A 57,671-nucleotide genomic window follows, 5' to 3' on the forward strand; every position below is an offset into this window, starting at 1 on the left:
CATTGGTTCCAAATGTACTATCTAATGTTCCATCGGTATTAAAACGCGCTAGTAGTATTTCCTTATCCTGAGTGGTTGTTGAATTTATGATATAGGTGGTGTTCCCTACCAATAAGATTTTGCCATCCGGCTGTATAAACATTTTTCGGAAATTAGTTTTATAGGCGGTTACAGATGAAAAAGCGGCAGAAACATCCAAATTTCCCGTAAAATTAGTATTGCCGAAAGAGTAGTCTAAATTTCCATACTTATCTGTTTTATAGATGCGGTAGTAGTACAATGACGCGCCACTGTTATAGGTATTATCCATAGCCATTAAATAAACATTATCCTGTGTATCCAGCTGATAATCTACACCAGCATTGCTGCCACTATCTGAACCCTGAGAAGCATAAAAATTAAAATTGTTATCTTGAGAGCCCTGAGAAGAGTACTTGGCGATAAATGCCTTTGAGCCCTGTCTATGGCTGACACCTGAATTATTATTAATTTTATATAAGCCACCTCCCACAAAGTAACTTCCATCAGACGCTTTAAGAATTTTTGCTGCACCTGTACCCATATGAACTCCTGTACTACCTGTTATTGCAGGAATATAGACTGGTGAAATCGAAAATCCTGAAGTACCCGTTTCATTTTTTAAAACCACTACACCACGGCCTCCCATATAATAACCATCACTTGCCAGAATAAAAAAAGAATTAGTGCTATTGCTGTTAGAAAGGTGAATACGCGGGTTCTCTATACAAGGAGAGCATCCTGAATTATTAAAGTCAACACTATTATTCGTTGATGTACCAAAAGCAGTATCTACAGTGCCGTCTGAATTTAATCTTTTTACTCTGGTAGTATATAAGCTGTTGGCTTCCTGCGTTAATAACTTTCCATTAGAGTAGAGATATATACTGTTATAGGGGTTAGGATTTGAAAAAACACCCATGGTGCCAAAAGTAGGATCTAACGTACCGGTATTCATTAGTTTTTTTATTTGGTTATTAACCATCAAAAAAACTTTGCCATCAGTTGTAACCTGGATATTCGGGGCTCCACTTGGTGCATCATAACGGACTCCGTTATTGCCAAAGTTTAGATCTACCTGCCCATTTTGTCCGTAGAATGAGCCCGCAGAAAAAAATGCTAGAAATAGTAAATGTCTCATGACTATTATAAATTTAGTTTTCGGGTTATTAGTTGGGCGCAAAAATATGAATTTTTTTGAGTAAAATACTGACATTAAAGCAAGTATTTTCAAAAAAGCCAAAAACAATATTAAAGTTACTTTTTGAAGTGAAGTATACTTTTAATCCACATTGGCAAAAGCACAAATAAGATGTCAAACATTGTGAAATCAATACATAAAAAAACCTCAAATTACTTTGAGGTTTTTTTATATAAAATAATGACTTAATTATTTTGCTGGTTTTTTAGGACTCATCATCATAATCATTCTTTTTCCTTCAAGCTTAGGAAGCTGGTCTACTTTACCCACGTGCTCTAGTTCCTGAGCAAGTTTTAAAAGCAAAATTTCTCCCTGGTCCTTAAAGATAATCGAACGTCCTTTAAAAAATACGTAGGTTTTTAATTTAGAACCTTCTTCAAGGAATTTTTCAGCATGCTTCTTTTTGAATTCGTAATCGTGATCATCAGTCTGAGGTCCGAAACGGATCTCTTTTACCACCACTTTTACCTGCTTGGCTTTAAGTTCCTTCTGTTTTTTCTTTTGCTCGTATAAGAATTTCTTGTATTCCAATACTCTTGCAATAAATGGTTCTGCTTTGTCAGAAATTACTACTAAATCCAATTCCTGTTCCGCCGCAATTTGTCTTGCTTTGTCAATTGGGTAAATTCCTGGCTCTACGTTATCGCCCACTAAACGAAGCTCTCTCACACGAATTTTATCGTTGATCAAGTGAGCGTCCTCTTGTACCGGACGTCTCTGTGGGCCCCTGTTGTTAAATCTTTGTGCTATTGTATTATAATTTTATTGGTTAATTACTTAATTTAATTGATTTAAATATTTAAAATTGAAAGATTCCAATTAATTATTTGAATCCTTCAATCTTTTAATTTAAAATTTATATGGCTGCTTCTTTTTTGAAGTAAGCAACGAAATCCTCCATCTTCATCACTCCAAGATCTCCTTCTCCACGTCTTCTTACAGAAATCGTGCCTTCTTTCTCTTCGTTTTCTCCTACGACAAGCATGAAAGGAATTTTATTCAATTCTGCATCACGGATCTTTTTACCAGTCTTCTCGTTTCTGTCATCAATCTGACCGCTAATATCGTGATTTTCCAAAAATTGTGAAACTTTTTTTGAATAATCTACATATTTTTCACTGATTGGTAGAATAATAAACTGATCCGGGCTTAGCCATAATGGGAAATCACCTGCAGTGTTTTCCAGTAAAATAGCGATGAAACGCTCCATAGAACCGAATGGTGCTCTGTGGATCATTACCGGTCTGTGCTTCTCATTATCATTTCCGATATAGTGAAGATCAAATCTTTCCGGAAGGTTATAGTCTACCTGGATAGTTCCAAGCTGCCATTTTCTTCCTAAAGCATCTTTCACCATGAAGTCAAGCTTAGGACCGTAGAATGCTGCTTCTCCGTATTCTACAACTGTTTTTAAACCTTTCTTTTGAGCTGCATTGATGATTGCGCTTTCTGCTTTCTCCCAGTTTTCATCAGAACCGATATATTTTTGTTTGTTTTCAGGATCTCTTAATGAAACCTGAGTAACAAAATCTTCAAAACCTAAAGATTTGAACACATAAAGCGTTAAATCAATTACTTTTTCAAACTCTTCAGAAAGCTGATCCGGAGTACAGAAAAGGTGAGCATCATCCTGAGTAAATCCACGAACTCTCGTTAAGCCGTGAAGTTCTCCACTTTGCTCATATCTGTATACTGTACCGAATTCTGCATATCTTTTTGGTAAATCTCTGTAGCTCCATTGTGAAGTCTTGTAGATTTCACAGTGGTGAGGACAGTTCATTGGCTTCAGCAAAAATTCTTCTCCTTCGTTCGGAGTTTTAATCGGCTGGAAGCTGTCTTCCCCATACTTATCCCAGTGTCCTGAAGTTACATACAATTCTTTGGCCCCGATATGTGGAGACATTACGAATTCATAACCTCCTTTTTTCTGAGCATCAGAAAGGAAATTCTCCAGTTTTCTTCTTAAAGCAGTTCCTTTTGGCAACCAAAGTGGTAAACCGGCACCTACTTTTTCAGAGAACGCAAAAATTCCAAGTTCTTTACCTAATTTCCTGTGGTCTCTTCTTTTAGCTTCTTCCAATCTTTCAAGATATTCTGTAAGATCTTTCTGTTTAGGGAAAGAAATACCATATACTCTTGTTAATTGTGGGTTCTTTTCATTACCTCTCCAGTAAGCTCCTGCTGCATTTAATATTTTAACCGCTTTTACGATTCCTGTATTCGGGATGTGACCACCACGACATAAATCTGTGAAGTTATCGTGCGTTACAAAAGTGATTTCTCCATCATTAAGATTAGAAATCAATTCAACTTTGTAAGGGTTATCTGCATACGTCTTCAAAGCTTCGTCTTTAGAAACCGGATATAAAGAGAAGGTAGAACCTTTCTTCGCATTTTCTAAGATTTTTTTCTCAATCTTTTCAAAATCTTTTTCAGATAAGCTTTCATCCCCGAAATCTACATCATAGTAGAATCCACTTTCGATAGCAGGACCGATGGTCAACTTAGCATCAGGATAAAACTCAAGGATTGCCTGCGCCAGAAGGTGGGCAGAAGAGTGCCAGAAAGCCTTCTTTCCAAGATCATCATTCCAGGTCAAAAGCTGTACCGTAGAATCCGTGGTTATAGGTGTGGTCGTTTCTACTTGTTTGTCATTAACAATTGCGGAAATGGTGTTTCTAGCCAATCCCTCGCTTATAGATTTTGCCACATCTAGAGGAGTCACTGCTCCTTCGAATTCTTTGACACTATTGTCTGGAAGTGTAATTTTTATCATTGTTTACTAAGAAATTTTAAGATGCAAAAATACGGAATTTTTAGATAAAATACTATATTAGCACATATTTAGAATGAGAATTAATATTAAAAATGCAAAAGATGAAGATGGTTTTAGTCTCACTGAATTCCATATTTCGTTTTTCATAGAAAAACACCTTTAATTTTTTATTCTTAATAATACAGGTATTAAATATCTTATCATTTATGTAACCATTTAAAAATAAACAAATTACATCTAAGTATGAATGCTATTAATTTTGATTTGCACTGCGATTTATTATGCTATTTACTGGAGCCAGGTTCATTAATTGATGACAAGGAACTTGGCTGCTCGCTTCCGTATTTAAAAGAAGGAAATGTAAAGCTCCAGGTGATGGCTATATATTCAGCAACAGGAGAGCATAGTACAGTTTATGGAGCAAAGCAGAGTGAAATTTTTTCAGATTTCCTGCAAAATGAAAGTTTTTTCTTATTTAATGGTAACAATTATAAAAATTCTGAAAACTCGGACAAAGTAGGGATTATTGCTGCCATTGAAAATGCGTCCGGCTTTTGTAGTGAAGACGATACTCTTGATGCTGGTTTTAAAAATCTGGAAGCGATGATTGAAAAAACACAACGGGTTTTTTATCTGGGAATAACCCATCATACTGAAAACCGCTTTGGAGGTGGAAACAATTCTGATGTTGGATTGAAAGATGACGGAAAAGTCCTTCTTGATTATGTATCCGAAAAAAACATTGCTATTGATCTTGCTCATACCAGTGATCAGCTTGCCTACGGAATACTTACTTATATCGATCAGAGAAACTATAAGATTCCTATTCTGGCCAGTCATTCCAACTACAGAAAGGTTCATGACAAAAAAAGAAACCTTCCTGATGAACTGGCAAAAGAGGTAATTAAAAGAAAGGGTTTAATAGGACTTAATTTTATCCGTAACTGTGTTGATGAGAAAAATCCTGAGATTTTATATGAACATATTCAGTATGGTCTTGATTTAGGAGGAGAAGATGCAATTGCTTATGGAGCCGATTTTTTCTTTTGCAAAAACCATCCGGATAAATCGCGTCATCCTTTTTTCTTTGAAGGATATGATGATGCATCTGCTTTTAATGCGATCAATACAGAGATTGAAAAGCGCTTTTCTTCTGAACTGGTTGAAAAAATCAGTCATAAAAATGCACTGAATTTTATAGAAAACCTATACAAATAAAATCATTTTTGTCTGATTAAATCAAAGCATAATTAACAGGTCGCTCCTATGGAGCTTTATTTTGAGAGCACTTCATTTTTTCTATTAACAGTAAATCCCGATGGGATTAAATTCAGCTCCAATAGGAGCTAACGGTTAATAGTACGTAATTTGTTTTAAAATGATAGCTCCAGAGGAGCGACCTGTTAATACATGCTGTAAATATTGCGTTTTACAATTTTAGATGATTTATTCTCTCGCAGATTAAATTAAGCAGATTTTTTATGTTGATCTGCAAAATCAGCTCAATCTGCGAGAAATTATTTTTAAAAGAAATGAATGATTTGTAATGTTTAATTTTACATTAAATAAATGGTGTTAAATCACTTTAAAACAATTTTTTATGTGTTTTTATTTAATGCTTTCTTTTATACTTTACTTTCTGCTTGATAATCTCAATCACATCTACATTCCGGACTTTAGATTTAATCCATCCATGAATATCAATATAGAATAATGAACGTCTGTAATACTCATTATTGGAATATTCTTCCAGCTTTTTATCAAAACTTTCAAATGCTTTTTGTCTCTGATCCGGTACCTGATTATTCAGGTTCTTAAAAAACTGAATGCTTTCAAAATGGAATTCTTCCGGTTTCTTCATTTTCCTGGCAAACTTCAAAGTAGAAGTAATAAATTCATCATAATCTTCATCATTTCCAGACTCATATTTTGCCATCAAGATCAGAATCCGTGTATGGAACAACAGGTCTTCCTGTACATTTCCTTTGGATTCAATGACCCTCATAGAATATTCAATGGATTTTTCAAACATTTTACTGCCGAAGAACATGGCTGCCATTTTAAGGTAGAGAATCATAAAATGGTGCTCATCAATTCTTTCCCGGAGCTTTTCCATTTTTAATTCCACTTCAGGAATAAGCTTGGTTCCTGTGAAGAATTCTCCCTTTACAAAGTGAATATTCATCAATGTATTGTATTGGGTAAGGAAAATAAGGGACTGTAGGTTTTCGTTCTGAACAAAATTCTCCGCATGTACCATTGTATTGAAATTCTCAAAATGTTCCTCCAGAATATCAATATTTCCATATAAAAACAGAATTTTCAGCAGATAAGTATTCCCTTTGATATACCAGACAGGATGGCTGTAAATCATTTCAGGCTTCTTGTGAAAAAGATCTACCCATTGGTAGGCATATTTCAACGTGTATTTATAATCCTGCAAAAGCTGGTTTTTCCATACATGGGCTTTATAATACCATAATTTCTCGGTGAAATTCAGTTTTTCAGGGTTGATGTTTTTAATCTCGGAGTTAAAAACGTCCATGACTTCCTGTCGGTCTGCATCATTTTTTACATAACCATGGGTGAGCATTTCGCTATATAATTTCAGCGAAAGGTTGGATAATTTTGTTGTATAACGGTTTTGTTTACTGATCTCCTGAGACTGCTTGATAAGCTCTTCGGCACGGCCTTCAATACTTCGTGTAATGAATTGTGATTCAATTACTTTTTCAAGGTCTATGATTTCTGAGGCAATACTTTTTTCATCCAGTTCCAAAGCTGTTTGTTTGGTCTTGTCCAGTATTTTTAAAGCCTGCTTGTAAAGTCCTTTCTGATACAGGATATTGGCAAAATCCAACTGTTCACGAAGCTGGATTCTATAGTTCTGATGACTTGGGTTCATACGGAGGCTCACCAGGATCTGTTTGTAAAGATGGGCTTTAAGGTTAGAAAGCTGTTGTTTTGTAGATATTTTTTTCTCAATAATAATACTTTCGTCATATTCTTTCATCTTGTCCATCTCAGAAAATAACAATAGAAATTTGGCATCCACGTTAATTCCGAGCCGGTTTACGTAGAGCTTAAACTGTCTTTTTTCAGAGGTCGTCAATGACTTTACCAGTACAAACAAAAAATCTTTCTGCAATTCTGCCATTGTAAATTTTAAGGAATTAAATTATTGATTAATAAATAAATACATTTGTTTTTCGAGCTGTTGAATATTGTAATTTTCAGGAAAAGTGAAAATAAAAAAATATCGCAAGCTGTAGTTTTGAGCCAAAATTAAGTAAAAAACTTCACTTATGAATTCCGAAAAAATCGAAATATTTGATACGACACTGAGAGATGGGGAACAGGTTCCGGGATGCAAACTGAATACGGAACAAAAACTGGTAATTGCTGAAAGGCTTGATGAATTAGGGATTGATATTATCGAGGCAGGATTCCCAATTTCCAGCCCCGGAGATTTTGAATCGGTTTCAGAAATTTCAAAACTGGTGAAAAATGCTAAGGTATGCGGACTCACAAGAGCGAACAAAAAAGATATTGATGTAGCGGCAGAAGCGCTGAAGTTGGCAAAGAAACCAAGAATCCATACAGGAATCGGAACTTCTGATTCTCATATTAAATACAAATTCAACTCCACAAGAGAAGATATTATTGAAAGAGCAGCTGATGCAGTAAGATATGCGAAAACCTATGTGGAGGACGTTGAATTTTATGCCGAAGATGCCGGAAGAACAGATAATGAGTATCTGGCAAGAGTTTGTGAAGCTGTGATCAAAGCAGGGGCAACGGTTCTGAATATTCCTGATACCACAGGATATTGCTTACCGGAAGAATATGGTCAGAAAATAAAATACCTGAAAGAAAACGTAAAAGGAATTGAAAAAGCAGTGCTTTCATGCCATTGTCATAATGATCTTGGACTGGCGACTGCCAATTCTATTGCCGGAGCGATCAACGGAGCGCGTCAGATTGAATGTACCATCAACGGATTGGGAGAAAGAGCAGGAAATACAGCGTTGGAAGAAGTCGTCATGATTTTAAAACAGCATAAAGATTTGAATCTGCATACTGATGTGAATTCCAGAATGCTGAATGAAATGAGCGCAATGGTATCTGATCTGATGGGAATGTCTGTACAACCAAACAAAGCCATCGTAGGAGCTAATGCCTTTGCTCACAGCTCAGGAATTCATCAGGATGGGGTGATTAAAAACAGGGAAACGTATGAGATCATTGATCCAGCAGAAGTAGGAGTGAATGCGTCTTCCATTATTCTTACAGCAAGAAGTGGACGCTCAGCATTAGCTTACCGTTTCAAGCATATCGGTTATGAAGTGACCAAAAATGAACTTGATTTTCTGTATCAGGAATTTTTGAAAATTGCTGACCTTAAAAAAGAAATAGGAAATGATGATCTGAGCCTGATGATGGATTCTTTCAGTAGAAAAATAGGATAGGTTTGATTAAATCAAGATAAAGTAAACAATGAACAACAGTAAAAAGACACTTTTTGATAAAGTTTGGGACGCTCACGTGGTAGAAACCATTCCTGACGGACCTCAGATCATTTATATAGACAAACATCTTATTCATGAGGTAACCAGCCCTCAGGCTTTTGCGGAACTTGAATCCAGAAACCTGGAAATATTCAGACCGGAACAGATTGTAGCTACTGCGGATCACAACGTACCTACTTTACACCAGGAGCAGCCTATTAAAGATGAACTTTCAAGAAATCAGGTAGAACAGCTTACAGAAAACTGTAAGAAAAACAATATTGAACTTTTTGGGTTAGGACACCCATATCAGGGAATTGTTCATATCATCGCCCCGGAACTGGGGATTACGCAGCCGGGAATGAGTATTGTGTGTGGCGACAGCCATACCTCTACGCACGGAGCATTTGGATCTATTGCTTTTGGGATTGGAACCAGCCAGGTGGCTCAGGTATTTGCCAGCCAGTGTTTATTGCTGAACAAGCCAAAATCAATGAGGATAACCGTTAATGGTACACTTAATGAAAATGTTCAGCCTAAAGATGTAATTCTTTATATCATTTCAAAAATAGGAACAGATGGAGGAACAGGATATTTCTGTGAATATGCAGGGAATGTATTTGAAGAAATGTCCATGGAAGGAAGAATGACAGTCTGCAATATGAGTATTGAAATGGGTGCCAGAGGAGGAATGATTGCTCCTGATGAAACCACTTTTGAATACGTGAAGGGAAGAAAGTTTGCACCTCAAGGAGAAGAGTGGAATGAAAAAGTAGCGTATTGGAAAACGCTGAAGACAGATGAAGGAGCTATTTTTGATGAAGAACTCAGCTTTGATGCTTCGGATATTTACCCAATGATTACGTATGGTACCAATCCGGGAATGGGGATTTCAATCCGCGAAGTGATTCCGGCACCGCAAAATGAATCGGAAGAGAAGGCATTGAAATATATGGGACTGGAAGCCGGACAGGCGGTAAATAGTATTAAGGTTAATTATGTTTTCATAGGAAGCTGTACCAATGCAAGAATAGAAGATTTTCGTTCTGCCGCTCAGTATATCAAAGGAAAAAGTAAATCTGAGGCTGTAAAAGCACTGATTGTTCCCGGATCTCAACAGGTGGTTAAACAGATTTATGAGGAAGGACTGGATAAAATATTCAGTGATGCAGGGTTTCAGATCCGTCAGCCGGGATGTTCGGCATGTCTGGCGATGAATGATGATAAAATTCCGGAAGGAGAATATTGTGTTTCCACTTCCAACAGAAATTTTGAAGGCAGACAGGGACAAGGTTCAAGGACTATTCTTGCCAGCCCGCTTACTGCAGCAAAAGCAGCCATAGAAGGTAAAATTTCAGCTTTTGAAAGTGTAAACTAAAAAGAATTTAACTACAAAGACACAAAAGATGATAACACTTAAGTAAGAAGAAGGTTCCATTTGCTTGTAGAAAAGAACACTTAAGTTTTTTGAAAATCTTCGATTTTCACTCTTATGTGAACTTCAGTTAAGTAAATTGAAAAGTAAAAAAGAAAACTTTTGTGCCTTTTGTGGTTCCAAGTCTAAACAATATAGAATAAATGCAAAAATTAGTTGTTTTAAAATCCCGTGCAGTTCCACTGCCGGCAGAAAATATAGATACAGACCAGATTATTCCGGCAAGATTCCTGAAAAGTATAGACAGAAAAGGGTTCGGAGAAAATCTGTTCAGAGACTGGAGGTTCAATATTCATACAGGAGAACCGAATCCGGATTTTGTTTTAAACAATCCTAAATTCGAAGGTGAAATTTTAGTGGCAGGAAATAACTTCGGTTGTGGAAGCAGCCGCGAACATGCAGCCTGGTCTTTGACCGATTATGGCTTTAAAGTAATTGTTTCCAGTTATTTCGCCGACATCTTTAAAGGAAATGCTCTCAATAACGGACTTCTTCCTGTAAAGGTTTCTGAAGAATTTTTAAAAGAAATATTAGACGGAATCAATGAAAATCCTGATCATGAAATCGCTATTGATGTGGAATTACAGTCGATCAGCTTTAAAGATACCACGGAAACCTTTGAATTAGATTCTTATAAAAAAATATGCCTGCTGAATGGCTATGACGATATTGATTTTTTAATCAGCAGAAAGCAGGCGATCACAGAATTCGAATTAAAAACACAAAAAGCAAATGAGCGACAATTATTTTAAAATCGCGGTTCTTCCCGGAGATGGGATTGGCCCGGAAATTATCAGTGAAAGCATTAAAATATTGGATGCTATCGCTGAAGTGTTTCAATGTAAATTTCATTTTGACTATGGATTAATCGGTGCAGAAGCTATTTTTAAAACAGGAAATCCTTTGCCCGAAGAAACGTTGAAAATATGTAAAGAATCTGATGCCGTGCTTTTCGGGGCAATTGGAGATCCGGTTTTTGATAATAATCCGGAAGCGAAAGTGAGACCGGAACAGGGATTATTGAAACTTCGTAAAGAGTTGGGACTGTTTGCCAATATCCGCCCGTTAAAAACGTATGCATCTCTTATTGATAAAAGTCCTTTGAAAAGAGAAATTATTGAAGGAGCTGATATCCAGATCTTCAGAGAGCTGGTAAGCGGAATCTATTTTGGTGAAAAATTTACAGATCCGGAAGGAGCTTATGCTTATGACATCTGCAAATACAGTCGCGAAGATATTATTCCGATTGCGCATATGGCATTCCAGGAAGCTCACAAAAGGAAGAAAAAACTTACCCTTATTGATAAAGCTAATGTTCTGGATACTTCAAGATTATGGAGAAAGACCTGTCAGGAAATTGCACCTGAATATCCGGATGTACAGCTTGATTATATGTTTGTAGACAATGCAGCCATGCAGCTGATTCTTAATCCTAAGCATTTTGATGTTATTGTAACGGAAAACATGTTTGGAGATATTATTTCGGATGAAGCAAGTGTGATCGGAGGTTCTATCGGCTTGCTGCCATCTGCCTCAGTAGGAGAGAAGAATGCTTTGTTTGAGCCTATTCATGGGTCTTACCCACAAGCAAAAGGAAAAGGAATTGCCAATCCTGTTGCTTCTATTTTAAGTGTGGCTATGATGCTGGATCATCTTAATTTGAAAACGGCAGCAGATAAATTAAGACAATCTGTAGAACATGCTATTGAGAACAAGTATGTCACGATTGATCTTAATACCAAACAATATTACTCAACAAGTGAAGTGGGAAGCTTTATTGCCGACCATATCAGATATTCCGAGAAGTCATATTACAATTTTGAAAATATCAAGATCGGAAAATCAACCATTGTATAGAAACAAAAGTTCAGTTAGATAGTTAGAAAGAAAAGTTCCGCCTCGTATGAGACGGAACTTTTCGTTATAATAGAGCGTTGTCGCCCTTTTATTTTTTTGTGTTATCTGTTTTTCCTGATTTGTTTTTGGAAGACTTCTGCACATCTTCTTTATCAATATCAGGCGGATTGGTCTTTTTTGATGCTGCAGGAATATTCTGGAAATCCTGATTTTGCTTTTGGGTTTCTGCGGTATTGGCAGATTCTTTCTTAGTGGTTTTTCCTTTTCTATCCATGATTTTGATTTTAAAGTGTCAACAATATGGATGATATCATTCAAAGGGTTTGCCAAACAGAAATATTTTATCCCTAAAGTCCCAGAATACCAATTTTTCCGGTTTTATCTTCTATTTCATAATTTAAAGCCTTAGCCAGAACAAAAACATTATTCAGATTTTCCATGAGCTGTTTACGGCCTTCAGTTCTCAACTGATTCTGGTCAATTGATTTTTCTGCCGTTTCCTTTGCTTTAGCAGTAACATTTTTAATGTCTTTTTCCGAGATTCTGTTAATAAAAGAATCATCCAGAGATTGGATTTCAACACTTGGAGTAATTCTGATCTCTGCATCAGGAAGCTCGGTAATAATAAGCTTTTTATTGATGGAATCTACTTCGATCTTCATTTTATTAAGATCATACGAAACCTGTGCATTGGTCTTGGTATAAGTAATAATGCTGTTGCTGGAAATTTCCTTACCAAAAACTTCATAGCCCATTTTGGTTTTCTGCATGCTGGAAGTATTCTGCTCCATAACCACCATCTTATTCATCTTTGAAATCTGATTGGTCAGAATATAATAATCTGACTTTTCAGTTTTATTTCCCAGGTTCAGACATGATTTCAGACCCAAAAACAGCAGCACCATTGCACCGGCACCGGCTACAAAAGATAATATTGTTCTATAATTTCTCAAAATCTATTTAAAAATTTCTTTGATAACAGATGAATCATTCTTTTTAAGAATTTGAACCAAATCCCTTTCAATATATCCTGTAGTAGGCATTTCTATAATTCTACCTACTTCTTTTCCATATCTTTTAAGAATAATGGTAGGAACTTTCTGCAGATTGTAAAGACTTTCGTCTCCGGTAGGAGATTCTTTCTTACGGTTAACAGCAATAATATTCAATTTACTTTCCGGATAACTTACAGCTTCCAATATTTTCATCAGTCTTGGAAAATCTCTGTGGCTGTCTTCACACCAGGTTCCCATGAAAACAATAATATCATAGGTTCCGATTTTCTCTTTTTTTAATTCACTGACTGCTTTTTGATCAAGAACATATTCATCATGTTCTTTCACATACCAATCTGCGTAAGGAGCTTTTAAAAATTGCTCTTTCAACTGGTTTCCCAAAAGCATTTTGCCGTCATTCTGCGTTTCAACTTCACGGTTTACCACAACTTTTTGTGCGGTAAGCTGTTGTGCTGCTAAAAACAAGCTTGAAAAGGCAACAATATTGGTAATAAATTTTTTCATATTTTATTTTTCGATAATTGATTTTAAATCAGCAGGAGAATAGTATTTGTTTTTCAGCACTTTATGATCCGCCTGTCTGTAAACATTGAATTTTTCTCCAGACTTTTCATAAAAAGATTCTACTTCCTTCGCTTTGTAAAATTCAACAGTTTCCTTTGCCTGCTCTTCATTATCACATGCTTTCGACATATTGGAGCGCTGAACTTCGTTGAATAGCTCTACAAATTTGTTGCCAAGTCCGAATTCCAGTACCGCACCACTCAAAACATACTGAAGATCACACAATGCGTCAGCAATTTCTACAATATTATTGTCAGCAATCGCCTGCTTCAGTTCGTTTAATTCTTCCTGTAAAAGTTCTACTCTAAGATTGCATCTTTCCGGAGAAGGAATTTGTGGGGTATCTAAAATAGGGGCTTTGAAAGTAGTATGGAATTCTGCTACTTGGTTCAGACTATCAATTTTATCCATGAATTTTTTTATTTCCCACAAAGATAGAAAAGGATTTGTAAAATGTGAAATGTACAGGAGTAAAATATGAGACCCAAAAGCGCAGGCTGTCTAATGTTTTTATTTTACTCCCGCGAACTAAAGTTAATAGACATTCTAAACCATGATTTTACTGGTGTTCCATTAGTTTTTGCCGGAGTCCACTTTCCTTTTATTTTTTTCAGAGCAAATTTTACATCTTCAAGAAGAATTTTGTTGTTTTCTACTTTCGGTTCAATATCTACATTGGTGATCTCTCCATTTTCATCTATTGCAAAGGATATAAGAAATGTTCCTTTTGGATTGTAAGTTTCCCAATCCAAATAATTACTTAAGCTTTCAAGAACATCTTTTCTAAATGCTTTCATCCCACCAGGCATGGCAGCAGACTGATATGATTTAGCAATATCGTAATCGGGTTTGTAATTTTCAAAAAAATCTTTGGGTTGGAATAGAAAATCGAAATAAGCGGCAACTTTCTGTCCGTTTTGCTCTGCAGGCTGCCAGTTTTTTAAGCTCCCTAAAGATTTGACAGCAAGAGTAAAAGCGCATTTGTTCTTTTCTATAATAAGATCATCGCTCTTTTTCTTTACTAAAGCAGGTTTACCATTCTCATCAATCTTTAGGCTTACAAAATACATCTCATTTTGATCACATGGTTTTGAGCCGCTTTTCAGGAAATAGTCCTGCATATCTGAGAACAATTGGATAGAACCTCCTTGGTATGGAAACTGGCCATCAGGATATTGGGCAAGTGTTTTTTGTGAATATGCTGACTCAAAGAACAGCATGAAAAGAAGTAAAGTAATCTTTTTCATGAATTAACGTGTTTTCCTGGTTATTGCTGATGTTATTAATTTCTTCGCTAAAGTAAGAAAAAAGTCCACAATCTGAAACTTGTGGACTTTTAATAGGATATGGATAGGATTTCAATTACTCATATTTCCAGATTCCGGAGATGGTCAATATCATCAATCCTGGCTGCTTTTCCCCATAGCTGAAAACGCCTATGTATTTTGAATGGCAGGAAGTACAATCGGTACCAAAATATAAAGTAGGTAAATCATTAACTGTTAATTCTCCGAAATGCAACATTCTTTGAGAGGTTCCGTTGGCAATTCTGTGCTTTAACAATTCATCTTTGGATAATATTTTACCTTCATGGTACAGTTGTAGAATAGGAAATCCTGATTCGTAGGGTTTTATTGCAATAGTATTTTTGTTTCCGCAATGACAGCAGGTGAAAGTGGTTATTGCTGAAGGAAGAGCTTCATCGTTGATAAAGGTGTTTTTTTCAACAGAAGCTTTTTCGGTTATGCTTATTTTTTCTGATATTGAATACATCACGGTTGATTTATGGCTGAATAACTGTACCTGCTAAGTTAGGGTATTTTCCGCTGGGGCTTTTCTTAATGGTTACTTTTATATAGCCTTCTTCAGCCAGCTTATTCCATGTTTTCTGATAACCCGTGTTGATGTCGATAGGGATTTTCCACATGGTTTGTTTTCCTTTTCCTGCCTGGCTGAACCAAGGAATGATGTCTGCGGTTTGGGTTTTAAACTGCATAGAACTATTCAAAACATCGATTTCATAGTAAAAATCGTACTTGTCTTCCGGTTGATTTAATGCTCTTTGGGTAAAAGTATAAGTATAACCATTGATAATAGGGCTTGTAAAACTTCCTCCCAATGTAGGAACTCCGGTGCCGGTATAGTTGCCAACCGCTCCGCTGTATCTGTCGAATTTCTGTCCAACCTGTAAAGGAACATCATCAACAATATTGTAACCTCCGTTGGCAGGCGGCCATCCGCCATTTAAATTATTAGCCTTAAAAAGTGATTCCAACTCACTCCATTTTCCCCTTTTGTATAGGTCATAAGCCTGATTTTTTATGGCTTGACTTACCGAATTACCGGGATCATAGGTTACTGCCAGTTCATCTGCATTTTTGTAGAATACAGTGGTCACATCCGGATTGATGTCTATTACTTCATCATCGTCAGAGCTACAGGCAACCGAGAATGAAGTAATGGCTAAAAAAAAGAGGTACTTAAATAAATGTTTCATATAAAAAATTTTAAATTATTTTAAAATTATAGAGGTATTAGAGGAATGTACCTTTTTTGAAACATCAATTTTTTGCAAAGATCTCACATGAAATACTGATATGAATATTACTAATGATTCTCTGGTCCAGAATAGAAATTTTTGAGGCTGGAATTTGTTTAATAATAGACTTTTTTCGTAGCAAATTGCTGAAATAGTAATTTACACCAAAATAAATTCAAAAGAAGCAACGGCATCAGACGTTAAAAAAACGGCTTGAAGCTCCCTTAAATACGATCCGGGTAAACAGCACAATACAATATTGTTGTGTGATAAATTTAAATTAAAAAACTTAAATACTAGTTATTTTATCTAAAATAAATTATTATTTTGAAATTAATTTTATTTATAAACCTATTTATTATAATATTTTGCATTTTAAGAAATAAAAAAGCTGCCCGGATGAGCAGCTTATTGTTTCAGGTTTATTTTTTCTACTTTTTAATGAATTGTTTTGTAAATCCTGCGATCTGGATTACGTAAGTTCCATTGGTTAGTTTATTTACATTTACGGTTCCACTTTCAAGATTTCCTCCACTTACAAGCCTGCCAGACATGTCGTAGATTTTATATTCTTCATTACTTGTATTGGTAAGGATAAGAATGCTTTTTACAGGATTTGGATACAGTTTAATTTCTGTGGATGACGAAGCAGCATCGTCATTTGAGTTTTTTACCGAAATATTGGCATTATTGATATCAAAGAAAATATGATTGCTTCCTTTGACCATTATTCTTCCGGAATTGGTTAAAGTATCAGGAATTATAATACTCTCTGAGCCGTCATTAGGTGTTCCGGTCAAAATTGTTTTCCATGTGCTGCCGTTATCTGTTGACCATAGAATGTCTACATTAGCTGTATTCACACCATTAGCTGTGGTTCCTGCTACATCCCATGTAACCGTTTGTGAATTTCCTTTTATATAAGAAACCGCAGTGTTCTGTGAGGTAATCATAAATGGCCCTGCTGCTGGGTTCACAGTCAGCTTTGTATCATCGGAATTGTTGCCTCCGCCTCCGGCTTTATTATCGCGGACGGTGAGTCTGAAATTTAAGGTTCTCGCTACAGAAGGAAGTGCTTCAACATCTATTTCTGTTCCTGTGGTTTTAAGAGCACCTGCCAATATGGAAGACATTGCCGGAAAATACCTTGTCGGAGAACCTGAAGGCGTCCACGATCTGAATATTGGTCCTGCGTTTTTTGAGTCTTTTGCCGCAGAATTAGCTCCCGTTTCAGAAGATGTTCCTTTATCCATCTGCTCCCAGATATAAGTAAGCGGGTCTCCATCTGCATCAGTTCCAGATCCGGTAAGCATGAATGGAGTACTTTTGGGAATAATATAATCAAGGCCTGCATCTGCGGTAGGAATTGAATTTCCTGTAGGAGATTTTACAGGGCAGGTCTTTATTTTGATCGTACTCGTAATTTGTTCAATACTCAACGCATGGAAAAATGGATCAGAATGTTGTTGAACATCATAGTTGGTAACACCGGCATATCCCATGATAGTAGATCCTGAGCCTGGTTCCACAGGCTTTAATCCGGATTGGGTATCGTATGACCATGTATGATTTCCTCCGAATTGATGTCCCATTTCATGCGCTACAAAATCGATATCAAAGCTGTCTCCCGAAGGGATTCCGTTTGCCGGTGAAGTGTATCCGCTTCCTTTGTAGCTGCTGGGATAGGTAATGCCCTGGTCTTCGTAAGTAGACATATTATTGTCACAAATACATCCAATACATCCTGCGTTACCGCCGCCTCCATCCCTGCCAAAAAGATGACCCACGTCAAAATGATCATTTCCGATGGAAGAGCTTAATGTATTCATCAGCTGCAGATTCCAGTTTCTCATTTGTGAAGATGGAGAATAAGGATCTGTGGCGGCATCAGTATAAATGATAGCATCATTATCAGCGATCAGGACCATTTTCGCCGCAAAATCATTTTCAAAGATAGCATTTACACGGGTCATTGTGTTATTCATGGCTGCTAATGCCTGAGCTTTTGTTCCTCCAAAATAAGAAGCGTATTCTCCGGTACATGAAAGGGCAAGTCTGAAGGTTCTTAATGTAGAATCATCAGCATTTTTATTAGTATTGGTTTTCAGACTTTCCTTTGGAGCTACATCTAAAACTTTACACTCAAATTTATTTAAAATATCTTTTCTGTCAGACTTTTTATAAATGATATAAGTAGAAAGATCTTTAGTGTAGGGTTGTATAAAAACAGTAGATTTGTCACTATAAATTTCCATAGAAGAAAGCCCAAGAGAAGAAATGCTGAAATAGACTTTTGAAGCTTGATCTTCCAAACCTTCACCAATGTAAGACTTGATATCAGGGTATTTTGCAGCAAGTTCGGGTTCAAAATTAGAATTTTCCGTTACTTTAAAGTTTTCCATTTTTCCTGCTGAATTGGGGAAGGAAATAATGACTTCAGATTTTTCGGTTAATTTTTCTGAGGCCTTTGCTAATACATTTTTTAATCCGGTAATATTCAGATGAAAAAGCTGCGGATTTTTGAAAACTGACATATTTTCAAAAATGGGAGAGGATGTTTTAATGGAGCTGGAAGTCCATAAACGATCGGTCTGTGCAAAAGAAATGCCTGACAATGCGAGCATTCCCGTTATCAATAATTGTTTTTTCACTTACATATGTATTTTCAGCAAAAATAGTAAAAAAACTCACTGAAAATGTATTCTTTATCCTTGTTTTTTGTTCCATAAGAAAAGAAGGAAAAGTGATAGAGTATAAAATTTAAAAAAAAGAAAAACCGTTCCATGCAGAACGGTTTTTCACATCGTTTAATTGTAAAGGGATTAGTTTTTAACAAATCTCTTAGAAGATTCTCCAATTTGGATCATATAAGCGCCCTTGATAAGGTTGCTTACGTTCACAGATCCTCTTTGTAGTTTTCCTGAGTCGATTAGTTTTCCACCCATATCGAAGATTTTATAATCTTCAGAAGTAGTATTGGAAATATAAAGTATATCTCTTGCAGGGTTTGGATAAAGCTTCACATCGGTGATCAGATCTTTTGTATTATGAAGATCTCCTTTTCCGGAAGAAACAATATTAAGGGTATAATCTTCCACCTGTCCGTACGTGAAGGCTTCACATGAAGAAGTAGGGATTGAGCTATACTTCATCATTACTCTCATTCTTGTAGATCCAACAGCAGCAGTAGCCGGGATGGTGATAGATCCTGTAACCGGACTTGTTGTAGAGCCTGCTTTTGTCCATGCCAGTTCTCCGCTGTCTGTAAAGTCTCCGTCTCCGTTGTAATCAATATAAACCGCGTAAGCTTCACTGTATTTGGTAGAAGTCCAAACCGGAGTAATGGAAATTGTGTAAGCGCTTCCTCTTGTAACATTCGTAGAAACTGAAGTGAAGTTTTCATATCCTGCGGTTCCTGTAGACGTATTATTAATAGATCCGAAGGTTACATTTCCTATTCTTTCATCTGCTGTATTTGAGGCCGAAGAAGAGCAATACGTAACTGTTCCTCCAGAAAGAGTTGTCACACTCACTGTATTACTTGATACCGAAGCATTTCCAGCTGCATCTTTTGCTTTCACAGAGAAAGAATACGTAGTTGCAGGTGAAAGTCCCGTTACTGTGTATGTAGTAGATGCTGTAGAACCAATTAATGAAGCCCCTTGGTATACATCGTATCCGGTAACGCCAACATTATCTGTAGCTCCGGACCATGAAAGGTTAGTGGTTGTAGCTGTAGTTCCTGAGGCAGCAAGGGTAGGCGCTGTAGGAGCAACGGTGTCAGGAGTTCCTGAACCTGCATTGACAGAGATGTTGGCATTGTTGACATCAAAGAAAATGTGGTTTGATCCTTTTACCATAATTCTTCCCGTTGTTGTCGTAGCATTAGGAATAGTCACCGCCTGTGAACCGTCATTAGGTGTTCCTGCTAATAGAGTTGTCCATGTATTTCCGCTGTCTGTAGACCAAAGGATATCTACATTGGCAGTATTTACATTATTTGCTGTAGTTCCTGCTACATCCCACGTAATGGTTTGAGAACTTCCTCCAGCATAAGTCGTTGCAGAGTTTTGCGAAGTTACCAGGAATGGTCCTGCTGTTGAATTTACTGTGATTACTGCATCGTCAGAATTATTTCCGGAACCTCCGGCTTTGTTGTCGCGAACGGTAAATCTGAAGTTTAATGTTCTGGCTACTAAAGAAAGTGCTTCTACTGTGATTTCAGACCCTGCTGTAGTGGTAGCACCTGCTAAAACAGACGCCATTCTAGGGAAGTATCTTACAGGTGCAGTAGTAGGAGTCCAGGATCTGAAGTTAGGCCCTGAAGTTTTTGTAGCACTTGCTGCAGAACTTGCTCCTGTTTGGGAAGAAGAAGCATTGTCCATTTGCTCCCAGATGTAGGTTAGAGAATCTCCATCAGCATCTGTTCCTGTTCCTGTAAGAACAAATGGAGTTCCTTTTGGAATGGTATAATCTAATCCTGCATTAGCTGTAGGAATTGCATTTCCTGTATTGGTATTAACTGAGCAGGTTTTAGCTTTAATATTATTGGTGATTTGTTGAATACTGATCGCATGGAAGAACGCATCAGAGTGCGGCTGGATATCCTGGCTGGTAATTCCTGCATATCCCATGATGGTTGACCCTGATCCGGGTTCCATATTGGCTCCTGTTCCTTCATTGCTCATAGAGAATGTATGATTTCCACCGAACTGGTGTCCCATTTCGTGAGCCACGTAGTCAATATCGAAATTATCTCCTGAAGGAATGGCATCTGCAGGAGAGGTATATCCGCTTCCTTTTGATCCGTTTGTACAGATACAGCCGATACAACCAGCATTTCCTCCACCTCCTGAAGCTCCGAACAAGTGACCGATGTCATAATTAGCTTCACCGATTACCGAAGTTAATGTACTTTGTAATTGCGAATTCCAGCTGCTCATTCCCGAAGCTGCAGAGTAAGGGTCTGTAGAAGCATTGGTGTAGATAACCGCATCATTGTTGGCGATAAGGACCATTCTTGCTGCGAAATCTTTTTCAAAAACCCCGTTTACTCGAGTCATTGTAGTATTCATAGCAGCTAAAGCCTGAGCTTTTGTTCCTCCAAAGTAAGTGGTGTATTCTCCTGTACAGGATAATGCCAGTCTGAATGTTCTCAGTTTAGCATCATCGGCATTAGGTCTTGCTGCAAGAGCGGAATTGGAAACTCCTTTCTGTGCTGCATCTACCACCGTACATTCAAACTTGTTAAGATCGTCTTTTTTATCAGATTTTCTGTATACAACATACGAAGAAAGATCTTTGGTGTAAGGCTCGATGAAAACAGCCGATTTATCACCATAAATTTCCATAGAAGACAGTCCTAGTGGAGAAACACTGAAATAAACTGTGGAATTAGGATCATCCAGACCTTGTCCTACATAGGATTTGATATCCGGATATTTTGCTGCCAGCTCAGGAGCAAAATTGGAATTCTCTCTCACTTTAAAATTTTCCATTCTGCCTTCAGAATTTGGAAAAGAAATAATGATTTCAGATTTTTCGCCTGCAGCCAGCCTTTTGGGAGCTTTTGCCAACATGTTTTTCAATCCGTTGATATCCAGGTTGTATACCTTAGGATTGCTGATGCTGGTTTTGTTTTCAAAGATCTCTGATGAAGTTCTTTTTGAGCCTTCAGACCAAAGACGGTCCGTCTGTGCGAAAGAAATACCCGAAATAAGGAGCATTCCAATCAGCGTTAATTGTTTTTTCATATTAAATATTAAATTTGATTGTGGAATATCAAAGCTAATAAAAAATATATTATGAAAAACAAAATTTTTTAAGGAAAATTTAGACTTTAGCCATAATGTATTATGCGTTGCATTGAATATAATTGAAAAAGCTTATTAATAAAAGAAAAATAAAATTTTCGAACCGGATTTTAATTTCAAAAAAATAAAATATCTGCGTTTTGATTATTAATTTACCAAAAAGAGACAATGTAATAGATCTATTATTGAAAAATGTGTAAATATTGTTGTTGATTTATTTTTTTTAAATCTTGCTTCATGCGCATTTTGTCCATAAAAAAAGCTGTCTCAAAATGAAACAGCTTACTATATTGATGCAATCTTGAATTACATTTTGTCATCAGCAGTAGGGCCATAAAGTCCGGGAACTTTATTTCCGGTTGATCTCAAGTAAACAACCAGCTCACCTCTGTGATGGTACAAATGATTATAAAGAAAAGCTCTCACTACCTGAACCTTTGGCATAGGAGGGAAAAGTACATTTCCGTCCATTTCCATTTTCCACTCATTGAAATAAGTGTTTTCGTCCGAGTTTTCAAGAACTTTCTGTGCGTTGGCAACATTTTCTTCAAATTTGGCAAGGATATTCTCCGCTTTGGAAATATCTCCTTTGTCATACCTATACGTACCCATATCAAAAATATCCTTATTGAAAGTAGATTCGTACCAATTGTATACTTCAGCAATATGAGAGGCAAGCTGGCCGGTAGTCCAGTTTTTTTCGGACGGTTTCCAATCCAGTGCGCTGTCGGGGATTGCCTGTAAAATTTTTCTGGTGTTTTCAGCCTCATGCAGAAATTCACCTAAAAGTGCCTGTTTAATCATTTGTATCGGGATTTTAAAATGTTATTTCGTGATATCTCTTCCGATGACCAGTCTCTGGATCTCAGAAGTTCCTTCTCCGATAGTACAAAGCTTAGAGTCTCTATAGAACTTTTCAGCAGGGAAGTCCTTTGTATATCCATATCCTCCGAAGATCTGAACTGCATTGTTTGAGATTCTTACACAAGCTTCAGAAGCGTATAATTTAGCCATAGCTCCTTCTTTGGTCATTTTTTGTTTTGCATTCTTAAGCGTAGATGCTCTCTGGATAAGAAGTTCAGCAGCATCAATTTCTGTAGCCATATCAGCCAACATAAAGTTGATTGCCTGGAAATCTGCAATAGGTTTTCCGAACTGATGTCTTTCTTTTGCATATTTCAAAGCAGCTTTGTAAGCTCCTCTTGCAGTCCCTAAGCTTAATGCAGCAATAGAGATTCTACCACCATCCAAAACTTTCATAGCCTGCTTGAAACCTTCGCCTACTTCACCTAAACGATGAGAATCCGGTACACGTACGTTATCAAAAATTAATTCTGCTGTTTCAGAAGCACGCATTCCCAGTTTATTTTCTTTTTTTCCGGAAGTAAAGCCAGGCATTCCTTTTTCTAAAACAAAAGCAGTAGAGTTGTTCTTAGCACTTATTTCTCCGGTTCTTGTCATTACCACGGCAATATCTCCTGAAATAGCATGAGTGATAAAGTTTTTAGCTCCGTTGATAATCCACTCATCACCATCTTTTACAGCAGTAGTAGACATTCCTCCTGAATCAGAACCTGTGTTGTGCTCAGTAAGACCCCAGGCTCCGATTACTTTTCCGGAAGCCAGCTGTGGAAGCCATTTGTGTCTTTGTTCTTCATTTCCAAATTCATAAATATGGTTGGTGCAAAGTGAGTTGTGTGCTGCTACAGAAAGACCAATAGAAGGGTCAACCTGAGAAATTTCGTCCAGAATAGTAACATATTCATGATAACCTAAGCCAGAGCCTCCATATTGTTCAGGAACCACAATTCCCATAAAACCCATCTCACCCAATTGGTGGAATAAGTCTTTTGGAAATGTCTGGCTTTCATCCCATTCCATAATATTCGGTCTGATGTTTTTTTCTGCAAATTCTCTAGCCGTCTCCGCTATCATTTTGATGTTGTCAATAGTCTCAGTATTCATATAATAATAGTTAGTTCCCAAAGATAACCAAATTGGTGGAATGCTAAAATAAATTATTTCATTCATAATGTTTAAAGGGTAATCTCTTTAATTATCAAAATTTTATATTTAGAATATTAATACTTTCTTAATAAAATATTCAGTCTTTTCCGTTTTTTATTTCACTATTTTAGTTCTCCAATTTTTTAGATATGAAAAAAATTCTACTTCCTATTATATTAATTTCCTCTTATATTTCCGCCCAGGCTCCCGCCGGATATTATGATGGAACGGCAGGATTGACGGGGTATGCCCTGAAATCAAAACTTCACGATATTATTTCAGAAAAGATGGTCAACTGGCATTATGACGATCTTAAAATGTTGTATGCTCAGACTGATCTGGACAGGTATTATGACCACGATGCTTCCAATACTCAATATCTGCTGGATATCTATTCTGAAATTCCTTCAGGACCTGATTCTTATGAATATACTGCGGATCAGCTGGTAGCAGGTGTCGGTATGGAAGGGCAGGGGTATAACAGAGAACATATGATGCCGCAAAGTACATTCAGTACAAGCTCCTCCATCAGCGATTACCCTATGTATTCAGATCTGAATTTTATAATTCCTGTTGATGGATGGATCAATCAGCGCAGGAGCAATTATCCTTATGGAATAGGAAATAATACCAACCATTATATTTTTTCCAACACTTCAAGAATATCCAATGCAGCCATTCCAAACTACCCTTATACGGGAAGAGTGTATGAACCTATTAATGAATTCAAAGGGGATATCGCGAGGTCATTGCTGTATTTTGCAGTACGATATGAAGGAAAATTAGGTTCATTCAATACGGCTTATACCACTTCGGCGAATCTTACTCCGGCAACCGATCAGTGTCCATTGGATGGAACAGAAGAAAGAGCGGTTGATCTTGCTTATATTGCTATGCTGAAACAATGGAGTGCAGCAGATCCTGTTTCCCAAAGAGAAATTGACAGAAATAACACGATCTATACCATACAAAAAAACAGAAATCCATTCATTGACCATCCTGAATGGATTGATCTGATCTGGTCTGAAACGCCTGATAATATTGCACCTGCAGCTCCCGGATCACTGGTTTCAACTCAGCAGAGTGCCTATTTTGTGAATCTGAACTGGACCGCTTCTCCTGATACTGATATTTTAGGATACAGGATTTATATGAATGGGTCTGCAACGCCTGTGGCCACTACAAAGGGAACTTCTATCAGTATTGATCATCTGAGCCCTTCAACTCCATATAGCTTTACTGTGAAAGCTTTTGATAAAGCATATCTTGAATCTCCTTTCAGCAATACGGTGACAACTTCAACGATTGCTTCGGATTCATATGCTCCGGATCTTATGATTACCAAATATATTTCCGGAACCAATGATGCTGCCAATACCATTAAAAATAACGCTCTGGAAATTGTTAACAAAACGGGGCATGAAGTTAATTTAAATAATTACAGGATTAATATCCAGTTTAAAAATAATTCCTCAGGAGCTATTTACAGTGGAGACACCTACGAACTGGAAGGTAAGGTAGGAAATAATGAAGCCTTTGTGATCCTGAATCCGAAATCTACTTTATCGTGTTACACCAATGCCCAGGCAAGATTTGTAACGGCTTCTGATCCGCTCACCTTTAACGGAGGAAATTATGTGGAACTTGCTTATAATAAAACGGTGACTGTGGATGCTATCGGAGTAAAATATACAACCAATAACAACGGAAATGTATCTTTATACAGAAAGAACACCATCAATCAACCCAATAATACTTTTAGTATCAGTGAATGGGATTCTTATCCGGACAATTACTGCCAGGACCTGGGTGGTACCTTGTCTACAGCAGATTTGATCACTGTTAATAAAGAGTTTACCATTTATCCGAATCCTGTTTACGATAATCTCTATGTGAACGGAGAAGTTACCTACATAAAAACGGCTCAGATTATAGATCTTTCCGGAAAAGTGATTTATACGGAGAAAGATCCTTTTAGAAATAAGAAAAGTATTCCGGTGATGGGAATTCCTACAGGAATATATTTCTTAAAGCTTGATGAGAAAGCGCATCAGTTTATTAAAAAGTAAGATAGCGGGAAACTCTTAATGAGTAATCATTCAAACCTCATAGGTTTTTAAAACCTATGAGGTTTATTTTTAATATGACGTAGAAATAATCCAGAAGGTTGCTTTGCTCGTAATCAGCCAAACCTAACAGGTTTTTAAAACCTGTTAGGTTTACTTTATATGGTATAGAAATCATTCAAGAGATTGTTTCGCCTTGTCCGCAATGACTGTTCTAGCCCTGATAGCAGCGGTTATCCCGGAGTTGGGTTTGAGCGTGTATGGGTTTGAGTGTGGGAGAGCGATGGAGCGAGGAGTATGAGCGGATAGCAGGAACAGCTTCTTATTATAAAAAAAATATAAAAAAGTAGAGTTAAAGTCGACATCATAATAAAAGATTGAACATTTTTTTGCTTTTTTGCTATTCTGTGATTTTATATAACGCCCTAAAAACCTTATGTTTACTGCATCATTGATATAAGCTGATTCGCTAATAATGAATATCTATAAGTGTTTCTGCTTATATTTTTTATATATAAGTAATTATGCTTATATTTGCAGTATGATAGCGGTCATTACCGGTGATATTATAAATTCACAGCATGCGGACACTGAAGTTTGGATTACCAGGCTTAAACATCTTCTCGAAAAATGGGGAAGCGCTCCTCACACATGGGAAATCTACAGGGGAGATGAGTTTCAGTTCAAGTGCAAAATTGATGACGTTTTCTGGCGTTTTCTAGCCATAAAATCTCTTATTAAAAGCGTTGAAAATCTGGATGTAAGAATGGCCATAGGTATTGGTGAGGAAAGTTTCTCTTCTGAGAAGATCACTGAATCTAACGGTACAGCCTACGTTAATTCCGGAAGACTGCTTAATGATCTTAAAAGCGACGGTCATACGGTTGCTATTAAAACCTCCAGTGATCCGGTGGACAGAGATCTTAATATCCTGTTGAAATGGTCGTCCAAGGATTTTGATAACTGGACGATGGCTACGGCAGAGATTATTCATGAAATGATCATGAATCAGGATATCACACAGGAAGATCTTGCTAAGAGATTTGCTATTTCACAGTCTTCGGTAAGCCAGAGACTGAAACGAGCCAACTATGAGCTCATCGTGGAAACCAATCAGTATTTCAGAAAGAAAATCTCAGAACTATAGGCATGATCTTCATCAAACTCATATTGGCACATCTACTCGGAGATTTTATACTTCAGCCAAATTCATGGGTTGCAGATAAGGAAAACTATAAACTAAAAAGTAAGTTTTTATACATTCATGTTCTGATTCACACCATTTTAAGTCTTGTTTTTCTTTGGGATCTTCAACTTTGGTGGGTGGCTGTTCTGGTGGGAATTACTCACTTTATTATTGATGCTGCCAAGCTTAGTTTTCAAAATGTAAAGACTAAGAAAAGATGGTTTTTCATAGATCAATTGCTGCATGTTCTGGTGATTGGCGGAGTTTCTTTTTATTTCCAGGAATTCAGCTTTGGATTTTTACAGAATCAGGAATTTTTAAAGGTAATTATGGCGGCACTGTTTTTGACAACACCTGCTTCTATTTTTATCAAAATCTTATTGTCGTCCTGGACACCTGCTCCGGATGGCCCAAACACTATTCAAACCGAATCTTTATCAAGTGCCGGAAAATATATCGGAATTTTAGAACGTCTGCTGGTTTTCACTTTTATCATGGTGAATCACTGGGAAGGCGTAGGTTTCATGGTGGCTGCCAAATCTGTTTTCAGATTCAGCGACCTTGCACAGGCAAAACAGAGAAAGCTTACAGAATATGTATTAATTGGTACACTGCTGAGTTTTGGACTGGCTGTCTTAACAGGAATAATAATAAAATAAATCAATAAATCTAACTACAATTTAGAAAGTAAAATTATGAGTCAAAAGAAAGAAATGTTGTACGAGGGGAAAGCAAAACAAGTATTTGCAACCGATAATCCTGATGAAGTAGTAGTACGTTTCAAAGACGATGCTACAGCATTTAATGCTCAAAAAAGAGGTCAGGTAGACCTTAAAGGGGAAATGAACAACGCGATCACAACTCTTATTTTTGAATATTTAAATGAAAAAGGGATCAAAACTCATTTCATCCAAAAATTAGACGAAAGAGAGCAGCTGGTAAGAAAAGTTTCTATCATTCCTTTGGAAATGGTAGTAAGAAACTACTCTGCAGGAAGTATGGCACAAAGATTAGGAGTGGAAGAAGGAATTAAATCTCCGGTAACGATCTTCGATATCTGCTATAAAAAAGATGAATTGGGAGATCCGCTTATCAATGATCACCATGCCGTTTTCTTAGGAGCAGCTACTTACGAAGAGCTTGACGAGATGTATGAGTTATCTTCAGATATCAATGATATCCTTATCGACCTGTTTGACAAAATCAATATCATCCTGGTAGATTTCAAAATCGAATTAGGTAAAACTTCAGACGGAGAAATCATCTTAGCAGACGAAATCTCTCCTGATACATGCAGACTTTGGGATAAAGATACCATGAAGAAATTAGACAAAGACAGATTCAGAAGAGACTTGGGAGAAGTTACTGAGGCTTATGTTGAAATCTACAACCGTCTTAAAAATCTTTTACAGAAATAAGATTTAATTTATTTAAAGATTAAACCATTTAAAAATTAAACAGGCTGTAATCTTTTTAATCATTAAATTTTTTAATCTTTTAATTTAGAAAAAATAGAAATGAAAAGTTTAGACATTCATAAAAGTGAATATTTAAAACAGTTTGAAACCCAGACTTACGGAAGGAATCTTTTCAGAACTCAGGAAGAGGAAAGACTGGATGCTCCTAATGAAGAGTGTGGGATCTTCGGAATGTATTCGGATAATGATCTGGATACTTTCTCTCTTTCACAGTTTGGTCTTTTTGCATTACAGCACAGAGGTCAGGAGGCTTGTGGTATTTCCGTTTTAAAGGATGGAAGAATCACCAACATGAAAGATGAAGGACTGGTTTTGGATGTTTATAAAGAAATTCAGGAACCTGAAACTTTTATGGGAAATTCTGCAATTGGGCATACCCGTTATACCACTGCAGGAGATAAGAAGAAGTATAATTTCCAGCCATTTTTCGCGAAAAACGAATATGACCAGATTATACTTTCTATAGCACACAACGGTAACCTTACCAATGCCAAGGAATTAAAAGCAGAATTAGAAGCTGAAGGCGTAGTTTTCAGAGCGACTTCCGATTCTGAAGTTATTCTGAGACTGATCCAGAAAAACCTTGATTTAGGTCTTCGTGGAGCGATTAAAGCAACCATGGAAAAGATTGAAGGAGCTTATTCTGTAGTAGGGATGACCAGAAACAAATTCTTTGCATTCAGAGACTTCAACGGTATCCGTCCGTTAGTGTTGGGAGCTATTGATGAGAAATCTTATGTAGTAGCTTCAGAATCTGTAGCATTGGATGCTGTAGGCGCTCAGTATGTGCGTGATATTCTTCCTGGTGAGATCATTTATACCAATGAAAACGAACCTGGAAAACTTCATTCTTATATGATGGATGAAGCGAAGGGCAAGCAGAGAATCTGTTCTTTCGAATATATTTATTTCGCAAGACCTGACTCTACCTTAGAAAACATCAATGTATACGAGATCAGAGAAAAATCCGGAGAGAAAATCTGGGAACAGGCTCCTGTAGAAGCTGATTTGGTGATTGGAGTTCCGGATTCCGGAGTTCCGGCTGCTATTGGTTTCTCTAAAGCTTCAGGAATCCCTTTCCGCCCGGTTTTGATCAAAAACAGATATATCGGAAGAAGTTTCATCGTTCCTACACAGGAAATGAGAGAAAGGGTAGTAAACCTTAAGCTGAACCCGATCATCTCTGAGATGAAAGATAAGAGAGTAGTCATTATTGACGATTCTATTGTTCGTGGAACAACATCTAAAAGACTGGTTAAAATCTTAAAAGATGCAGGTGTAAAAGAAATCCACTTCAGAAGTGTTTCGCCACCTATTATTGCGCCTTGTTATCTGGGAATTGATACTCCGTCTAAAGATGATCTGATCTCAGCGAATATGACTACGGAAGAACTTAAAAACTATCTTGGGGTAGATTCCTTAGAGTTTTTAAGCATAGACAACCTGAAAGACATTTTAGGATCAGCTAATCACTGTTTCGGATGCTTTACAGAAGAATATCCTGTTGGAAAAGGAGAAGAGGTAGATTTATTCAATTAATCTCTTTATTGAATTCATAAAAATAAATAGCCGGGTTTATAATCCGGCTATTTCGTTGTATAAATGTAGCAAAAGCTTAATATTCCTGTAGTATTCAATATATAAAGGAGTTTTAATTTTGTCAGATTAAAACTTCAGGATATGAAAAACGCACTTTTTACGGGTATTTTTCTGGTATTTACCCAATTGTATTCTTCGCAGTCTTTTGACAAGCAGGCACACCGCGGAGGAAAATCTCTTTACCCCGAAAATACGATCCCGGCAATGAAGAATGCACTTAAAATGAATGTGACAACTCTGGAAATGGATCTGGCTATAACGAAGGATAAAAAAGTGATTCTTTCCCATGATGCTTTTCTTTCACCGGAACTGGTTACAAAACCGGATGGAACTTATATTCCCAAAGATTCAGGTTTTTATTACAAAATATATGAAATGCCTTACGCAAAGATCAAAACATTTGACGTAGGTTTAAAAAAACTGGATAACTATCCTGATCAAAAGAAAATGAAGGTTCAGAAACCTCTTTTTTCAGACGTCATTGATGCTTGTGAGGCCTATGCACGCGAATTGAAAAGACCGCTGCCTTTTTACAATATAGAAACAAAAACACGTCCTTTCTCTGATAATATTTTTCATCCTGAACCGAAAGCATTTGTAGATCTGATGATGAAGATCATTATTGAAAAAAAGATTCAGGACAGAGTGATCATTCAGTCTTTTGATCCAAGAACACTGGAAATTCTTCATAAAGAATATCCTGAAATCATGACTGCTTTACTCGTAGAAAAGGTAGATGACAAAAAGCTGGCCCAGCAGCAGGCTTATTTTAAAAGTATTCCGGCAGAAAAGTTCAGAATGTATCCTGATCATATGAATGGAGTAGCCGGAGATATGAAGTTCCTGAGTTTCACTCCTACGATTTACAGTCCGGAACAGAATCTTGTAACGCCTCAATTAGTACAGGAATGCCACTCATTAGGCATGAAAGTAATCCCATGGACTGTGAATGCCAAAGAAAGATTAAAAGAATTAAAAGAAATGGGAATAGATGGGGTGATCAGCGATGATCCGAGAATATTTGAATAAAACTTTTGATATAAATAGCCGGAAGAAAATCTTCCGGCTATTTTATGCGTGCAAGGTTAATGCACTTCGGTTAAAAAATTGGTTCTTAATTAAAATTTGTAGTTAAGACCTAACTGAAATACTCTGTTGTTATTTTCAGCAGCAGGTCTGCTTTTATCAATTTTTGTCAAACTATTTACATATCTTGCGCTGATACCAATATTGGATGTGATATCATACCCTAAACCAAGACCCAATCCGAAATTGAATTTATTGATCTGATCTTTATCGATATCTTCAGTATTAGAACTTGTAGTAGTTGTAGTAACACCTCCTGTAGTACTTGCTACACTTGTTTCTCCTTTAGTTTTTCCGTTGATGAAATAACTGAATTCAGGTCCAGCTTCAACGTAAAATTTCTCAGTAGGTCTCATCTGAAGCATTAAAGGAACTGAAATATAGTTCATCTTTACTCTACCTTCTTCTTTAGTTTTTACATTCGTAACTCCATTATCAGTTTCTGTAGATGAAATTACATCTTTTGCCCCCATTTGGTTATATAATACCTCTGGCTGTAAGCTGAAATGTTTTGAAAGTGGAATATTAACGAATGCACCTGCGTGGAAACCTAGTTGTTGTGTGTTGATCCCAAACTTTTGCTCGCTGAAATAAGCTGAGTTTCCTCCGGCCTTGATTCCGAATCTAATGGGTTGTACATCTTTTTTTAGTGGTGATGCATTTACTGTTTTCGTTTCTGTCTTTGTTTCTGTCTCTTGAGCGAAAGCTAGTGTACCAGCAGTTAATGCCAATCCTAAAAATAACTTCTTCATAATTTTATTTTTTAATTTTACTATTTGTGTGTCGGATATTTCTCAATCAGACTCCTTGTATTTTGCAAATTGCTTGCCAAAGTCGAAAAATGCCTGTTTGAAGGGCTTTTGAGATGGTTTTTGAAAAGTTTATTTTAAACCATTTATCCCTTTTTGATGAATAAATATGTTATAAAATGAATGTTTTGTGAAAATAGTTGAATGCTCAATACGCTTTATTATTGATAATTGAAATAATGAAAAAATTTGAACCGGAATTAGTTTTTTAAAGAATTAATAAGTCTTCCTGGCTCTTTTTAAGAATAGAAATAAAAAATACCGGACTCTTAAAGCCCGGCACCAGTTTTGAAAATAATAAATATCTCTATTTAAAGCGATAAGCTACTCCAAGCTGAAGCGCATTATTTCTGACTTTACTACCGTAATCATTCTTGAAAATTCCTGTTATACCCGCTGTAAATCTTGCAGTCACTCCAAAATTTTGAGTAAAATAATATCCTGCGCCAATTCCAATTCCAAAATTGAATTTATTATACAACTTCATTGAAATTTTATCGGAGAAACTCTCAGAATTAACAGTCGTTGTATTATCGTATCTTATTTCATTTCTTCCGTCTCCTTCTATTTTCCCTCCCAGAAGTAAACCAAACTCAGGTCCTGCTTCCACATACAATTGAGGAAGAATATTGTATTGAACCATAATAGGAAGAGTAAGGTAATTTAAATTAGTTTTGTACTCATATTCCTGCTTCGTAAAATAATCTCCGGAATCATGAATAAAGAGATCTTCTGTTTTTGAGCCTAGCTGGCTGAAAAGAAGTTCGGGTTGTATACAGAATTTTTCAGCAACAGGAATATTGGCAAATATTCCGATATGTGAACCTGCTTTTATTTTTTCGCTATTATCCACATCACTTCTTTCACCTCTGCTGAAAGTAGACCCATTGAAACCGGCTTTAACACCAAAAGTAACAGGAGAGGCGGCTTTCGGCTGTTGTTTTTCCTGCGCACTGGCGGAAAGCCCAGCCGTAATTGCGAGTACTGCAAAGAGTTTTTTCATGATTTAAAGTTTAATTTTTCTTCTTCGCTTCAAAATACCTGCCATAAAAATGTAAAGTGATAAAAGTCATGCAATAAGCGAAAAAGTCAGGCCTAAACTAATAAACCTGACTTTTTCTATTGAAATCAAAATGTATCTTATTGAATAAACAAAATATTTTTAATATTCTGTATGTGCACTCTAATGCCAGCCCACCTGACATAATTCTCGTTAAAAGGTAATGGTAATAGTTGAATTAATTTGATATCCAATTGAATATCAACTGAATCAAAGCATACTCATTTTGAAAACAAGACCGTAAGTTGGAAATTTCCGGAATAGAGTACAATCAATTATTCAATACGCAAATTTCTTGCCAAAAATATCAGGACCAATAAAAAAGCCGGATTATAATAAACCCGGCTTTGTATTGAATAGAAAGTTTGTTTTTAGAATTTGTATGCTAAACCAATCTGGAATACTCCGTTTCTGGCAGCATCACCGTTATTGTTCTTTGGAACATCAGATAGTCCTGCAGTATATCTTAGATTCACTCCGATATTTTGTGTGAAATAATATCCGGCTCCAAGACCAATTCCGAAATCAAAAGTTTTCAAATTATCTTTAACATCTACAGAAGCACCGTTACCCTTTCCTTTAGCACTGATAAGGAAACCAAACTGAGGACCTGCTTCTACATATAGATTAGGAATCAGATTGTACTGTAACATTACAGGTACTGCGATATAATCTGTATTAAGTTTTACATCACTGTTACCTTTATATTTACCACCCATACCACTGTATAACACTTCAGGTTGTACAGAGAAGTCTTGTGCTACCGGAATGTTGGCAAACACACCACCATAAAATCCAGCTTTTGAATTTAAATCACTGTTAGAAATAGTAGAGATATTAAGACCTGCTTTTACACCAAATCTAACTGGAGAAGATGAAGCAGTAGAAGTTGAAGTCTTCTGAGAGAAAGCAAAAGTACCTGCTACAAGGGCAAGGCCTAAAAAAATCTTTTTCATAAGTTTTATATTTTAATAGTTTTTAAGTTTTATTTAACATTTCATTAAGAATCAAATGGCGTGCCAAAGTTAAAATGTACTGTGAATCTACTATGTAATGTGTTTTTTTGAATAATAATTTTTCTATAGTATTAAAAAAGCCGGATTAAATTTAATCCGACTTCACTTTAATTATAAAAACTTAATGAAAAAAGCTTAATAAAGCTTTAGAATTTGTAATTTACTCCTACCTGGAATACACCATTTCTCACAGAGCCTTCTCTGTCATATCCGTAATGATATTTTGTTTTTACAATATCAGATAATCCGGCAGTGTATCTCACATTGATCCCAATGTTTTTGGTAATATAATACCCTGCTCCCAATCCGATTCCAAAATCGAAAGATTGAGTTCCATTTTTAAGAACGCTCGTAGATTCACTTTTCTTTAACCTTGCATCAATTAAAAAATTAAATTGAGGCCCTGCTTCTACATATAAATTTGGAAGTGCCTTATATTGGAACATTACCGGTACAGAAAGATATTCTAAATTAAGTTTTGCATTGCTGCCTCCTTTTTCTTTAGCACCCACTGCACTATATAATACTTCCGGCTGAATAGAGAAATCCTTTGCGACAGAAATATTCAAAAAAACACCACCATAAAATCCTGCTTTTGAATTCATATTCATATTAGAAAGACTGGAAACATTTAGTCCCGCCTTCAAACCGAACTTGATTTTGGAAGAAGATGTGGATGGAGTAGTAGCTTCAGCAGAAGTGGAAGTGCTTTGAGCAAAAGTAAAAGTACCTGCGATAAGTGCCAGGCCTAGAAAAATCTTTTTCATAGATTAGCTTTATTTTTTATGTTGTTTAACGCTCGCTATGCAACAAACAATATGCCGTCAATCCCCTTGTATAAAGACTTTATGTGTTTTTAACGAATGGATAAATCAACTCTTTGGGATGTATTTATAGTGATTTATCAGCTCCATATTATTTTAACATAAAAAAAGACCAGATTAAAAAATTAATCTGATCTTTTCTATTGAATATAAAATTTGTTAGTGAATGTGTAGCTTATTTAAATTTATAAGCTAATCCTACCTGGAATAGGTTGTTTCTTGTAGCATCAGATCCACTAGGTCTGTTTTTCGCTACATCTGTTAAACCTGCAACATATCTTGCGGTAAGTCCTAAGTTCGGAGTGAAATAATATCCAGCTCCAAGACCGATACCAAAGTTAAATGTATTTAGATTGTCTTTGTAATTATCAGTAGTGCTTGAATCTCCGTTTGATTCATTTTTAAATTTGTTTTTAGCACTTACCATGAAACCAAATTCTGGCCCTGCCTCAACATAAAGATTTGGAATCAGGTTGTACTGGAACATTACCGGTACTGTAATATAATCCAATTTAGTTGAAGCTGAATATTTTGTTCCTGCTAACGTATAATCTGATTTATTACCATATTGTGAATACTGAACCTCTGGCTGAACGCTGAATGAAGCTGCTAATGGAATGTTGGCAAATACACCTGCGTTGAATCCTATTTTAGATTTCTGATCATCAAGACCACTGTCTTTTGAAAGTGAAGAAACGTTCATACCTCCTTTTACCCCAAATGTTACCGGATTAGAAGACATGTTTCCTGTCTGTTGAGCGAATGCGAATGTTCCTGCAGTTAACGCTAATCCTAAAATTAACTTTTTCATAACTTTAATTTTTTTAATTTTACTCTTTCTTAATTTTAAATTTTACTACTGTTCAGCATTTTCAGTTGAACGCAGAGTATCTTTCAAATTGCTTGCCAAAAATATTTTTTATGAGTAAAATCAATAAAAAAATCACTTAGTGTTTAAGTGATTTTTAAAATATAATATTGATTAATAATGCTTTATGATTTCAAATAAATGTTTGTTTAGACATTGTCTAAATTGACAATTTTGTCAAAAACAGAAGGTGAAACAAATGATTTTTTCTGAAAAAAACGTTAAGCATCATTCAATCTTCTATAGAAAGACAGAGATTCAAGGATATTTTCCTGACTGCACTGATGATCATAATTGCAGGAACCTATTCCTGAAAGCAGAGAAAAATTGATTTTGCTGTCTGTATTCTTTTTGTCATTCAGCAGTAATGCGGTAATATCTTCATCCTTAAAATCGCTGATATCAAGGTATGGATAGTATCTCTGAATGTTTTCAATGATAATTTTTGAATCTTCTTCAGAAATTAGGTTTTCAAGATAAGCCAGATGAGCTTCAGCAATCATTCCCATAGCAACGGCCTCACCATGAAGAATTGGATTTTCCTGCTGCAGACATAAACTTTCCACCGCATGGCCTATGGTATGTCCGAAATTAAGTGTTTTTCTGATATTCTGTTCGTGGAAATCCTGATCTACTACATTCTGTTTAATATTCATGGAAGTCTGAATATGTGGAATTACAGTTTCTACTTCGAGTTTACGGATCTGTGTCAACTGATCCCAATGATTTTTATCAGCAATTAACCCATGTTTCAGCATTTCAGCAAATCCGCTTCTTAATTCTTTAAAAGGTAATGTTTCTAAGAATTTTGGGAAAATAAAGATTTGCTCAGGGAAAGCAAAAGTTCCCACCATATTTTTATAGTGCATCAGATCGATCCCGGTTTTTCCGCCTATAGAAGCATCACACATCGATAGAAGGGTAGTAGGGATGTTGATAAACTGTATTCCTCTTTTATAAGTAGATGCCACAAATCCGCCCATATCGGTTATTACACCACCTCCAAGGTTGATAACCAGCGCTTTTCTGTCCGCCTGCATTTCTGTAAGAATTTCCCAAAGCTGATTGGCCGTCTGGATATTTTTCATTTCCTCTCCCGCTTCAATCTCTAAAATTTCAAAGCCAAGATCCGTTTCCATATTTCCGAGAAGAACAGGGAGGCAGTATTCATGCGTGTTTTCATCTACAAGAATGAAAATTTTACTGAAAGTTTTTTCGTGAAGAAACTCGTTGAGCTGTGAAAAATTATCGTTTAATATTGTTATCATCTTCTATTGTATGTAAAGTTAAAATGTAAACTATAGTGCAAAGTTATGATTCTTAATTTTTAACTCGTAACTAAATTACTATCTTTGCAGAAATTTTTAGAATGAGCAGAGATAATAATAATTCAGACAGACCAAAGAGACCAAGAATTTCAACCAAGAAAAGTTCTGATGATTCTCGTGCTTCCAGATCTGGAAATTCTTCAGGATCAAAACCTTTTAAAAAGCCTTTCTCTAAAGATGGAGGAAAAAAAGGCCCGGAACATAAAGGATCCAACTCAAGATTTGAAAAGAAACCTTTTAAAAGAAATACCGACAGTTTCGAAAATTCCAACGACGATTCAGGATCAAAATCCGAAAGAAAACCTTATATCACGAACAAAAGTGAGAGCTATGAGAAAAAATCTTTCGGAAAACCGAAGAGAGGAGGAAAGAATTTCGATACAAGAGATAAGTACGAAAGAGGCAGCCTGAAATACGGAAGAAGACCATCTAATGGTGAAGACAGAAATGATGACAAGACAAGATCTTTTGTACAGAAAAGAAGGCTGAATAAAATTGAAAAGGACGTTCATAAAGACAGCATCCGTCTTAACAAGTATATCGCTAATTCCGGAATCTGCAGCAGAAGAGAAGCTGATGAACTGATTACTCAGGGATTGGTAGAAGTCAACGGAAAGGTGGTAACTGAAATGGGATATCAGGTACAGAAAACAGACAGAGTAGTTTTTGACGGACAAAGCATTACTCCTGAAAAGCCTGTATATGTACTTTTGAATAAGCCAAAAGGTTATATTTCTACTACAAAAGACGATAAAGCAAGAAAAACTGTAATGGATCTTGTAGCGAATGCTTCTCCTTACAGACTTTTCCCGGTGGGAAGACTGGATCGTTCTACAACAGGAGTTATCTTACTGACCAATGACGGACACATGACTAAAAAACTGACGCATCCCTCTTTTGATGCCAAGAAGATTTATCATGTAACATTGGATAAAAAGCTTACTGGTGAAGATTTACGTCTTATTGCGGAAGGTATCCGTCTTGATGAAGGAGTAGCAGTGGTAGATCAGATTTCATACATTGAAGGGAAACCTAAGAATGAAATCGGAATTGAGATCCACATCGGATGGAACCGTGTGATCAGAAGAATTTTCCAAAGATTAGGATACGAAGTAGAATCTTTAGACAGAGTAATGTTTGCAGGATTAACGAAGAAGAATATCAAGAGAGGACACTGGAGAATCCTTACAGAACTGGAAGTGAACAACCTTAAAATGCTTTAAAATAATGATGAATTATAAGTTATAAATGATGAATGACAGATTCAGATTTCCAGCTTATTTCATTTTTCAAAAAAGTATCTTCAGGATAAAAACAAAAAGCGCAGAAAATAATTCTGCGCTTTTTTATTGTAGTAAGTTGTGAATTCTAAAACTCATAACTCATCATTTATAATTCATCATTAAAAAGAATTACCCTAATACAGTTACTCCTTTTTCAATCATTTCATAGATGGCATCTCTGCCGTTGTCAGGTTTTACGTTTACTGCACGTGTTCCGTTGAAATGAAGGCAGGTTACATATCCGTTGGCTACTGCATCCTGTGCTGTAAATTTAACACAATAGTCTAATGCCAGGCCTACGATTTCTACTAGCTGAATATCATGATATTTCAGGAAGTCATCCAATCCGGTTTTCATAAAGTGGTTGTTATCCTGAAAACCGCTGTAGCTGTCAATTTCAATATTTTTACCTTTCTGTACAATGTGGGTTACTTTATCTCTGTTCAGATCTTTGTGGAATTCTGCCCCAAAAGTTCCCTGAATACAGTGATCCGGCCACATAAATTGTGGAACACCATTTAAAATAATACTTTCTCCCACCTTTCTTCCATTGCTGCTTGCAAAACTTTTATGACCTGCAGGATGCCAGTCTTGGGTAAGAACTATCTGATCATATTCATTTTCTTCCATCAGGAGATTGATGTATGGAATAATTTCGCTGGCTCCAGGGACTGCAAGTGCTCCGCCTTCACAAAAATCATTCTGTACATCGACTATTATTAACGCTTTTTTCATATTTTGATTTCTCGAATTTTTGATAAATTTACAAAACTAATCTTCAAAAATTTGTCCAAACCTTAATTATCGGACAAATCGGCAACATAAATTTTCAATGTTTATGAATGAAAGACATAAAATTTTAAATAATTGAAGTTTATCTGCTGCCTATCGTATTTTGAGGCTTACACCAAATATCAATAGCGTATCTTTGCAGTAAATAAGTATTTTTATGTCATTTGAATCGTTAGGATTATCACACAATATTATTCGTTCTGTCAAAAAACTAGGGTATTTAAAACCATTCCCCATACAGGAGCAGGCTGTTCCTGTCATTTTGCAAGGCAAGGACCTGATGGGAATTGCACAGACAGGTTCCGGTAAAACAGCTTGTTTTGTGATGCCGATTCTGGAAAAATTGCAGAATGCGGAAGTTAAAAAAGATCGTAATGTTCAGGTTTTGATATTGGTTCCTACCAGAGAATTAGCGATTCAGATAGATGAAGTTTGCAGAGCATTCACAGAAAATATAAAGAGGGAAGTCCGTACGATGGCAGTGTACGGAGGTGTTTCTATCAATCCGCAGATGAAGGGAATGTTTGGAGTGGAAGTTTTGATTGCGACTCCGGGACGTTTGCTGGATTTAATTGATCATAATGCATTGAGTATTTCAGGAATTAAACATTTGGTGATTGATGAAGCAGATAAAATGTTTCAGCTGGGGTTTGGTGAAGAAATGAATAAACTTTTTGCCATGATGCCTGTAGCGAAGCAAACCACTTTATTTTCAGCTACCTTGAATGATAAGGTTTCTGAAATGAAAGAACGTCTTTCTATCAATCCTACGATTATTGAGATTAAAAAAGAAGAAGTTGAAATTGATAATATCGAACAGCTTGCCTATCATGTTGCTCCGGAAAATAAAGGACCTTTTTTACGATATCTGATCAAAGAAAAGAAAGTAGAAAAGGCTTTGATTTTTGTTTCGTCTACAAGATCTGCGGATAATCTGGTAGAGAAACTTAAAAAGAATAAGATAAAAGCGGTGGCCATTCATAGCCAGAAGTCACAGGGAGCGAGAAGAAATAATCTGGAAGAATTTAAAGTAAACGGAGCTCAGATTTTGGTGGCTACAGACTTAATTGGGCGTGGAATTCATATTGAATCTCTGCCATGTGTTATCAATTACGAGTTGCCTCGCTCGCCGCTGGATTATATTCACCGTATTGGTAGAACAGGGCGTGCTAATGAAAAAGGAACTGCAATCAGTATTCTGACGGATGATGAATTGCAGCATTTCAGAGTGATTCAGAAGAAAATGGGTAGAAAAGTAACCCTGCAAAGAACAGAAGGTATTGATTTACACGGTTATTAATACTTTATTATAATTAAGAGAGGCTTCAGTTTATATAATTGAAGCCTTTTTTAATGAAAAAATAGGTACCACAAAAATCATTATCGGTATAATTAATGCTTTATTCACTTTATATTCTTGAATTTTTGATAAATTCGCGCAAGCTGATATTCGTCAATTATTCTAATAAATAATAGTAATACCCATCGGCAAATAATTAAAAATTAAAACCTGAACAATGAGCGATTTAGAGAAAAAAAAGTTTCCAATAGGACCATTTGAAGTGCCTGAAAACATTTGTGATATCACATTGGATACTTATATCAAAGTAATCAAAGACTTTCCCGGCCGGCTAAAGAATCTCATTGAACACTTTACAGACGATCAATTGGATACCCCTTACAGAGAAGGAGGCTGGACGGTAAGACAGCTTGTGAATCATCTTTCAGACAGTCACATGAACAGTTTTATCCGTTTCAAACTGGCACTGACAGAAGAAAACCCTATCATAAAGCCTTATGACGAAGCGAAATGGGCGGAGCTTCAGGACAGTTTTCATATGCCTGTAAAGCCGGCTATGAGAATGTTGAAGGGAACACACCAAAGATGGGTAGTTCTTCTTAAAAGCCTTACGAATAAACAGTTTGAAAGAACTTTCCATCATCCTGAGCATCAAAAGAATTATAATTTAAGAGAAAGCCTTGCTTTATACGTTTGGCATTGCAATCATCATTTTGCTCACATTGAAAATCTGAAGATAGAAAAAGGTTGGTAAAAAAGAGTCTCAATAATCCCATATATTATCGGGAAATCAAAGACAGAATTTCCCTGTTAACTGAAAACTCTCCTGCAAAATGGGGAAAAATGAACGTATGTCAAATGCTAAAGCATTGTGATTTAGTTCTTCAGGTGGCTTTGGGAAAGTTTGAACTTCCCCGTATTAATGTGATGTTTGAGGCAATAGGGATTTTTACTAAAATAGAAATGTATGTTTTCAATAATGGAATTCCGAGAAACATGCCTACTTTTCAAAAACTAATCGTTAATTTTGAGTGTGATTTTGATGCATCAAAAACCAATCTGCTGAAAACGCTGGAAGAATTCCGGGAGGCTTGTGAAAAAAGCAATTTACCGGACCGCCACAGACTATTCGGAAGCATGACTGAAAAAGACTGGACATTTTTAGAATTCAAACATCTTGATCACCATCTAAAACAATTTAATGTATGAGTTTTTTTGATAAAATATTCGGTGGAAAAAGTGAAAGCCCTGAGCAAAAAACATTCTGGAAAAAGATAGAATCTGAAGAAGACCTTGCCAAAGCAATGGAAGACTCTTTTCAGAATAGAATAGCAATATTCAAACATTCTACAAGCTGTTTCATAAGCAGGACAGTTCTGAAAAATTTTGAAAAAGAAATAGAAAATTCAGACCAGCCGGTCAATGTATACTATCTGGATTTATTGGCGCACAGACCTGTTTCCAACAAAATAGCAGCAGATTTTGAGATCAGACACGAAAGTCCGCAACTGATTGTCATAGAGAACGGAAAACCTGTTAACAGTGCTTCACATCAGGATATTTCTTTAAGCCAGATTATATCATGAAGAATATAAATAATTACTTAGCCAAAGTTTTAAATGTTCCGCTTAAGAATGTGAATACGTGCAGCCTGCACTATGAAGTAAAGAAAATTCCTAAAAACCAGTTTCTTCTTCAGTATGGTGAAATCTGCCGACATATTTTCTTTGTAGAAAAAGGGCTGATAAAGATGTATTCCATTGATAAAAACGGAAAGGAACATATTATCCAGTTCGCTCCGGAAAGCTGGCTGATTTCTGACCGAAGCAGCCTTTATTTCAATGAAAAATCCATTTATTATATAGAAGCAGTGGAAGATTCTGAAGTGTTGTTTCTTCATCCTGATTTCTTCAACAAACTGGTAGAACAATTTCCGAACAGCATCGAGGGAAGTGATTTTCTTCTTCAGAAACATATCAGAAGCCTTCAAAACAGGATCAACTCTTTATTGGGAGAAACTGCAGAAGAAAGGTATATGAAATTCATCAAAATGTATCCCGATTTACTCCTGAGAGTTCCGCAATGGATGATTGCTTCTTATCTTGGAATTACTCCGGAGAGCCTGAGCCGTGTAAGAAAGGAGCTGGCAAGAAAAAATTTCATCCCGGATAATAAATAGAAAAGGCTGGGACATGGAGGCTGGAATTATTCACTGGAGCTTCAGGCCTCCATCTTCTTTACTTTAATAAATCTTTTTGGCAAGCTGTCCGACCTGTCTCAGTTTTGCCTGTGTATCTTCCGACCATGGAAGCCCTATGCAGAGCCTCATGCAGTTTTCAAACTGTTCCTGAAAGGTAAACATTCTTCCGGGAGCGATACTGATATTCTGTTTGATGGCCAGATCGTATAATTCTGTTGTACGGATCTTTTGATCAAATTCTACCCATAAAGACAAACCTCCCTGCGGACGGCTGGTTTTTGTGCCTTCAGGGAAAGATTCTGCAATGGTCTGTACATAGTTCTGATAATTGAACTGTAATGTTCTGCGAAGCTGCTGAAGATGTTTTTCATATTTTCCGGATTTCAGAAAGTTGGCAACAGCTTCATTTACAATGGAAATAGAAGACGTAGAATGCAGAAGCTTAAGTTTCATGATTTTGTCTTTATATTTCCCCGGAGCAATCCAGCCTACACGATATCCGGGAGCCAAAGTTTTTGAAATAGAGCTGCAATAGAGTACATTTCCGTCCTTATCGAAAGATTTACAGCATTTCGGACGGCTGGAACCAAAATAAAGGTCTCCATATACATCATCTTCTATCAATGGAATATTATTTTCAGAAAGTATTTTTACAATTTCTTTTTTATTTTCATCTGGCATACAGCTTCCCAAAGGTGAATTGAAATTGGGAATCAACAAGCACAGATCTATTTTTGGAATTAATTTTTTTAAAGCCTCAATTTCAATTCCGGTAGTGGGATGGGTAGGAAGTTCAAGCACTTTTAAACCCAAACCATTGGCAAGCTGAAGAATTCCGGGATAACAAGGACTTTCGATAGCAACGGTATCTCCGGGTTTTCCTAAAGCCATTAAACAGAAAGAAAGAGCATTCATTCCGCCATTGGTGGTAATCAGGTCATTTTCGCTCAGATTTCCTCCCCATTGCAAGGAACGTACAGCAATCATTCTTCTTAATTTCAGATTTCCCTGAAGTTCTTCATACTCGGTACCGCCATCTTTTAATTCCCTCGTGGCGTTTACAATTTCTTTCTTCAGTTTAGCCTGCGGTAAAAGATCTCCGGAAGGAATTCCTATAGAGAAAAAGGTAAGATCCTTTTTACCCATATTTTCATATACCTTACTGATGAGTTCGTCCGGTTCATCATTATTGGCGATCAATGACGGGCGGCTTACTTCGGGCAAAGGAAGTTTGGCAGAGAGCAGCTGACTTACAAAATAACCGGATTGCGGTTTGGATTCTACCAAAGACTGGGATTCCAGTTCAAGAAAAACACGCTTGGCCGTATTCATGCTCACCTGATGTTCCTGGCATAGCATTCTCACGGAAGGAAGTTTGTCTCCTGTCTTTAGAATACCACTTCTGATCTGTCCTGCAATTCCATCAGCAATTTCTGTATATAAAAATTCTTTACTCATATTGTTAAACTGTGCTCATGCAAATATACAAAACTGATACTGTGTTTATCTAATTATCCTTTTTAATTTTGAACATCAATTAAAAACTTTGAATAAAATGATGACAAAACAACTATCAAAAGATGAAAATATAAGTGGCTGGATCAATGGATTTATAGGCGTAGTCTTATTTAGCGGAGGTTTGCCGGCCACTAAATTAGCTGTAATGGAAATGAGTCCTACTTTTGTAACGATTGTTCGTGCAGCTGTTGCAGGAGTCCTGGCACTGATCGTATTATGGCTGGGGAAAGAAAAACGTCCTGTAAAAAAAGATCTGATTCCATTATTATTGGTTTCTCTTGGTTGTGTGGTAGGGTTTCCTCTTCTTTCTGCGTTAGCGCTTCAATATCTTACTTCAGCGCATTCTATTGTATTTCTGGGAATGCTGCCGTTGGCCACTGCTGTATTTGGTGTCATGCGTGGTGGTGAAAGACCTCATCCTATATTTTGGTTTTTTTCGATTGTGGGAAGTCTTCTGGTGATTGGCTATGCTGTTTCACAAGGAATATCGGCATCACCTATTGGCGATATTCTGATGCTTCTTGCCGTTATTTTATGTGGTATGGGCTATGCTGAAGGCGCTAAATTATCCAAAACATTGGGCGGATGGCAGGTGATTTCCTGGGCTTTGGTATTGGCATTACCAATTATGATTCCTTTATTTTTTATTTATTTTCCGGCGGATATTGAGAATGTCAGCTTCAAGGGATGGTTTGGAATGGCCTACATTTCACTGTTCAGCATGTTTATTGGTTTTATATTCTGGTACAAGGGATTAGCACAGGGAGGAATTGCAACTGTTGGGCAGCTGCAGCTGCTTCAGCCTTTCTTTGGGCTGGCACTCGCGGCCTGGCTTCTTCATGAGCAGGTGAGTATGGGAATGCTGGGGGTGACAGTGGGCGTGATATTATGTGTAGCAGGAACAAAGAAATTTGCGAAATAATTAAATATAAAGAATTATGACTTAAGTCATAAGAAAACGACTTCATAATAGTCTACCTTTGATCTATCACCACAAAATAGAACAGTATGAAATTTATGATGTCAACCTTGCTGATAGGAATTATTGTCCTGAGCTGCAAAAAAGAATCGAGGACAGAAACCCATGTTACTACAGACACAGTCATAGCTGATACCGTCAGGACGGACTCTGTTTCAATAAATCCAATCCCTTCCGATACAGTTCGAACTGATACGCTTTCCTCAAAAAAACGTACAGATACGGCAGGAAGTCCTAAAAATAAAATACCAAAAAAGTAGCAACTTTTTCTGTAATTACTTTGAAAAACCTGTTCTCATTAAGTGAAAACAGGTTTTATTATTTTATATACCGATATAGTATTGAAACCACAAATTTAAAAATGTGGTATCAAAAAAGCAATTTAATTGCGTTTTTAGTAATGATATTTGATCAATAACTGTAAAAATACTTAAAGTTATTAAAATTTTTAACTTTTTTTAACTTTTAAAATAAACAATAAGGTGTAGTTTTTGCATGCAACATAGGATCGATTACCAGTGATATTTTTACTAAGACTAAGAAGCGGGGAAGAAGAAAACAACGCCAAAAACAACTATTATGGTTATCGACGAAAACATTTTGATTTCAGCAGGAGCAGAAACGAGACACTATAGCCCTTCAGAAGTAATATTCTGTGAGGGAGATATTCCTACCTATTATTACCAGATTATTAAAGGAGAAATAAAACTCAACAATTATAATGAGGAAGGAAAAGAATTTATTCAGAATATATTATCAGACGGGGAAAGCTGCGGGGAGTCTATTCTGTTTATAGAGAAACCTTACCCTATGAATGCTGAAGCCATTACAGAATGTAGTGTTCTGAGGCTTCACAAATCTGTATTTTTCAATTTGCTGAATCAAAATCCTGAATTGTACATGGAGGTTAACAGCTTTCTTTCAGAACGCCTGTATTATAAATTCATTATGATGCAGAGCCTCTCATCTCAAAATCCTTCTATACGACTGAAAGGATTGATGGATTATCTTAAAAGCTTCCAAAAGGATCTGACTCCGTATTCTTTTTTGATTCCGTTAACGAGGCAGCAGATGGCAAGCCTGACGGGCCTTTGTGTGGAAACCGCAATAAGAACCATTAAGCATATGGAAAGGGATAAAATTTTAAGAATTGAAAACCGTAAAATTTTATACTAAAAAAACATTTTAGGTATATTATTTGCGTTTTTCTTTACTTAAAATCTATTAAAGTTATGAAAACAATAAGTTGTATGAATATTGAAGAAAGTCTTCTGTATTCATTCGGTGGAGAAGAAAGGAATTATAAGAAACATGAAGTTGTTTTTAAAGAAGAGGATCATGCACTTTATTATTTTCAAATTGTTGAAGGAAAAGTAAAACTGAATAATTATAATGAAAACGGAAAAGAATTCATTCATAATATTCTGGGCAAAAAACAAAGCTTTGGAGAGGCCATGCTTTTCCTTCATCAGAATTATCCCATCAATGCTATATCCCTTGAAGATTCCCGGATTATAAGGCTTCCCAAAAATAATTTCTTTGAAATGATCACGGAAAATCCGAATCTTTCACTGGAAATGAATGCCTGCCTTTCACAGGAAATTTTTTATAAACTGAAAATGATGCAGAGCCTTGCATCAGAAAATCCGATGCAGAGGCTGAAAGGCTTATTGGATTATCTTAAAAGCTATCATGATGAAGACTGTCATCAATGTTTCCATATTGCCTTTACACGCCAACAGATCGCCAATCTTACAGGTCTGCGTGTAGAGACAGTGATCAGAAATCTGAAAAAAATGGAAAAGGAAGGAATGCTCACTTTGAAAGATCGTAAAATTCTATATTAATTTCAATAACATGACCCAGGTCATAAATAAGTGAATTATTCTTTCATACATTTGTTATAGTTCTTCAACACAATTCTTAGGCCCTTAGTAAAAGGCACGCAAAAAAGCATTTGCTTTTTATATTCATTAAAATTACCGACACCTAACTGTTGCCGTCTCATACTAGTCACGGACTGCAATACCTATCACTAAATAATAATATAAAAAATTCAGTTATGAACACTAGAAATTCAAGAAACAACAGTTCAAGAGGACGTTCGCATTCGCCGGAAAACCTTGAAGAAGTATATCAATTAGGGTATGATCATGGTTTCAATGATGCCACTCAAGATGAAGATTACGACGATGATTTTTCAGAATATGAAAATTATTTTGATGAAAATGATGACGATGATGATTATGATGAAGATGACTATGATGAGTACGATGACGATGATTATGATGAAGATGATGACGAAGATTACGACGATGATGATGATCAGAGAGGCCGCAGCGGAGGAAGAGGCGGTTCCAGAAGTGGAAACGGAAATCAGCAAAGAGACAGCCAGGGAAGATTTACTTCCGGCAGAGGAGGATCACGTGGAAGCAGTTCTGGGGGTAATTCTCGCGGAAGGTCAAATTCAGGTTCAGGAGGACGAGGCAGGTCATCATCAGGAAGTGGTACTTCCGGTAGAGGAGGATCAAGTAGCAATTCCCGTAACCGTTCCAATTCAGGTTCTGGTTCCAGATCGGGAGTAAGATCTTCCAGTTCTGAATCCAATTCAGGAAGAAGGGGTTCTAATTCAAGATCAGCAAATAGCAGTAACAGTAATAGTTCGGGCCGTAGTTCCGGTTCAGGCAGTTCCAAAAGAGGTTTTGCTGCGATGAGTAAATCTGAGCGTACAAGAATCGCCAGAATGGGCGGACAGGCATCCCACGGAGGCGGAAGATCTTCAGGTCGTTCCGGATTCGGTGGCAGACGTAATTCATAATTCTTTTTCCAGGATTGCCTCTTTAGATCTATATAAAGAGGTAATCCTTTAATCACAAACACCATTTACACTATGCCCAATAAAATATTAGAAACAGACACTGCAGTTCCTGTTACCAAGAAAGGTACGGCAGATAAAGATACAGTCAACAAGGATGAAATGAAAAGTTCTCCGCTGCATAAGTTCTTTGCAAGTGCTCTTAAAGATATTTATTATGCAGAAAATGCCATTCTTGAAGCGCTGGAAAAGATGCAGGAAGCCGCAACAACGGAAGAACTGAAGGATGCGTTTGAAGATCATCATCTTCAGACCCAAAAACACGTTAAACGACTGGAAAAAGTATTCCAGCTTATTGACGAGAAACCTGAAAAAAAAGAATGCAAGGCTATTAAAGGAATCATCGAAGAAGGTGAAGAAGTCATCAAATCCACAGAAGATGGTTCTGCAACAAGAGATGTAGCATTAATTATTGCCGCACAGAAAGTAGAACATTACGAAATTGCCACTTACGGCGGGCTGGCCCAGCTAGCCATAACCATGGGGCACGATAAGGCTGCAGATCTTCTTGAAAGAACCCTTCAGGAAGAAGAAGATACGGATTCGTATCTTACCGATATTGCGGAGACATCCATCAATTTCGATGCAGAACAAGAAGACTAAACTATGCAATAAGCCATGTAGCTTGTTCTATATGGCTTATTTTAATCATGAAATCAAAATATATGGACTGTCAGAAAATTATAAAAACACTGAAACACAAAGATTTTGTAAAAGTCTCCCACACAGGGACGTGTTTCGAAGATGGAGCTGCAATTTATGCTAAAGAGATCAAAGAAAATATCTTCCTGCTGTTTATCATTCTGAAAGATATTGATATTGAAAATATACAGGCGTTAATTGCTCATTTCGATTGTTTTGGCAGTATAGGCTTAAAAGAACCGGAACAGATCATGTTTTATTTATCCATCAAAGATAAAAATGACCTCCATTATTTTGAACAATATCTGAGAGCTTCCCATAACTAATACCATTTTTTGAATATGACATTTGAAAACGACACTTTGCAACATTCCGGTCTGAATGATAAAAATAATGCAATAGAGAATGAGTCTTTATTTCCGCCTATTATCAATTCTTACGGAGTTACAGCTTTTCTGATCAAGTCTCTGGAAAAGATTAAAAACAATGCTACCTGTGAAGTTCTTAAAGGAGTAATAAATACTTATCTGGAAGAATACATCCTTAATATCCGGGAGTTTCATACGAAAAACACAACAGAAACCACAGATAGAGATGCAGAGATAAGATTTGAATCCCCATCCTTCACTTTGTATGCCAAAACAGCTTATTATAAAGTTCTGAAGGAAGAAGAGTATATCAACAGGCTTCTTGAAATTCTGGGAAATAAGACAGATTAATTTCTGTGTCCCATGATTTACTGCTTTTGAAAGAAAATACACCAACCACAAAAAGATTATGAATATGAACACCAACGAACACAACAAGAAAGCAGAACAACTGGATGTACACAGTACTTCCAATAAAAATGAAAAACTGACTACCAATCAGGGGCTTAAGATTAATAATAATCAGGACTCCTTAAAAGCGGGAGAACGTGGCCCTTCATTGCTGGAAGATTTTATTCTGAGAGAAAAGATTACCCATTTTGATCATGAGAGAATTCCTGAAAGAGTAGTTCATGCACGAGGGTCCGGCGCTCACGGGGTTTTTAAACTTAACAAAAGTCTTGCAGGATATACCAAAGCCAGATTTTTAACAGAACTGGGAAAAGAGACTCCGGTTTTTGTAAGATTCTCTACCGTTGCCGGAAGTAAAGGAAGTACAGACCTGGCGAGAGACGTAAGAGGTTTTGCAATAAAATTTTATACTGACGAAGGGAACTATGACCTTGTTGCCAATAATATGCCTGTGTTTTTTATTCAGGATGCGATTAAATTCCCGGATCTGATACATGCTGTGAAACCCGAACCTGATAATGAAATTCCACAGGCTGCTTCTGCCCACGACACCTTTTGGGACTTTATTTCACTGATGCCCGAAAGTATGCACATGATTATGTGGATAATGAGCGACAGAGCCATTCCGAGAAGTCTCAGAATGATGGAAGGCTTTGGGGTACACTCTTTCAAATTCATCAATGAGGAAGGAAAGTCTCATTTTGTAAAATTCCATTTAAAACCGAGATTGGGAGTGCATTCCGTTGCATGGAATGAAGCTCAGATTCTTTCAGGAATAGATTCTGATTTTCATAAAAGAGATCTCTGGGAAGCCATTGAAAACGGTGATTATCCGGAATGGGACTTCGGAGTACAGCTGATTCCTGAAGAAGATGAACACAAATTTGATTTTGACCTTCTCGATCCAACAAAACTGGTACCCGAAGAAGAAGTTCCTGTAGAAATTGTTGGAACTTTAACGCTTAACAGAAACCCGGATAATTTCTTTGCAGAAACCGAGCAGGTTGCTTTCCACCCTGGCCACATCATCCCCGGAATTGATTTCACCAATGATCCTTTGCTTCAGGGAAGATTATTTTCATATACAGATACTCAGCTTTCAAGACTAGGATCACCCAACTTCCATGAAATACCGATCAACAGATCCATCAATACGGTTCATAACAATCAGAGAGATGGCCATATGAGACAGCAGATTGTCAAAGGAAAAACAAGCTATGAACCTAATTCTATCGGAGGAGGCTGCCCTTTCCAGGCCATGATGTCTGAAGGCGGATTTGCTTCCCAGCAGGAAAGAGTTTCCGGAGAGAAAGTAAGAGAAAGAAGTAAAAGTTTTGTTGATCATTATTCACAGGCTAAACTATTTTATAACAGCCAGTCGACACCTGAAAAATTACACTTGCAGAATGCTTTGATTTTTGAATTGTCTAAAGTGACACGTCCGGAGATCAGAGAGAGAATGGTGGGCCAATTAGGATATATTGATATGATCCTGGCTTGGAGAGTAGCAGAAAAAGTAGGGGTAGAAGTTAAAAAACTGGATTGGCCTAATCAGAGTTTACCTGCGGACAGTAATATTGTAGAACTTCAAAGTGAAGAAAGGGAACCTAAAACAAAAATTTCTGATGCATTAAGTATGAGACATACGGTGAAAGACACCATTAAAAGCCGGAAAATAGGATTTATTCTGGCCAACGGAGCTGATGGTGGTGCAATCAATGATCTCAAAACACAACTTGAAACAGAAGGAGCAAAAGTGGAATTGATTGCCCCAAGTCTGGCTCATATAAGAACCAATGATGGCGCAGAACTGGCCCCGAAACATACGCTGACCAATACTTCAAGTGTGTGCTTTGATGCCCTTTATATCTGTTCCGGTGCAGATTCCGTAAGTGAGCTGATGATTGCTGAAAATAAGCACCTTGTTCTGCATTTTATCAACGAAGCATATAAACACTGTAAAGCCATTTATTTCGGGACAGATACTCAGGTCCTTTATCATAATTCCAATGTATCAGCAAAACAGCATGACGATCCGGGAATTATTACCTGGGAAGACGGAAAACCAACCGATAAATTTATTAATGCCATAGCCAAACATAGAGTCTGGGATCTTGAAATGGAAAGAAACGCTTAAATCATAAACATCCTTCACACCACACCAATCACTTTAAATATTCAAATTATGAAAGCAGCAGTTTTTCACTCACCAGGTAAGATTACCTGTGATACCGTAGAAGATCCCAGGATTCTTGATGAACGCGATATTATTCTGAAGGTGACCTCCACAGCAATATGTGGCAGTGACCTTCATATGTACTCCGGGGGAATTCCCCAGGCCAGACCCATGGTTATGGGTCATGAATTTATGGGCATTGTAGAAGAAACCGGAAGAAATATCAGTCATTTAAAAGTAGGTGACAGGGTAGTAGTACCTTTTCCCATAGCTTGTGGCAGCTGTTTTTTCTGCCAGCATGATCTTCCCACAGCCTGCGAGCACAGCAATCCTGATCATTATGGTCCTGAAGGAGGAATTCTCACAGAAAAAGGAGGTGCATTATTCGGATACAGTGATCTTTACGGAGGTTATGATGGCGGACAGGCACAATATGTAAGGGTTCCTTATGCGCATTTTGGTCCAAGAAAAGTTCCGGAAAACCTTACAGATGAACAGGTTTTATTTCTTACAGATATTTTTCCCACTGGCTATACAGGTGTAATGTGGGGAGAATTGAAGGGAGGAGAAACCGTTGCCGTTTTTGGCGCTGGTCCTGTAGGTACAATGGCTGCCAAAAGTGCTATTCTGCATAATGCCCAAAAGGTTATTGTAATTGATACTCTTCAATACAGATTGGATCGTATTAAAATGCTTACCGGATGCGAAACCATTTTGTGGGAGGATGCAGACAGCGCTATAGAGCAGATCAGAGATATGACAGACGGCCGTGGAGCCGATCTTTGTATTGAAGCCGTAGGCTTTGAACCAGAAAGAAGTTTTATAGACCGTGCAAAAGCAGTAATAAACTTCGAAAAAGGCTCTATTAAGGTTCTGGAAGCATGTATGAGTGCCGTAAGACGAGGTGGTACCGTATCTGTTTTAGGAGTTTATCCTGTCAATTATGATAATTTCAGACTTGGACAAATTTTTGACAAGGGAATTACCATTAAATCAGGACAGTGTAATGTTCATCCAATCATAGACAAACTCATGGATTATGTGGTAACCGGAAAAATCACCCTTGATGATGTAATTACACACCGTTTATCCCTTGAGGAAGTAAGTAAAGGGTATGAAATCTTTGATAAAAAAGAAGATGGATGTGTAAAGGTCGTTCTGGACCCGTGGAAGCTTGCGAGCTTTTAGAATAAATACAAACTAATGATTCAAATACACTATTATGGATTTTCAACAAAATCTTCTTGAATATATAAGCCAGTCACTCATGACCATTGATGAGAGCATTTCCATTGCAGAAAGTGTTACGTCAGGATGTCTGCAGCTGGCTTTTTCACAGATGCCGAATGCTTCAATGTTTTATAAAGGCGGAATGACAGCTTATTCCTTACCTGAAAAAGTAAGACTGTTAAACGTCAACAGAAGGGAAGCAGAAGAATGTGACTGTGTTTCCGAAAATATTGCAGAAACAATGGCATTGAATGTCGCCAAATTATATGAATCTGACTGGTCTATCGCCACAACGGGCTATTGTACGCCAATCCGCAATTCTGGCTATAAAATATTCGCCTATTTCTCATTTTCATATAAAGGTGAGATTATTCTGACTAAAAAGCTGGAACTGCATCCCAAAACACAGGCTCTGAACGCCCAGTTATATTATACAGAATTTATTTTGGGCTGTTTTAAAAGTGAGCTTAACAGGCTTTTAATCTTAAAATAAAATCTATGGAACGCAAAAATCAATTTGCACTCATTACAGGTGCAACCAGTGGTATTGGTTATGAACTCGCGAAACAGTTTGCCATGAATGGCTATGATCTTGTAATTGTGGCCAGAGATCACGAAGAACTGGTAAAAAAAGCCGACGAACTTAAAAATTATGGCATAAATGTCATTAGCATCTCTAAAAATTTGTTTTTAGAAGAAGAAGCCTATTCTCTTTATTCTGAATTGAAAATGAATGCGATAAGTCCTGAAATATTAGTTAATGACGCAGGACAGGGAGTGTATGGGAAATTTCAGGATACGGATATTCACAGGGAAATAGATATTGTTCATTTAAATATTATTTCGGTTCTCATCCTTACAAAGCTCTTTGTTAAGGACAGGCTTCCAAAAGGATCAGGAAAAATTCTTAATCTCGCTTCTGTGGCCAGTAAAGCTCCCGGTCCATGGCATTCGGTATATCATGCTACCAAAGCATTTATTTTGTCGTGGTCTGAGGCTATTCGTGAAGAGTTGAAAGACTCCGGAATTACAGTAACCGCACTTTTACCCGGACCTACAGACACCGACTTTTTTAATAAAGCAGATATGAACCGCAGTAAAATACTGGAAGATAAAGATAGTCTGGCCTCTCCGGAAGAAGTGGCAATTGATGGCTATAACGCTTTGATGAACAATGAAGATAAAATAATTTCAGGCCTGAAAAATAAACTATCCGTAGCGATGGCCAATCTTACAAGTGATAGTATGGCCGCTCATAGAATGGCAGAAATGCAGAAACCTACAGAACAGGAATAAAAGATTGCGGAATGGGAAAATTAGATCATAAATCTGTTTTGATTACCGGAGCCGACAGCGGAATTGGTAAGGCAGTGGCACTTCTCTTTGCTTTAGAAGGAGCAGATATTGCCATTATTTATCATTCAAGCCATGATGATGCTGAAAAAACAAAAACAGAAATTGAAAATTTGAATAGAAAATGCATCATCTTTCAAGGAGATATCAACGATTATGAATTTTGCGAAAAAACAGTGAAAGAAGTTAATGCATCATTCGGAAAAATTGATATCCTTATCAATAATGCAGGCGTCCAGTTCCCGGCGGAAAGCATAGAGCAGCTTGAAGAGAAAAACATCAGACAAACCTTTGATTCCAACATTGTCGGAATGATTTTATTAACGAAAGTTGTATTTCCTTATCTGAAAGAAGGAAGCTGCGTAATCAATACCACTTCCGTTTCCGCTTATCAGGGACATCCTGAGCTCCTTGATTATTCTGCTACAAAAGGCGCTATTGTTTCTTTCACCCGCTCATTGGCACTGCAGGCCAAGCCAAAAGGAATACGCATTAATGCGGTTGCTCCCGGACCTGTAGCTACGCCACTTACTGAAGAGACTTTTGATGAAAAAGAAGAAAATCCGGACAAACCACCTCTGGAAAGAAATGCAACGCCCGAGGAAATAGCCTTCAGTTTTCTTTTTCTGGCAAGTCCGGATGCCTCACAAATGACAGGACAGGTACTGCATCCCAACGGCGGTTTGATTGTAAATGGGTAAAGAGTAATCGATTAAAATATTTTATATATGAAAACAACAGCTTTTATTTTAGGAGTACTCAGCTTATTTGCTTTTGCTTCTTGCAAATGTAATATTGATGAAGATGAAAACAGAAAAAGAGACCAAAAGAATAACCCGCCCAGTGCCGGCAAAACAGGTCTGCCTGAAAGTGATACCCTGAGTATCAGATAAGTTTAACAAAAAAAAAATCTGGTTATGTACAGAGACGGTGCAAGAAAAAGTATATGGCAGGAAGAGGTCAGAAAATTTTCTACAGAAACTGATCTCCATTCGTTATTTGATGTTGCCATAATAGGGGGCGGAATTACAGGAGTTTCAACAGCTCTGAAACTTCAGGAATCCGGAAAGAAATGTATTATTCTGGAAGCTGCCAACATTGGATTTGGAACAACAGGTGGTACAACGGCTCATTTAAATGATTTCTTTGATACAACCTTTACGCAGGCCATCCGCGATTTTGGTCTGGATAAGGCTAAACTCTATGCAGAGGCAGGAAATGATGCTATTGAAATTATTGAAGATCATATTGACAGATACAAGATCAGTTGTGATTTCACCAGAAAATCAGCATACCTCTTTGCATTGGATGAAAACCAGGAAGAGCGGTTGAAAAGTATTGTTGAAGGAGCTGAAAATGTAGGCCACGAAATGAGCTATGTTAATGAAATTCCTTTTCCGGTTCCCTTCAAAGAAGCAGTACGTATTCCCGGACAGGGGCATTTTCATCCCATTAAATATATAAAGGGACTTTGTGAAGCTTTTATAAGTCTTGGTGGTTTCATTCAGGAAAACTGTCTTTCTGAAAGTCATGATGAGCAGGAAGATCATGTACTTTTAAAAACTTCAAAAGGAGAAATAAAGGCACGAAATATTGTTTACGCCACTCATATTCCTCCCGGAGTCAATATTCTGCACTTTACCAATGCTCCTTACAGAAGCTATGCGATGGCATTTACCCTGAAAAATGATAAATATCCCTGGGAGTTAGGCTATGATCTTTGTGAACCTTATCATTATTACCGTATTCAGAATATCGATGGTGAAAATCTTTTAATTGCAGGCGGTGAAGACCATAAAACAGGGCACGCTGATGATACGGGAGCATGCTTCTCCAGGCTTGAAAATTATGTGAGGAAATACTTTGATGTGGAAACGGTGTTCTACAGCTGGTCCAGCCAATACTATGAACCGGTGGACGGGCTTCCATACATTGGAAAACTACCGGGAACTCAGGAAAGAGTTTTTGTGGCGACAGGCTTCAGAGGAAACGGAATGATATTCGGGACACTTTCATCGCAGATATTGCATGATTTGATTATTACCGGAAAAAGTAAATATGGAGACTTATTTAATCCTTCAAGAATCAAACCTGTCGCTGGATTCTCAGATTTTGTGAAGGAAGCAGCCACTGTGGCATTTGATTTTGTGAAAGATAAAATTTTCAGGGATAAAATTGAATCCTTTTCAGAAGTTGGAGAAGGCGAAGCAAAAGTGATCCGCTACGAATCCGAATCTTACGCACTTTACAAAGAAATTGACGGGACTTTACATTTGCTTAGGAGTACATGTCCGCATGCGGGATGTGAAGTGCGGTGGAATAGTGCCGAACTGAGCTGGGACTGCCCATGCCACGGTTCGAGATTCAATATTAACGGAAAAATCCTTACCGGGCCAACCACAAAGAATCTGCAAAAAGTATTTCCTTATCAAAAACGTGATTCATAAACCTTGAACTTTAAACTTTAAACCAAAAAAAATGTCACGCCCCAGTTTCTTTTATCGCAACAGCTTAAGCATTGTTCTGATTACTCTGATGATTGTCTTTCTTACAGGACAGTTTTTTACCGGTTGGAAAACGGAAAACAAAGAATTGATTGAAAACGGGCAGGCCGCTTTAAAAATCAGTGAATACATTCACAGCGGACATTTCATACAGGCCACTTTTGAAAACTGGGAAAGCGAATTCCTTCAGATGATGATCTACGTGGTATTAACGATTTCTCTCAGGCAAAAAGGTTCCAGCGAATCAAAATCTATGACAGAAAAGGAAGAGGTAGACAGGGATCCTGCAGCACATCCCAAAGCACCATGGCCAGTGAAAAAAGGAGGAATCTGGCTGAAACTCTATCAACATTCCTTATCACTTGCATTTGCAGTCCTGTTTCTGGTGAGTTTTACCTTGCATTTCTATGGAAGTCTTACGGATTTTAATGATGAGCAGATGATGAAAAATAAACCGCCCGTAACAGCATTGCAATATATTTCAGAATCAAGGTTCTGGTTTGAATCCTTTCAGAACTGGCAGAGTGAATTTCTGGCGGTTGCTTCCCTTGTTCTTTTATCTATTTGGCTGCGTGAAAAAGGCTCTCCCGAATCGAAACCCGTGGATATGCCTCATGATGAAACGCCGTGACTTTTATTCACTTTTGGCTTGGTCTGCATAATTGCAAAAAATGTAAGCCTGGCACGGGTATGTCTGTGTTCATAATGATCATGTTTCCAGTTTTTTCAGTACCACACACAATTCTTTTCCTATAGAATCTACAAACTGGCTTTCCGTTTTTTTTCAATCAGTCCACCTTTCATATGTCGTTTTGTGTGTATATTTTGGCAAATTTAATAAGAACGACAGTAGTAATTTTGTATTACCAATGTAATAACTACACGGTTAATTCAAAGTATAATCTATATCTTATTCAGAATGAAAAAACTATGTCTTTTTTTTATTTTAATTTTATTATCTCATAACACCCACATCATGGCACAAA

Annotated in this window: 56 protein-coding genes (2 of these 56 cut by a window edge); 33 read left to right on the forward strand and 23 right to left on the reverse strand. The window is 37.0% G+C overall.

What is annotated here, in order from left to right:
* The 3 genes from DDF69_RS06575 to thrS all read right to left on the reverse strand — a co-directional run.
* Positions 1–1,159: the 5' portion of a T9SS type A sorting domain-containing protein gene (locus DDF69_RS06575; protein WP_162800880.1), read on the reverse strand. The gene continues 413 nt to the left of window position 1, outside the view; 1,159 of the gene's 1,572 nt are visible here — the first part of the coding sequence; the start codon lies at positions 1,157–1,159; its stop codon lies beyond the left edge, outside the window.
* 249 nt (positions 1,160–1,408) lie between these two features.
* A complete protein-coding gene (infC, locus tag DDF69_RS06580; protein ID WP_027372223.1) occupies positions 1,409–1,909 on the reverse strand; it encodes a translation initiation factor IF-3 in 501 nt (166 codons plus the stop codon).
* A gap of 166 nt (positions 1,910–2,075) precedes the next feature.
* Positions 2,076–3,995 carry a threonine--tRNA ligase gene (gene thrS / locus DDF69_RS06585; RefSeq protein ID WP_034694469.1) on the reverse strand — a complete coding sequence of 640 codons (1,920 nt, stop codon included), beginning with the start codon at positions 3,993–3,995 and terminating at the stop codon, positions 2,076–2,078.
* A gap of 243 nt (positions 3,996–4,238) precedes the next feature.
* Between thrS and DDF69_RS06590 the strand changes: the two genes are divergently transcribed.
* Positions 4,239–5,213, forward strand: a complete 975-nt coding sequence (locus DDF69_RS06590; RefSeq protein ID WP_114820073.1) for a dipeptidase — start codon at positions 4,239–4,241, stop codon at positions 5,211–5,213.
* Positions 5,214–5,607: 394 nt separating this feature from the next.
* Here DDF69_RS06590 and DDF69_RS06595 read toward each other — a convergent pair whose 3' ends face one another.
* Positions 5,608–7,152 carry a hypothetical protein gene (locus DDF69_RS06595; protein WP_114820074.1) on the reverse strand — a complete coding sequence of 515 codons (1,545 nt, stop codon included), beginning with the start codon at positions 7,150–7,152 and terminating at the stop codon, positions 5,608–5,610.
* Positions 7,153–7,300: 148 nt separating this feature from the next.
* Here DDF69_RS06595 and DDF69_RS06600 point away from each other — a divergent pair, with 148 nt between their 5' ends.
* The 4 genes from DDF69_RS06600 to leuB all read left to right on the forward strand — a co-directional run bounded on the left by DDF69_RS06600 (position 7,301) and on the right by leuB (position 11,795).
* Positions 7,301–8,464, forward strand: a complete 1,164-nt coding sequence (locus DDF69_RS06600; RefSeq protein ID WP_114820075.1) for a 2-isopropylmalate synthase — start codon at positions 7,301–7,303, stop codon at positions 8,462–8,464.
* A gap of 28 nt (positions 8,465–8,492) precedes the next feature.
* Positions 8,493–9,881, forward strand: a complete 1,389-nt coding sequence (gene leuC / locus DDF69_RS06605; RefSeq protein WP_114820076.1) for a 3-isopropylmalate dehydratase large subunit — start codon at positions 8,493–8,495, stop codon at positions 9,879–9,881.
* Positions 9,882–10,081: 200 nt separating this feature from the next.
* Positions 10,082–10,690, forward strand: coding sequence for a 3-isopropylmalate dehydratase small subunit (leuD, locus tag DDF69_RS06610; RefSeq protein ID WP_114820077.1), 609 nt, complete (start codon positions 10,082–10,084; stop codon positions 10,688–10,690).
* Positions 10,671–11,795: a 3-isopropylmalate dehydrogenase gene (gene leuB / locus DDF69_RS06615; RefSeq protein WP_114820078.1), complete on the forward strand. Its 1,125-nt coding sequence runs from the start codon at positions 10,671–10,673 to the stop codon at positions 11,793–11,795. Before leuD ends, leuB begins: the two co-directional genes overlap by 20 nt.
* An 88-nt stretch (positions 11,796–11,883) precedes the next feature.
* On the opposite strand, the gene DDF69_RS06620 is transcribed toward leuB, so the two are convergent.
* The 11 genes from DDF69_RS06620 to DDF69_RS06670 all read right to left on the reverse strand — a co-directional run bounded on the left by DDF69_RS06620 (position 11,884) and on the right by DDF69_RS06670 (position 23,692).
* On the reverse strand, positions 11,884–12,069 hold the full coding sequence (locus tag DDF69_RS06620) for a hypothetical protein (RefSeq protein ID WP_114820079.1): 186 nt from the start codon (positions 12,067–12,069) through the stop codon (positions 11,884–11,886).
* Positions 12,070–12,142: 73 nt separating this feature from the next.
* The gene (locus tag DDF69_RS06625; protein ID WP_114820080.1) at positions 12,143–12,748 is read right to left on the reverse strand and encodes a DUF4230 domain-containing protein; all 606 of its coding nucleotides are present in this window, start codon (positions 12,746–12,748) and stop codon (positions 12,143–12,145) included.
* 3 nt (positions 12,749–12,751) lie between these two features.
* Positions 12,752–13,315, reverse strand: coding sequence for a TlpA family protein disulfide reductase (locus DDF69_RS06630; RefSeq protein WP_047430702.1), 564 nt, complete (start codon positions 13,313–13,315; stop codon positions 12,752–12,754).
* A gap of 3 nt (positions 13,316–13,318) precedes the next feature.
* Entirely contained in the window at positions 13,319–13,786 is a 468-nt protein-coding gene (locus DDF69_RS06635) for a nucleoside triphosphate pyrophosphohydrolase family protein (RefSeq protein ID WP_027372233.1), read from the reverse strand.
* 104 nt (positions 13,787–13,890) lie between these two features.
* On the reverse strand, positions 13,891–14,622 hold the full coding sequence (locus tag DDF69_RS06640) for an energy transducer TonB (RefSeq protein ID WP_114820081.1): 732 nt from the start codon (positions 14,620–14,622) through the stop codon (positions 13,891–13,893).
* A 115-nt stretch (positions 14,623–14,737) separates the two neighbouring features.
* On the reverse strand, positions 14,738–15,148 hold the full coding sequence (locus tag DDF69_RS06645; RefSeq protein WP_114820082.1) for a hypothetical protein: 411 nt from the start codon (positions 15,146–15,148) through the stop codon (positions 14,738–14,740).
* 10 nt (positions 15,149–15,158) lie between these two features.
* Positions 15,159–15,872, reverse strand: a complete 714-nt coding sequence (locus DDF69_RS06650) for a glycohydrolase toxin TNT-related protein (RefSeq protein ID WP_114820083.1) — start codon at positions 15,870–15,872, stop codon at positions 15,159–15,161.
* A 473-nt stretch (positions 15,873–16,345) separates the two neighbouring features.
* Complete coding sequence (locus DDF69_RS06655) at positions 16,346–18,565, reverse strand: zinc-dependent metalloprotease (protein ID WP_114820084.1); 2,220 nt, start codon at positions 18,563–18,565, stop codon at positions 16,346–16,348.
* 171 nt (positions 18,566–18,736) lie between these two features.
* On the reverse strand, positions 18,737–21,667 hold the full coding sequence (locus DDF69_RS06660; protein WP_114820085.1) for a reprolysin-like metallopeptidase: 2,931 nt from the start codon (positions 21,665–21,667) through the stop codon (positions 18,737–18,739).
* Positions 21,668–22,033: 366 nt separating this feature from the next.
* Positions 22,034–22,531 carry a DinB family protein gene (locus DDF69_RS06665; protein WP_114820086.1) on the reverse strand — a complete coding sequence of 166 codons (498 nt, stop codon included), beginning with the start codon at positions 22,529–22,531 and terminating at the stop codon, positions 22,034–22,036.
* Between the two features lie 21 nt (positions 22,532–22,552).
* Positions 22,553–23,692 (reverse strand): acyl-CoA dehydrogenase family protein, encoded by a 1,140-nt coding sequence (locus DDF69_RS06670; protein ID WP_114820251.1) that lies wholly within the window; start codon positions 23,690–23,692, stop codon positions 22,553–22,555.
* A gap of 191 nt (positions 23,693–23,883) precedes the next feature.
* Between DDF69_RS06670 and DDF69_RS06675 the strand changes: the two genes are divergently transcribed.
* The 6 genes from DDF69_RS06675 (at position 23,884) to DDF69_RS06700 (ending at position 31,092) form a co-directional block, all read left to right on the forward strand.
* Complete coding sequence (locus DDF69_RS06675) at positions 23,884–25,803, forward strand: endonuclease (protein WP_114820087.1); 1,920 nt, start codon at positions 23,884–23,886, stop codon at positions 25,801–25,803.
* A gap of 538 nt (positions 25,804–26,341) precedes the next feature.
* Entirely contained in the window at positions 26,342–26,947 is a 606-nt protein-coding gene (locus DDF69_RS06680; RefSeq protein WP_034698295.1) for a SatD family protein, read from the forward strand.
* A 2-nt stretch (positions 26,948–26,949) separates the two neighbouring features.
* Positions 26,950–27,645 (forward strand): DUF3307 domain-containing protein, encoded by a 696-nt coding sequence (locus DDF69_RS06685; RefSeq protein ID WP_114820088.1) that lies wholly within the window; start codon positions 26,950–26,952, stop codon positions 27,643–27,645.
* Positions 27,646–27,681: 36 nt separating this feature from the next.
* Positions 27,682–28,404, forward strand: a complete 723-nt coding sequence (purC, locus tag DDF69_RS06690; protein ID WP_047430685.1) for a phosphoribosylaminoimidazolesuccinocarboxamide synthase — start codon at positions 27,682–27,684, stop codon at positions 28,402–28,404.
* Between the two features lie 99 nt (positions 28,405–28,503).
* Positions 28,504–30,003, forward strand: a complete 1,500-nt coding sequence (gene purF / locus DDF69_RS06695) for an amidophosphoribosyltransferase (protein WP_034698287.1) — start codon at positions 28,504–28,506, stop codon at positions 30,001–30,003.
* Positions 30,004–30,144: 141 nt separating this feature from the next.
* Positions 30,145–31,092, forward strand: coding sequence for a glycerophosphodiester phosphodiesterase family protein (locus tag DDF69_RS06700; protein WP_114820089.1), 948 nt, complete (start codon positions 30,145–30,147; stop codon positions 31,090–31,092).
* Positions 31,093–31,181: 89 nt separating this feature from the next.
* On the opposite strand, the gene DDF69_RS06705 is transcribed toward DDF69_RS06700, so the two are convergent.
* From DDF69_RS06705 to aroB, 6 genes are all read right to left on the reverse strand, one after another.
* Positions 31,182–31,901: a porin family protein gene (locus DDF69_RS06705; protein ID WP_114820090.1), complete on the reverse strand. Its 720-nt coding sequence runs from the start codon at positions 31,899–31,901 to the stop codon at positions 31,182–31,184.
* Positions 31,902–32,265: 364 nt separating this feature from the next.
* Positions 32,266–32,961, reverse strand: a complete 696-nt coding sequence (locus DDF69_RS06710) for a porin family protein (RefSeq protein ID WP_114820091.1) — start codon at positions 32,959–32,961, stop codon at positions 32,266–32,268.
* A gap of 428 nt (positions 32,962–33,389) precedes the next feature.
* The gene (locus DDF69_RS06715) at positions 33,390–33,974 is read right to left on the reverse strand and encodes a porin family protein (protein ID WP_114820092.1); all 585 of its coding nucleotides are present in this window, start codon (positions 33,972–33,974) and stop codon (positions 33,390–33,392) included.
* Between the two features lie 206 nt (positions 33,975–34,180).
* On the reverse strand, positions 34,181–34,801 hold the full coding sequence (locus tag DDF69_RS06720; RefSeq protein ID WP_114820093.1) for a porin family protein: 621 nt from the start codon (positions 34,799–34,801) through the stop codon (positions 34,181–34,183).
* Positions 34,802–35,033: 232 nt separating this feature from the next.
* Complete coding sequence (locus DDF69_RS06725) at positions 35,034–35,669, reverse strand: porin family protein (RefSeq protein ID WP_114820094.1); 636 nt, start codon at positions 35,667–35,669, stop codon at positions 35,034–35,036.
* A gap of 278 nt (positions 35,670–35,947) precedes the next feature.
* Positions 35,948–36,994, reverse strand: a complete 1,047-nt coding sequence (gene aroB / locus DDF69_RS06730) for a 3-dehydroquinate synthase (RefSeq protein WP_114820095.1) — start codon at positions 36,992–36,994, stop codon at positions 35,948–35,950.
* Between the two features lie 101 nt (positions 36,995–37,095).
* Between aroB and DDF69_RS06735 the strand changes: the two genes are divergently transcribed.
* The gene (locus DDF69_RS06735; protein WP_228411933.1) at positions 37,096–38,277 is read left to right on the forward strand and encodes a pseudouridine synthase; all 1,182 of its coding nucleotides are present in this window, start codon (positions 37,096–37,098) and stop codon (positions 38,275–38,277) included.
* Positions 38,278–38,466: 189 nt separating this feature from the next.
* Here the strand turns inward: DDF69_RS06735 and pncA are convergent, their stop codons facing one another.
* Entirely contained in the window at positions 38,467–39,072 is a 606-nt protein-coding gene (gene pncA / locus DDF69_RS06740; protein ID WP_114820096.1) for a bifunctional nicotinamidase/pyrazinamidase, read from the reverse strand.
* Between the two features lie 214 nt (positions 39,073–39,286).
* On the opposite strand from pncA, the gene DDF69_RS06745 reads away from it, so the two are divergent.
* The 5 genes from DDF69_RS06745 (at position 39,287) to DDF69_RS06765 (ending at position 42,608) form a co-directional block, all read left to right on the forward strand.
* Positions 39,287–40,429: a DEAD/DEAH box helicase gene (locus tag DDF69_RS06745; RefSeq protein ID WP_114820097.1), complete on the forward strand. Its 1,143-nt coding sequence runs from the start codon at positions 39,287–39,289 to the stop codon at positions 40,427–40,429.
* Between the two features lie 217 nt (positions 40,430–40,646).
* Positions 40,647–41,183 carry a YfiT family bacillithiol transferase gene (locus DDF69_RS06750; protein ID WP_114820098.1) on the forward strand — a complete coding sequence of 179 codons (537 nt, stop codon included), beginning with the start codon at positions 40,647–40,649 and terminating at the stop codon, positions 41,181–41,183.
* The gene (locus DDF69_RS06755; RefSeq protein WP_228411934.1) at positions 41,177–41,638 is read left to right on the forward strand and encodes a DUF1569 domain-containing protein; all 462 of its coding nucleotides are present in this window, start codon (positions 41,177–41,179) and stop codon (positions 41,636–41,638) included. Before DDF69_RS06750 ends, DDF69_RS06755 begins: the two co-directional genes overlap by 7 nt.
* Positions 41,635–42,015, forward strand: a complete 381-nt coding sequence (gene ytxJ, locus DDF69_RS06760) for a bacillithiol system redox-active protein YtxJ (RefSeq protein WP_114820099.1) — start codon at positions 41,635–41,637, stop codon at positions 42,013–42,015. The genes DDF69_RS06755 and ytxJ overlap by 4 nt, the downstream gene beginning before the upstream one ends.
* The gene (locus DDF69_RS06765; RefSeq protein ID WP_114820100.1) at positions 42,012–42,608 is read left to right on the forward strand and encodes a Crp/Fnr family transcriptional regulator; all 597 of its coding nucleotides are present in this window, start codon (positions 42,012–42,014) and stop codon (positions 42,606–42,608) included. The genes ytxJ and DDF69_RS06765 overlap by 4 nt, the downstream gene beginning before the upstream one ends.
* A 63-nt stretch (positions 42,609–42,671) precedes the next feature.
* Here the strand turns inward: DDF69_RS06765 and DDF69_RS06770 are convergent, their stop codons facing one another.
* Positions 42,672–44,087: a PLP-dependent aminotransferase family protein gene (locus DDF69_RS06770; protein ID WP_114820101.1), complete on the reverse strand. Its 1,416-nt coding sequence runs from the start codon at positions 44,085–44,087 to the stop codon at positions 42,672–42,674.
* A 97-nt stretch (positions 44,088–44,184) separates the two neighbouring features.
* Here DDF69_RS06770 and DDF69_RS06775 point away from each other — a divergent pair, with 97 nt between their 5' ends.
* From DDF69_RS06775 to DDF69_RS06850, 16 genes are all read left to right on the forward strand, one after another.
* A complete protein-coding gene (locus DDF69_RS06775) occupies positions 44,185–45,069 on the forward strand; it encodes a DMT family transporter (RefSeq protein ID WP_114820102.1) in 885 nt (294 codons plus the stop codon).
* 636 nt (positions 45,070–45,705) lie between these two features.
* Positions 45,706–46,302 carry a Crp/Fnr family transcriptional regulator gene (locus tag DDF69_RS06785; protein ID WP_114820104.1) on the forward strand — a complete coding sequence of 199 codons (597 nt, stop codon included), beginning with the start codon at positions 45,706–45,708 and terminating at the stop codon, positions 46,300–46,302.
* 56 nt (positions 46,303–46,358) lie between these two features.
* Positions 46,359–46,973 carry a Crp/Fnr family transcriptional regulator gene (locus tag DDF69_RS06790; RefSeq protein ID WP_228411935.1) on the forward strand — a complete coding sequence of 205 codons (615 nt, stop codon included), beginning with the start codon at positions 46,359–46,361 and terminating at the stop codon, positions 46,971–46,973.
* Positions 46,974–47,188: 215 nt separating this feature from the next.
* Positions 47,189–47,944, forward strand: a complete 756-nt coding sequence (locus DDF69_RS06795) for a stress-induced protein (protein WP_114820105.1) — start codon at positions 47,189–47,191, stop codon at positions 47,942–47,944.
* 72 nt (positions 47,945–48,016) lie between these two features.
* Positions 48,017–48,604 carry a ferritin-like domain-containing protein gene (locus tag DDF69_RS06800; RefSeq protein WP_114820106.1) on the forward strand — a complete coding sequence of 196 codons (588 nt, stop codon included), beginning with the start codon at positions 48,017–48,019 and terminating at the stop codon, positions 48,602–48,604.
* A gap of 62 nt (positions 48,605–48,666) precedes the next feature.
* On the forward strand, positions 48,667–48,969 hold the full coding sequence (locus tag DDF69_RS06805) for a hypothetical protein (RefSeq protein ID WP_162800881.1): 303 nt from the start codon (positions 48,667–48,669) through the stop codon (positions 48,967–48,969).
* Positions 48,970–48,984: 15 nt separating this feature from the next.
* Positions 48,985–49,362, forward strand: a complete 378-nt coding sequence (locus DDF69_RS06810; RefSeq protein ID WP_114820108.1) for a hypothetical protein — start codon at positions 48,985–48,987, stop codon at positions 49,360–49,362.
* Positions 49,363–49,420: 58 nt separating this feature from the next.
* Positions 49,421–51,559, forward strand: coding sequence for a catalase (locus tag DDF69_RS06815; protein ID WP_114820109.1), 2,139 nt, complete (start codon positions 49,421–49,423; stop codon positions 51,557–51,559).
* A gap of 48 nt (positions 51,560–51,607) precedes the next feature.
* Positions 51,608–52,786, forward strand: a complete 1,179-nt coding sequence (locus DDF69_RS06820) for a zinc-dependent alcohol dehydrogenase (RefSeq protein ID WP_114820110.1) — start codon at positions 51,608–51,610, stop codon at positions 52,784–52,786.
* Positions 52,787–52,820: 34 nt separating this feature from the next.
* Positions 52,821–53,321 (forward strand): CinA family protein, encoded by a 501-nt coding sequence (locus DDF69_RS06825; protein ID WP_114820111.1) that lies wholly within the window; start codon positions 52,821–52,823, stop codon positions 53,319–53,321.
* A 5-nt stretch (positions 53,322–53,326) separates the two neighbouring features.
* On the forward strand, positions 53,327–54,124 hold the full coding sequence (locus tag DDF69_RS06830) for an SDR family NAD(P)-dependent oxidoreductase (protein WP_114820112.1): 798 nt from the start codon (positions 53,327–53,329) through the stop codon (positions 54,122–54,124).
* A gap of 11 nt (positions 54,125–54,135) precedes the next feature.
* Entirely contained in the window at positions 54,136–54,882 is a 747-nt protein-coding gene (locus DDF69_RS06835) for an SDR family oxidoreductase (RefSeq protein ID WP_114820113.1), read from the forward strand.
* Positions 54,883–54,909: 27 nt separating this feature from the next.
* Positions 54,910–55,074, forward strand: coding sequence for a hypothetical protein (locus DDF69_RS22010; protein WP_162800882.1), 165 nt, complete (start codon positions 54,910–54,912; stop codon positions 55,072–55,074).
* A 24-nt stretch (positions 55,075–55,098) separates the two neighbouring features.
* Positions 55,099–56,628, forward strand: a complete 1,530-nt coding sequence (locus DDF69_RS06840; RefSeq protein WP_114820114.1) for an FAD-dependent oxidoreductase — start codon at positions 55,099–55,101, stop codon at positions 56,626–56,628.
* Between the two features lie 31 nt (positions 56,629–56,659).
* The gene (locus tag DDF69_RS06845; RefSeq protein ID WP_114820115.1) at positions 56,660–57,316 is read left to right on the forward strand and encodes a DUF6766 family protein; all 657 of its coding nucleotides are present in this window, start codon (positions 56,660–56,662) and stop codon (positions 57,314–57,316) included.
* 288 nt (positions 57,317–57,604) lie between these two features.
* Positions 57,605–57,671, forward strand: the beginning of a protein-coding gene (locus DDF69_RS06850) for an Atu1372/SO_1960 family protein (RefSeq protein ID WP_114820116.1). The gene runs 1,070 nt beyond the window's last position; only the first 67 of its 1,137 coding nucleotides appear in the window; its start codon is at positions 57,605–57,607; the stop codon falls past the right edge of the window.

Source organism: Chryseobacterium sp. KLBC 52 (assembly GCF_003347605.1).
Classification (GTDB): Bacteria; Bacteroidota; Bacteroidia; order Flavobacteriales; family Weeksellaceae; genus Chryseobacterium.

What these genes read in the sequence shown, in the direction of transcription:
- DDF69_RS06790 (WP_228411935.1), top strand. Translation starts at nt 46,359, where the DNA reads ATGAAAACAATAAGTTGTATGAATATTGAAGAAAGTCTTCTGTATTCA.
- DDF69_RS06660 (WP_114820085.1), bottom strand. Translation starts at nt 21,667, where the DNA reads ATGAAAAAACAATTAACGCTGATTGGAATGCTCCTTATTTCGGGTATT.
- DDF69_RS06825 (WP_114820111.1), top strand. Translation starts at nt 52,821, where the DNA reads ATGGATTTTCAACAAAATCTTCTTGAATATATAAGCCAGTCACTCATG.
- leuC (WP_114820076.1), top strand. Translation starts at nt 8,493, where the DNA reads ATGAACAACAGTAAAAAGACACTTTTTGATAAAGTTTGGGACGCTCAC.
- DDF69_RS06785 (WP_114820104.1), top strand. Translation starts at nt 45,706, where the DNA reads ATGGTTATCGACGAAAACATTTTGATTTCAGCAGGAGCAGAAACGAGA.
- DDF69_RS06820 (WP_114820110.1), top strand. Translation starts at nt 51,608, where the DNA reads ATGAAAGCAGCAGTTTTTCACTCACCAGGTAAGATTACCTGTGATACC.
- DDF69_RS06800 (WP_114820106.1), top strand. Translation starts at nt 48,017, where the DNA reads ATGCCCAATAAAATATTAGAAACAGACACTGCAGTTCCTGTTACCAAG.
- DDF69_RS06725 (WP_114820094.1), bottom strand. Translation starts at nt 35,669, where the DNA reads ATGAAAAAGTTAATTTTAGGATTAGCGTTAACTGCAGGAACATTCGCA.
- DDF69_RS06645 (WP_114820082.1), bottom strand. Translation starts at nt 15,148, where the DNA reads ATGTATTCAATATCAGAAAAAATAAGCATAACCGAAAAAGCTTCTGTT.
- leuB (WP_114820078.1), top strand. Translation starts at nt 10,671, where the DNA reads ATGAGCGACAATTATTTTAAAATCGCGGTTCTTCCCGGAGATGGGATT.
- DDF69_RS06810 (WP_114820108.1), top strand. Translation starts at nt 48,985, where the DNA reads ATGACATTTGAAAACGACACTTTGCAACATTCCGGTCTGAATGATAAA.
- DDF69_RS06675 (WP_114820087.1), top strand. Translation starts at nt 23,884, where the DNA reads ATGAAAAAAATTCTACTTCCTATTATATTAATTTCCTCTTATATTTCC.
- DDF69_RS06830 (WP_114820112.1), top strand. Translation starts at nt 53,327, where the DNA reads ATGGAACGCAAAAATCAATTTGCACTCATTACAGGTGCAACCAGTGGT.
- leuD (WP_114820077.1), top strand. Translation starts at nt 10,082, where the DNA reads ATGCAAAAATTAGTTGTTTTAAAATCCCGTGCAGTTCCACTGCCGGCA.
- DDF69_RS06775 (WP_114820102.1), top strand. Translation starts at nt 44,185, where the DNA reads ATGATGACAAAACAACTATCAAAAGATGAAAATATAAGTGGCTGGATC.
- DDF69_RS06840 (WP_114820114.1), top strand. Translation starts at nt 55,099, where the DNA reads ATGTACAGAGACGGTGCAAGAAAAAGTATATGGCAGGAAGAGGTCAGA.
- DDF69_RS06705 (WP_114820090.1), bottom strand. Translation starts at nt 31,901, where the DNA reads ATGAAGAAGTTATTTTTAGGATTGGCATTAACTGCTGGTACACTAGCT.
- purF (WP_034698287.1), top strand. Translation starts at nt 28,504, where the DNA reads ATGAAAAGTTTAGACATTCATAAAAGTGAATATTTAAAACAGTTTGAA.
- DDF69_RS06600 (WP_114820075.1), top strand. Translation starts at nt 7,301, where the DNA reads ATGAATTCCGAAAAAATCGAAATATTTGATACGACACTGAGAGATGGG.
- thrS (WP_034694469.1), bottom strand. Translation starts at nt 3,995, where the DNA reads ATGATAAAAATTACACTTCCAGACAATAGTGTCAAAGAATTCGAAGGA.
- DDF69_RS06640 (WP_114820081.1), bottom strand. Translation starts at nt 14,622, where the DNA reads ATGAAAAAGATTACTTTACTTCTTTTCATGCTGTTCTTTGAGTCAGCA.
- DDF69_RS06710 (WP_114820091.1), bottom strand. Translation starts at nt 32,961, where the DNA reads ATGAAAAAACTCTTTGCAGTACTCGCAATTACGGCTGGGCTTTCCGCC.
- DDF69_RS06765 (WP_114820100.1), top strand. Translation starts at nt 42,012, where the DNA reads ATGAAGAATATAAATAATTACTTAGCCAAAGTTTTAAATGTTCCGCTT.
- DDF69_RS06620 (WP_114820079.1), bottom strand. Translation starts at nt 12,069, where the DNA reads ATGGATAGAAAAGGAAAAACCACTAAGAAAGAATCTGCCAATACCGCA.
- DDF69_RS22010 (WP_162800882.1), top strand. Translation starts at nt 54,910, where the DNA reads ATGAAAACAACAGCTTTTATTTTAGGAGTACTCAGCTTATTTGCTTTT.
- pncA (WP_114820096.1), bottom strand. Translation starts at nt 39,072, where the DNA reads ATGAAAAAAGCGTTAATAATAGTCGATGTACAGAATGATTTTTGTGAA.
- DDF69_RS06670 (WP_114820251.1), bottom strand. Translation starts at nt 23,692, where the DNA reads ATGAATACTGAGACTATTGACAACATCAAAATGATAGCGGAGACGGCT.
- DDF69_RS06680 (WP_034698295.1), top strand. Translation starts at nt 26,342, where the DNA reads ATGATAGCGGTCATTACCGGTGATATTATAAATTCACAGCATGCGGAC.
- DDF69_RS06590 (WP_114820073.1), top strand. Translation starts at nt 4,239, where the DNA reads ATGAATGCTATTAATTTTGATTTGCACTGCGATTTATTATGCTATTTA.
- DDF69_RS06750 (WP_114820098.1), top strand. Translation starts at nt 40,647, where the DNA reads ATGAGCGATTTAGAGAAAAAAAAGTTTCCAATAGGACCATTTGAAGTG.
- DDF69_RS06720 (WP_114820093.1), bottom strand. Translation starts at nt 34,801, where the DNA reads ATGAAAAAGATTTTTCTAGGCCTGGCACTTATCGCAGGTACTTTTACT.
- DDF69_RS06770 (WP_114820101.1), bottom strand. Translation starts at nt 44,087, where the DNA reads ATGAGTAAAGAATTTTTATATACAGAAATTGCTGATGGAATTGCAGGA.
- DDF69_RS06795 (WP_114820105.1), top strand. Translation starts at nt 47,189, where the DNA reads ATGAACACTAGAAATTCAAGAAACAACAGTTCAAGAGGACGTTCGCAT.
- DDF69_RS06805 (WP_162800881.1), top strand. Translation starts at nt 48,667, where the DNA reads ATGGACTGTCAGAAAATTATAAAAACACTGAAACACAAAGATTTTGTA.
- DDF69_RS06650 (WP_114820083.1), bottom strand. Translation starts at nt 15,872, where the DNA reads ATGAAACATTTATTTAAGTACCTCTTTTTTTTAGCCATTACTTCATTC.
- DDF69_RS06745 (WP_114820097.1), top strand. Translation starts at nt 39,287, where the DNA reads ATGTCATTTGAATCGTTAGGATTATCACACAATATTATTCGTTCTGTC.
- DDF69_RS06815 (WP_114820109.1), top strand. Translation starts at nt 49,421, where the DNA reads ATGAATATGAACACCAACGAACACAACAAGAAAGCAGAACAACTGGAT.
- DDF69_RS06685 (WP_114820088.1), top strand. Translation starts at nt 26,950, where the DNA reads ATGATCTTCATCAAACTCATATTGGCACATCTACTCGGAGATTTTATA.
- DDF69_RS06595 (WP_114820074.1), bottom strand. Translation starts at nt 7,152, where the DNA reads ATGGCAGAATTGCAGAAAGATTTTTTGTTTGTACTGGTAAAGTCATTG.
- DDF69_RS06635 (WP_027372233.1), bottom strand. Translation starts at nt 13,786, where the DNA reads ATGGATAAAATTGATAGTCTGAACCAAGTAGCAGAATTCCATACTACT.
- DDF69_RS06700 (WP_114820089.1), top strand. Translation starts at nt 30,145, where the DNA reads ATGAAAAACGCACTTTTTACGGGTATTTTTCTGGTATTTACCCAATTG.
- DDF69_RS06715 (WP_114820092.1), bottom strand. Translation starts at nt 33,974, where the DNA reads ATGAAAAAGATTTTTTTAGGCCTTGCCCTTGTAGCAGGTACTTTTGCT.
- DDF69_RS06735 (WP_228411933.1), top strand. Translation starts at nt 37,096, where the DNA reads ATGAGCAGAGATAATAATAATTCAGACAGACCAAAGAGACCAAGAATT.
- DDF69_RS06835 (WP_114820113.1), top strand. Translation starts at nt 54,136, where the DNA reads ATGGGAAAATTAGATCATAAATCTGTTTTGATTACCGGAGCCGACAGC.
- DDF69_RS06630 (WP_047430702.1), bottom strand. Translation starts at nt 13,315, where the DNA reads ATGAAAAAATTTATTACCAATATTGTTGCCTTTTCAAGCTTGTTTTTA.
- purC (WP_047430685.1), top strand. Translation starts at nt 27,682, where the DNA reads ATGAGTCAAAAGAAAGAAATGTTGTACGAGGGGAAAGCAAAACAAGTA.
- aroB (WP_114820095.1), bottom strand. Translation starts at nt 36,994, where the DNA reads ATGATAACAATATTAAACGATAATTTTTCACAGCTCAACGAGTTTCTT.
- ytxJ (WP_114820099.1), top strand. Translation starts at nt 41,635, where the DNA reads ATGAGTTTTTTTGATAAAATATTCGGTGGAAAAAGTGAAAGCCCTGAG.
- DDF69_RS06845 (WP_114820115.1), top strand. Translation starts at nt 56,660, where the DNA reads ATGTCACGCCCCAGTTTCTTTTATCGCAACAGCTTAAGCATTGTTCTG.
- DDF69_RS06665 (WP_114820086.1), bottom strand. Translation starts at nt 22,531, where the DNA reads ATGATTAAACAGGCACTTTTAGGTGAATTTCTGCATGAGGCTGAAAAC.